A 57,671-nucleotide genomic window follows, 5' to 3' on the forward strand; every position below is an offset into this window, starting at 1 on the left:
GTCAAACGTGATGCTGCGGAACAACGATATGGTCCGCGTGTTCGCGCGCGAGGACAGCAAGGTATTCATGATCGGCGAACTCTCGCATCCGACCACGCTGTTCCTGCGCAACGGCGAACTTTCGCTTAACGAAGCACTCGGCGATGCGGGCGGCGTGAACCAGCAGTCGGGCAATTCGCAGGTCTACGTCGTGCGCAATATCACGGCCGACACGCATCAGGTCTTCCATCTCGATGCATCGAATCCGAGCGCGCTCGCGCTCGCGGAGGGTTTCGAGCTGAAGGCGAAGGATGTCGTGTTTGTCGACACAGCGTCGGTCGTGCGCTGGAGCCGCTTCATCGACAACGTGGTGCCGACCGCGCAGGCTGCATATCTCAGCCGGACCGCATACGGCAGCAATTGACGGACGACCTCGGGTTATGAACACGTCCACGTGCCATGCGCCGGCAGCTCGCACCCCGCGTCCGTTCGGCTCGCCGCGAGACCATCACGCAGCATGAGTCTGGTCGAGCGCATGATGCTTCTAAGGTATACGATCATCGCCACCGACAGTTGATGCGTGGTCACCTCTCCAAATCTGTGCAAGTGGTCAATGATCGAGTACTGCGTCGTCGTCAAACCCGCGCGTGCAATAGGGTGTCATCGACGATATTTAATCGCAAGGCTCCGGGACGTTTCAAGTCGCCTTGTCGAGGCGGCACTCGCCCCGACGCGCGTGGGGGTAAGTTAGTATCCCTTGAACACAGGTTTGCGTCCCTGTTCGTCGGCCTGTTTGCCTTCCCTGAAGTCTCTGGTATGAAACAGGCGTCCGAATTGCGTATCGATTTGCGACAGTGCTGGTGTCTCCGATGGGACAATTGCCAGATGAGCCGACTCCAGCGTCGTCCGCACTCCCAACGGCGCACAGGCTGCAATTTTGGATGCGATCGCCATTGCCGATCGCATCGTGTCGTCGACATTGGCCGCTATGGTTTGTACCAGCCCCATGCGAAAAGCCTCGGCCGCGCTCCAATGGTCACCCGTCAACATGTAGCGCATTGCGTTTCCCCACCCAGCTTCGCGCACAAATCGCACTGTCGATCCGCCTCCAGGAAAACGACCATGTGTATTTTCGTCCTGACCGAAATTGGCGTTTGAAGCAGCGACGCGAATATCGGCGGCCAGGAAAATTTCATGCGCCATATTCCACGTGTCACCATGAACCGCGACTATCAATGGTTTGGAAAGTCGGGCAGGGGAGGCTTTCTCGAGAGGATCTTGCACCGAGTGGTCGTTCGCCGGCAGGAATGGTTGGCCCGCCGCTATAACGGGTGCGAAGGCAGCGACGTCTATGCCGCGCGAGAAGTGTTCGCCATGGCCGAACAGCACAGCGGCGCGCAGCGAATCGTCGTGGTCGTACTGATATAGAACTCGGGCGAGCGCAAGGTAGGTGCTGGGGTCGATCCGGTTTTGCAGGTGAGGCCGATTGATGCCGATCAGGACGGTCGCATCTCGACGTTCGACAGTGACGGTCGCACCCGAACTCGCAGAGATGTCGGATAGCGGAAGGCTGGCAGGCTTGTCCGGCACGTTGGGACTGAGCGCCGATGCTGACACCGGCAGCATGGCAAGTCCCCCAAGCAATGCAGACGCCTTGAGCCAATCGCGTCGTTGAATGTCAGGTGATGTAGGCATTGTGTTGATCAGGATGAGGGTGTGTGTGGGGCCGTCGCGTCACGCGATAACGTGTGCGTACTTGCCGGAACGCGACCGCCAACTGTGTCCGCAATCACTCTTCCGGGGCGTATTGCATCTCGCCGTTGCCGAAGGACCAGTCTTCTCGGGTGACCTCTACGAGGTTTATCAGGATGTCTTCCTTTCGAGCCCCCGTTTTTGCATGAATACCGTCTGCAATTGCCTTGTAGAAGGCTTTTTTTACATCTGTCGTGCGACCCGCATTCCACGTCACCTGAATGAATATGATGGAAGCGGAGTAAGTCATGCCGAGATAGCCTTCGGCTGGATAGATCAGTTCGTCTTCAGTGTGGCGCGTGACAACCTGAAATTTGTCGTGTCGCGGCACATTGGCGATCTCGATCATCGCCTGATAGACGGTCTCGCTCACTGCGCACACAACTTGTGGCGTCGCGTCTCTTGAGAGGTTGATGCGTACGAGAGGCATTTGATAGCTCCTGCCATGCCGATCTAGCTATGTTCAATTCAAGATTGAAGTAATCCGTCAGCATCGATCGAAAAACGAAAGCACGGTAACTGTAAAAATCATACTTCATTGGAAAGAATGTCAATCGTTCGTCCTACCATAATTGACGAACATGTCAAAGATTCGACATTGACGGGGAATACGTCCTGACGCTCACCTGTTTTTAACCTTCAACCGAACTCGTCGTTCGGGGTGTGTTCGTGGTTCCTGCTCAACGGAGAATTTCAATGTCAGATCCTCTGATTGTCGATGAAATCTTACAGCCGTCTGAAACACCGCTGAAAGCGCTTTATCGGCACGCCTACGAACAGCCTGATGCAACGGCGTTGATTGCCGGTGATGATGTATGGACGTACGGCCGACTGGCAAACGACGTTGCGCGGTTGAGCGGCGGATTGAAGCGTGCCGAGGTTCTCCCAGGAGACCGCATCGTCCTCGTCGTCCGGACAGCTCCACTGTACGCAGTATTTATGTACGCCGCCATGATCACCGGCGCGATCGTGGTACCGCTGAAGACGGAGTTCAAGGCCATCGAACTGAATGAACTCCTGCGCATGCAACGCCCCGCCGTTTTTGTCTACGAAGCGGACCTCCAGGACGTTGTATCAGAGATAGACCCTGAACTGCTGCGCGATACGCAAAGCTTTCTCGCCGATGACATCGGCATGCGTTCGTGGCGTTGCCTTCTGGACGACGAGAGCGCGAAAGACGTTGCGCTTCCTGTCGATATTGACTCTGTTTTCTTGCTGCTCGCAACCTCAGGAACGACAGGCAAGCCGAAGCTGGTGGCATATAACCAGCGCGTTATGTCTTATGTAGTCGGCGCAAGAGCTTCGTGGAACATCACCCGTGACACATGCATGGTCGGCAACACACCGGTGGCGCATGCGTCGGGCACAATTGGGATGCTGGCAGCGTTAATCGCCGGTTGCCGGGAAGTTCTGCTCAAGCGGTTCGACGCCGATGCGGTCCTCGACGTCATCGAAGCGCATGGGGCGACCATGGTGTTCTTAACCCCCTTTCTCTGCCTGTTATTGATCGAAGCACAACGCAATCGACCGCGCGATGTCAGATCGCTTCGCCTCTGCGTTGTTGCGGGTGACGCCTGCAGGCCGCAGGTTGCAACGGCTTTTGAATCAACCTTTGGAATTCAGTTGAGAAACATCTTCGGCATGACCGAATGCTCGGGCAGTACGACCTTTGGTTACGATCACCGGCTCATCAGGGGAGTACCTGGACGAACGCGGCTCGTTGGCACCGACGGTCTGCCGGTGGCGCCGGGGGAAGTTGGCGAAATGCAGTTGCGTGGTCCGAATCTGAGTCTCGGCTACTGGACGGGTCCCGGTGTGGTGGTCAATAACACGCAAGACGGATGGTTTTCGAGTGGCGATCTGATGGAAGAGAGCGTAGACGGCGACTATCGTTTCGTGGGCCGTCGCAAGGATCTGATTGTGCATAATGCAAGCAATATTTCGCCGGTGGAAGTAGAGACCGAACTGATCCAGCACGAGGCGGTAGAAGATGCGGCGGTTGCGGGAGCACCAGACGATGTGTCAGGGCAGCGCGTTGTGGCGCTGGTCAAGCTGACCTCCGCGGCGACTTCGGATATATCGGCGGCAGGCAAGGTCCTTGAGTGGATCAAGTCGCGCATTGCCGCGTTCAAGGTGCCGGAGCGGATTGTAATCGTTGATGTCATTCCTCGGAATGCGCTCGGCAAGGTTGATCGGAATGAGGTAACGCGCATTGTGATGTGTCATTCTGACTGAGGGTAGGCGCTCAATCCGCCGCGTCGCATAACGAGTCGCTTTTGCGCAGAGGAATAGCCATGCGCGCATTGCGACCACCCGCAGGAGACGCGTGTGCGTTGCGCCGGTATCGCCCGATCGGCGTGGGTAAGTGCGCCGGGTTGTCCGAACGACTGCACGCTTAACCACCGAACGCGTTCAATATTCCCACAGTTCCACGATTTCCGTGTGATTGACTCACATCGACATGGAAGACTATCATTCCACATAGGGGGACATCCCGGTAGAAAAGATTGCGCGATGCTGCCGCCGTCTATCAGCGTTATCACTGAGCAAGTGTGGCCGCGTCGTCGTCCAGCGTGTATCAGGAAAGCGCGCCCGGACGGCGGGCGTCCTTGGCATAAGGCTGGGTCTTCTGTCTCGACGATGGAGCCAACATGCAGTTCAAGCAATTCGGCAGGACAGGTTTGACGGTGTCGCGCCTGTGCATTGGCACAGGCACATTTGGAAAGCAAACAGACGAAGCAGAAGCACACCGAATCCTCGATAAGGCTGCCGAAGCGGGCGTGAACTTCATTGATACCGCGGACCTCTATCCACCGGGTGCGGAGGTCGGTGGAGCAGAGGTTATTACAGGGCGCTGGCTAAGCAACAAGCGAGGAAGTTTTATCCTCGGGACAAAGGGAGGCGGTCGAATGGGGGCCGCCGCGTGCGATGCCGGTAACTCGCGAAAGCACCTGCTCGATGCGGTTGACGCGTCGTTGCGCCGTCTCAAGACGGACTACGTCGACCTTTACCAGCTGCATATGGACGATCTCGCTACGCCGCTCGATGAGGTGGTGGAAGCGATGGACACAATCGTGCGATCTGGCAAGGCGCGGTATATCGGCGTTTCGAACTTCCTCGCTTACCGTTTGGCAAGAGCACTGGGACGACAGGAGGCCCTCAGGCTGACTCGTTTTGTTTCCGCGCAACCGCGCTACAACCTGCTATTTCGCGAGATCGAACGCGATCTTTTTCCGTTGGCGAAGGAAGATGCGATTGCGGTAATTCCATTCAATCCGCTCGCAGGGGGACTGCTAAGCGGCAAATACAAGCATGGCGATATGCCCGAGACCGGGCGCTTTTCGTCAGAGCTCGGTGGATTCGGCGCGATGTATCACGCGCGGTATTGGCACGAGCGCGAGTTTGAGACAGTCGGGAAAATCCGGCAGATCGCGCAGCAGTACCGAACACCGATGCCCACCTTGTCCGTCGCCTGGGTGCTGGCCAACCCCGCGATCACTTCAGTCATCCTGGGCGCCAGTCGGCTCGAGCATCTTACCGACATCCTCGCTGCCGCGGACTACCACCTGGACAGCGGGGTAAAGGCGGAGCTGGACGAAGTCACTATCGAGTATTGCAGGAGCGATGCGGGGAAGTAACTGACTTTTTCGCGTCGACGATGAGGTGGTCTTTGCTACCTCGATTGCGCATGGGTGCGTATGCACACGTTGAGATCGGAAGGGAGGGTTAATGGATTTGCTTCAGTGCATGCGAACCTTTGTGCGCGTCGTTGAGTGCGGCACATTTAGCGCGGCTGCGGTACAGATGGGCCGTAGCGGAGCGACGGTCTCGAGGGCGGTTTCGGAACTCGAGACGAAATTGCGCATAAGACTGCTCAACAGGACAACCCGCGCGATCGCGCTCACGGCTGTTGGACAGAGGTACTTTGACCGTTGCAAAGACGCACTGGCAATCATTGACGATGCTGCCGCAGAAGCAACTCGCTCTAACGGGTTGCCTTCCGGATGCTTGCGAATCCATGCACTTCCCAGTCTGGGTCAACACTACGTGATTCCAGCAATCACAAGATTCAGATATCAGTATCCCAAAGTGACGGTCGACCTCACGGTATCAAGCGGGATGCCTAATCTACTAGAGGAGGGCTACGATGTTGCAATGATCCTCACGCCGGGGCTGCCGGATTCAGCGTTCGTCTCGCGCCTCCTCGGAGTCACGTACAGCGTGCTGTGCGCCTCCCCGACGTATCTCGCCAAGCGGGGTCGGCCAATGACGCTCTCTGACCTGCAACAGCACGATTGTCTTCAATTGACAATGTCTTCGGCTTACGGGTCGACGGGTAGTTGGACCCTCGAAGGTCCAGAGGGCGAAGTCTGTGTCCCGGTGAATGGTCCTCTGCGGGTCAATTCTCCGGAGTTGATGTCGGCAGCGATGCGGGAAGGCATGGGAATTGGAGCCGTCCCGGTTTATGCGATGACACAAAGCCTTCGCGACGGTTCCGTGGAACGGGTGTTGCCGGACCACCGCCTTCTCGATCTTCAGATTCACGCGCTTTACTCTTCCCGACGGTATCTCGACGCGAAAATCGGCGCCTGGCTCGACTTTGTCCAGCAAGACTTGCCTCTGAGGATGTCAGCAGATATGGATCTACTCGCTTGCGAGGCGTCCGGTGCATAAGCGGATAGCGAACGGAGGCCAGCCTGGTTTGGCGTGAACGGTCTTCTGTGCAGTTTCCCGGCGTACCCTGTTCTTTAGTGTCTCGCCCGAGCAGCCCACCTTCACGATGATCGACTGCGTCGTTCCGCGGCGCCTCTGGAAACCCCGAGCAGTTCAGGGCGTAGGCTGTTGACGAAAGCATTCCGCAACACGGTGCACACGGGGTTTGCCTTGGGAAATCTACGGCGACGTATGACCAAGGAGAGCGGCGACGATCAGCACGGCTATCATGATCACCGCCTCGAGCGAGACGAGCCGATCGAAGCCTCGTTTCGCGTGGGCTGACGCGGAGGCGCCACTCTCCGCGTCAGCCTGTAGACGAGGCAGATATGTTATCCGGTTGAAGCCACCAAGGACGATCGCCAGTGCCACAAACACCAGCTTGAGCGTCAACACCCGGCCGTATTGGGTGTGGAGCCAGGGCACCGTAAGGTGCGCGGTGTCCATGGTTGCGTTGAAGATTCCCGTTCCGATAACCACAACGAGCGAGATGCTTGCCATGTAAGACAGATACGTGCAGAACGTCGCGCGGGCTGCCAACCGCTCGGGGGCGATGTCGTGGCGCCGCCGATATAGCATAGCCGCGCCGACTATCACGGTGCCGGCCCACACCGCCGTCGCAGACAGGTGCATCAAGTGGACAAATTCCGGAAGCGTGAAGTCCCCTTCGTCCGCGGCGTGGCTCGCGGCGGCTTTGCCTGCTGCGTAGATCAGCGCACCGGCTACCGTGGCTGACCAGGCGTTGCGGCCGGACCACCTGCTGCAGACTGCCGCGAGCGCCGCGCCAACGAAACCGACCTGCCACGCGAGGCCAAAGTGCGACTGCGCTAGCACGGGCCGGATCGCCGACCAAGCTGCCAACAATGGCGCGCCGCTCATCACTGCAGCCTGGAGCCAAAGATACACCGGGCATGAGATCGCGAGCGAAACCGCTGCTGCGAACTGCCAGCGGCCGGCCATGCCGCGAAAATGCTCGACAGGGCGCACCGACGGTGCGGAACACACCAGCGCACCCACCAATAAAGTGAACAGAATATCGTCGATTGCAGCGAGCGCGATCTGCGCGACGACAAGTTGATCTGTTGTCACGGTGTCACCCGACTGTGAATGTGTAGTGTCCTTGAGTACGATGTCCGTCGTTAGCGATCGCTGTCCAAGCGACCGCATATACGCCAGGCACCAACGCGTTCAGTGCCACCGACATTCGTCTGTGGTTCGTCGGGTTTACTAACGACTTGCTCTTCGTGACGGTCTCGCCTTTGCCGTCAGACACGATGATCGAGCTGAAGGCCGGTTCGACGGGCTCATCGAAATCGATTACCACGTCCACGTGAGCACCAGCAGGCACGATGGCACCGGCCGACGGCGCCTCACGAGTCGGAAATGCATGGGCATGCGCCAGTTGCGACGCGGCTAGCGTCAAAGCCGCGGCAAAGCCGCGCAGCAGGGAGGCGTTCATCAGGGCGGTTCCTATAAATCGGTAGGCGGTTGATGGGGGAGATTCGAACATGCCAGCGAGGAACGACGGGCCTCGGATGGTGTGCTAGCGCATCAATCCAATAGCGACTCCCGCCAGCCTTGACGCCGGTATCGTCCGAGCATCGCTTCGACTGCTCTCGCGACGTAAGATCGTGCGAAGCATCGACGCCGCGGTGACGGTTGAGGTCACGTTGAGGTTGGCGGGTCTTGAGCGCACGACTGTGATAGCCGCGGCGCCTCGGATGGCCGACATGCGTGAGCACGACATCTCTCTCTCGTGCGTTGCTCAGGGGTGACCCATTATGTGAACGTGAGCGTAGGGTGTTCCAGCCCACATGATGTAGGCTCCCGTCGCTCTATGTTTCGTCGGAAGGCCCGTAGCTTTCGGGTCGAATGGCCACAAAATCATCCAATGTGGGCCAACGGAGATTGCCGGGCTCGTCTTGTCATAAGGGTTGGTGTCACTGCGCTGCGTGGCACCGGCCAGCATATAAGTGATTCCCGGAACGGTATTGGTCGGCTTTGGCTTGTGCGCCTCGAAATCAGCGGTCCATTGCATCGAGGCAGCGTCCATGCACATGGGGGGATCTCCTATCACGCTGGGATTGCCCGGCATACATGTGAAGCCATTGTTGCCGTCGCGCAGCGTAATTGCGTTTCCTTTTGCATCAGTGCCTACCACTTTCGCGCCTTTGGCTATCGTCGACGGTGCCGCTGACAAAGCGCGATCGATCTGAACCTGCGCAGAATCAGATACGGGCCCTCCCATTCCTTGCATGTCTGGCATATCCTCCGCCATCGCAGAAGGGAACGGAAGTCCTGGTGACAGCGATACTGCCAATATGGACGAGAGTGCGATGAAATACATGCGGTTCAGTTGCATTTGGTACCTCTGTATAGTTGCCTTGCGCTGTCCAAAGCGCGTACCACGGATTCGCATGGAGGTTCGTGTCGAACTGCAGACTAAAGCGAACATCCAAACGCCTGCACTGCCTGAACCCATGCTATGGATTTATCCGCGCGCTTGTAAGCGGTGAGTCGGAACTACATCTGTACGCGAGGAGTAACAATGTGCAGTGGAGGGAGCGGGGGGCGGACCGGCGTCGGGCAGTTTGAGGCGTTCGACATAGTCACCTAGATCACCGACAATCGGCGAACGATTCCCGGACAACGACCAACACCTACATCAACAACCATGAAAATTGCGTCCCCTGTCGCGCTTGTCACCGGCTCGACTTCCGGCATCGGCGCTGCCATCGCCCGGCGGCTCTCAAGCGAAGGATTCTCAGTCGTCTTGCATTCGCGTAGTTCAGTCGAGACAGGGCAAGCATTGGCACGTGAACTCGGCTCGGCGACCTACGTACAGGCCGACCTGGCCGATGATGCAAACAGGGTCCGGCTCATCCGCGAAGCTGTCGCCGCATGGGGACGGCTCGACGTTCTCGTGAACAATGCGGGAATCAGCCGTGTTATCCCGCATGCGGATTTGGCTGCGGCTACGCCAGCTGTGTGGTCCGAACTGTACGAGGTCAATGTGATCGCTCCATTTCGCTTAATAGCGGAAGCCGAACCAGCACTACGCGATGCAGCCCGCACGCCGACGACATCAGATTTAGTTTCACACCCTGTGCGGGATCCAAATCAACGCAAATCGCATAGCCCTGGTGCGGGTTCTCGATGGGCATTAATTGCTCTGGTACATGTCTTGTCGAGTACATTTTCTGCATCAGCCTCGCCATTATGATTCGACCTGGAGTGGCCAATCGACCATCACGCGCTGCACATTTGATAGCATCCTGTGCACACTTTAAATGGCGGCGTGAGCAAACATCGAGTAATCTTCGTATGCACGGAACGGCCGGAAAGCCCCCAGGATAAATCGGTCGTGAGAGCCGCACATAAGAGGATAATTTACATTCTTCGAGACTATATTTTAGTTATCCAAATTTTCCCTGTATTAAATCTGTCTCCGCAAACATTTCCTGTGTGCAGAGTTTGTATTTGCCGATGCAGATGACATCTGGAGGCGGCAGATGGGACGTTGCTCAGGATATCCAGGCCAGCACGCATTGACGCTTTTCAGGTTTGTCAGTGCACCGACGACGGCAGCGAGCGTATTCGCGAATGAGAACGTCAGGAGCGGCGTCGACATCTCGCCGATTTACAGGAAAATCACTAGCACGATGAGCACCTGCGTCCGCCGCGCGGCTCGTGGACGACGGGTGGAAGCTGCGCATGGAGTCTGGTACACACGTGTCCTTGAATTCGCTTGTAATTGCGCCTTCTACAAGCGAAGACCGCTGTCGCTGGTCATGCTGACGCTAATGGTGACCGGCCAGTCGACGTTCGCGCAAACCTCCATTCCGGCCGGCGCTAATCTGAACGGTGTCACGCTGGCGAACGGCGACATCTGGAATCTCCAGGGCGACGCTTATTTGTCCAACGGCACCAGCGTCTCGGTTGCCAAGGCTTTGCCTGCGGGTATACCGGGACTGACGATCAATGGCGTGGCAGGCGGCAGCACCGTCACCCTGAATGACGGCGCCGGCCATTACGCGTACTTCTCCGGCAGCGCCACAACACTCAATCTTTCCGATATCAGATTCACCGGCGGTCTGGTCCCTGCCGGAGTCAACGGTGGCGTGATCAATACGGCGGGCGCACTGGTCATCAATACGACGGGCACGGTCAGCTTCATCAACAATTCGGCCGGTCGCAACGGGGGCGTCATCTATGCGACCCAGCCGGTGACCATCAACGGCAGCGTGGTCGCCAACAACAACAGCGCGTTGAATGGCAGTGGCGGCGGCGTGATCTATGTGGCGAGCGGCGCCCTCACGATCAATGGCAGCGTGAGTATGGACAGCAACTTCGCTGGCGGGCCTTCCAACACGTCCCCGGCCGGCGCGCTTTACGCCAACGGCGGCATCTCGCTGGCGACTACCGGTGGCGATGTGTCGTTGACCAACAATCTGTCCAATACCAGCGGAGGCGCGGCCAGTTCGGGGACCAGCACGATAGCAGTCGGCAATAGCGCTGCGTCGGTCACGCTGACCGGCAACAGGGCGGGTTTCAATAAAGATGGCACGCAGCATTCGGTCGGGTTCGGTGGTGCGTTGCGGGCCTTTGGCGCGATCAATGTAACGGGACACTCGATCACCATGTCCAGCAATATGGCGACAGGTAACGGCGGTGCTCTGTATGCCAACAACACGGTGACCGTGAGCGGCGACCTGCTCGCCAATGACAATGTCGCGCTAGTTGGCGCGGGTGGCGCGATTTACGCGCTGGCCGGCGACGTGACCACGACCGGCAATATCAGCATGACCGGCAATCAGGCCGGCAGTGGCGGTGGCGGGGCGATCATCGCCAGCAACGGCAACGTCAACGTATCGACCAGCAACGGCGACGTATCACTTATCAACAATACAGCCAGCAGCCATGGGGGGGCGATCAATGGCAGCGCCAACGTGGCGGTCGGTAACAGCGGCGGAACGGTCAACATCAGCGGGAACAATGCGGGTTCCAACCCGGACGGGACGTCAGCCAATACGACCTCACACGGCGGCGCGATTTCGTCGGGCAGTTCCACGATCGTGACCGGCGGCCCGATCGTGATGTCGAACAACACTGCGACGCAAGATGGCGGCGGCATATATTCCGTGCAGGCGGTGACCATCAGTGGCGCCTTGACGGCCCAGGGCAACACCAGTCGCAGCGGCAGTGGTGGATTTGTCTACGCGTTGGGCGACATCAGCCTGGTTGCCACAGGCGCGTCGACGGTGAGCGGCAATACCGCCGGCACGGCGGCGGCTCGAGGCGGTGCGATGTGGGGTGGCGGTAGCCTCAGCCTGTCGGCCAGCGGGGGCGATCTCGCCTTTGTTGGCAACAGCGCGGGTGGCCTCGGCGGAGCGGTTTATATCGATCCCACCTCGTTGGTTCTATCGGCCACGGGGGGCGACATCAGCTTCTCGGGCAACACCCAGAACACCGCCGGAACGCCCCAGGCCAATGCGATCTACATTGCCAATGGCGGCAGCGGAACTGAGGTCACCCTCAATGCGGCTGCCGGGCATAGCATCACATTCTACGATCCGCTCCAGAACAATGGCGCCAACGGCCTGATCACGGTTACCAAGAGTGGGCCCGGCATGGTCAGCTTTGACGGCTCACGATACGGCATCCTCACTGATCAGTGGTCTCAGGTTTCCGCCAACACGGATGTTCAGGCCGGCACGTTCGAAGTCGCGAACGGCGCCATCTACGGCGTGCATGCCGCCACGGTGGGCGGTACGTCGGACAGCATGTTTGCGACGGCTGGCGGGACCACGATCCAAGGCGGTGTGGCGGGCACCGTGATTGCCGACCAGTTCACGCTGGGGGGAAATCTGTCCGTTGCCGGGCGCCAGCCGGGAGCGCGCGGCGTTTTCACGGTCGACAGCAATCATGCGACGTTCAGCCCCGGCAGCCAGGTGCTGTTCAATACTTATCTCAACGATGGCGTCATACAGAACACAGACCTGTTGGTGCTGGATCTGAACGGAAGCGCGGTCAACGGTCAGGCGTTGGTCCGCGTGGTGAATGCCGGCGGCCCGGGTAGTTTAACGGTCGGTGATGGCATCAAACTGGTACAGGCCAATAACGGCACGACAGCCGGTGCATTTGCGCTTGCCGGCGAAGTGCGAGGCGGCGCCTTCGACTACCGTCTATATCGAGGCGGTGTAGCCGGCTCCGAATCCGAGGACTGGTTCCTGCGCTCGGCTATGGTCATCGGGCCAGAGCCTGGGGAACCCTCCGTCCCCGGCGAGCCGGTCATCCCCGAGGAGCCCGCCATCCCGAACCTGCGAGATTTTCCTCTTGATCCGCCGCCATCCGTGCTGCCGCCTGGCGAGTACCCGATCATTGGGCCGGAGATTGCCACCTACTCGGTTGTGCAACCGCTCGCGCAGCAACTGGGCCTCACCATGCTCGGCACGATGCACGAGCGTATCGGCGACACGCTCACGGACGTCGGAGGCGGCATGGGTAGCGCAGGGATTTCCCGCTCGGCCTGGGTCCGGATGTTCGGTGAGCAGATCGACAATCGCTACCAGACCTATACCGATGCCCGCGCGAACGGCCAGATACTCGGCATGCAGGCGGGCCTGGATGTGTGGCGTGGCAGTTTCCTGCCTGGCCATCACGACGCGGCCGGGGTCTATTTCGCGTACGGCAACGGCAACGTCGACGTGGACGGCCTCATCACCAATGCGGATGCGTCCGCCTATGTGTTGAGCCATACCGGCAAGGTGAACCTCAACGCGTATTCCGGTGGCGCGTACTGGACACATTACGGTCCGGGCGGATGGTATATCGACGCGATACTGCAGGGCACCCACTACGACGGCGACGCGACGACCCAGTTTGCGCATTTGCCGGTCTCGGGCTCGGGATTCGCGACATCGCTCGAAGCGGGCTATCCGTTTCGCCTGCCACTCGGCCCGGGCTTCGTGCTCGAACCGCAGGTGCAGGTCATCTGGCAGCATGTCGGCCTGAGCGAGGAAAACGACGGGCTGGGTCCGGTCGATCCAGGCTCCACATCGGGTGTCACCGGGCGGCTCGGCGTGCGCGGGCAGTGGACCATCGACGGCGCCCATGGACAGGTGTGGCAGCCGTACGTGCGCGCGAATCTCTGGCGGGACTGGGGCGCGCAGGCGACGACGTTGTACTCAGGGGCCGACCAGGTGCCGCTCGCCCAGCAATTCACGCGCATGGATTTCGCCGTGGGCGTTACCGCAAAACTCGACACGCGTATGAGCCTGTACGGACAGTTTGGTTACCAGTTCTCCATCAATAGCTCCGCGACCGGTAGCCAGAAGGGTGTCTGGGGCGATATCGGATTCCGGTACACGTGGTGAGGCGTCTCGATGGCAAGACCAAACTGTGCGTGGATGTTTTCGTATCTTCGATGAAATTTGAGGGTGGAAGAAGATGAGCGATCATCGGCGCCATCAGGTGATTAACGACCGGGCAAGGCGGCAGGACGAGCTGCAGCGGGAATCCCCAGGGTTGCCTCCGGGCGCTGTAACCTGGAATGATTCAACCTGGGGGCAGCCCTCATCTGCGACGCGCTTCCGGTGACGCATAAACGGAGGCTTTACCCCTGATAGCGGTCATTCGTTGCCGAGGGGGCATTGACCATCATGGGTCGCGTGCAGTCCTTTCGCCTGCTCAAGCCGCTTGGACTCCGTGTGCATTCCGCATGAGACCGTAGCTGGCCACAAGCAGTCGCGCATCTTCAACTTCATATCGACACTCAAATGTCCGTTCCATTCTGGCAACGGACACTTAGGCCGAGCGTCACCAGCGCCGCATATCGGCCATACGGTTTCGCTTTCCCTGCGCCCACGACATTTGGACTGCGAGTCGATTGTGCAGCAGTGCCTTCCTTGGACTTTTGGCCGCTACTAAACATAGCCGTCCTGTTGACCTTGCGTAGTCGCCGGCTTCCCATCATTCCCTTTAGAAAACCGGAGTGCAGCCGGCGAGACCAGTCGGTCAAACTTTCGCCTCCATGCGCCGATGTCGACAGAAACGCGTACATCAGCGCCACTCGCGACCCGCGTCGTTCGCTTTGGCAACCCTAAGGTTCACATCACGTCAGCGCGGAGCAGCGTCAGGAATAGTCGTCCTCTGTCAGGCGTTATCAATACACCCTCGAAGACACGGCATTGCGCGCCTCAAGATCCAACGCAGCATTACCGCGTCGACGTGATTCATCGAGTTCAATGTCAAGCAGCCTCATAGGAGCAAATGCGCCATGTCTTCAGCCGCATATTCGTCCACCGTTCGCCAATCTGAAATTTATCTGCCAATCGATGCGCTGCGCCGAAACGCATTAGAGCGCCCCGACTTCATTGTCATGACTCAAGGTGAAGACAATTGGACCTATGAGCGTTTTGCCGATGAAGTTCGCCGCTTGAGCCGCGGCTTCGTGAAACGCGGCGTCAAGCGGGGCGATCGCATCGTACTACATCTCGGCAATTCCGCCGCGGCGGCGATTGCATCTTACGCCGCGATGATGATTGGCGCGATGGTGTTTCCGATGAACTACCACTACGCGCCGGGCGAAGTGAAGGGCCTGATCGGGCGCATACAGCCCACGCTGTATCTTGGCCATGGAGACGTGTACGGCGGTTTGTCGCAGGTCGATACGTCGCTGCTACCCGTGGACCGACGTTTCATTGTCGATGGATCTACGCCGGATAGCGGCGTGAAGTTGTGGAGCACCCTATTCGATACCGAGTTGCAGCCGTGGCCGAGTGACGAGGATTACGACGCGCCGATTATTCTTGTCAGCACGTCAGGTACCACGTCCGAGCCGAAGCTGGTCGTTCACACGCAGAATACGGTTCAACACACCATTACGGCAATCGTCGATGTCATCGAATCGTCAGGCGGAGACCCGGCCGTCGGCGTCGATCTGGCCGCGACGCCGATGTTTCATTCACCGGGGTGGCTGATATTGATGACGGCGGTCACACTTGGACGCAAGTTCGTCTGGCCCGAGAGCCGGGAATTCGATGCGAACGCGTTTCTGAACGCGATCGAGCGTCATCGCTGCACAATACTGATCGCCACGCCGTTTGGCGTTGCCGAACTGATTGACAGCCAGCGCGCCAACCCACGCGACGTCAGTTCCCTTTCGGTCTGCTACGTCGGCGGGGATGCGTGCCGCGCCGAGCTATTCGACGAATTCGAGCGGGTGCTCGGCAAAACGTTACTCAACGGATTTGCCTTGTCCGAAGCACTCGGTTGCCTGAAAGGGGGGCTGACGAACAGGTCGCTGCAGGCACGGCCTGGCGCGGCCCGCGTCGTCGACGAGCAGGGAAACGATACGAAACCGGGCGAAGTCGGCGAACTGATTCTTAGCGGCGAGAACGTATTCAAAGGCTACTGGAAGTCGCCGGGCGTGATCGACGACGTCCGGCGCGATGGATGGTTTTATACCGGCGATCTTGTCCGCAAGGACGAGCAGGGCGACATCTGGTTCGTTTCCCGCAGAAAGGAGATTATTGTGCGCGACGGCGAAAACATCGCGCCGATCGAGATCGAACAGAGGCTGCTCGAGCATCCATATGCCGCTGACGCCGCTGTAGCCGGTGTGCCGGACGCACGACTGGGCGAGCGCATCGTCGGTTTCATGAAACTGACGAAAGACGCGGGTAATCCTGCTCCGGAAGAGGTGTTGCGCAGTCTCTCATCGGTGCTCGCGGCGTACAAGATTCCGGAGTTTTTGTTCTTTGTCGATCATATTCCGCGCACCGCATGGGGCAAGGCCGATCGCCGCAAATTGCGGGCGATGGCTACCGGATATCTTCGATGAAAAGAGCCCGGCGCCCTGAATTGCAGCGGGAAACAAATACTTCACTGTTGGCAGCATCTCCTAACGGCGGGGCGCCGGAACTTCTCGACGACATCTACTGTATTGCCCGCAATGCGTGGCCAGTGCTAATCGGGCAACTGGCGCTCGTTGCATTCGAGACGATCGATACCACCATGGTCGGCCGTTATTCGGCAGTGGACCTCGCGGCACTCGGCCTTGGCGCATCGATCTATATCCCGCTCTATCTCGCAGTCGCGGGTGTCCTCGCCGGCCTGCAGCAGATCGTCGGCCGCCTGGCGGGCAAGCGACGGCACGAGATCATCGGCGCTTACGTTCGCGAGGCGGTCTGGCTAGCGGTGATATTGATGGTGATCGGCTGTGCGATGCTGTACTATCCGCGTCCGTTTGTGCACATCGCCCACCCGTCCGAAGCGGTCGCACAGCGCACGATTGCCTATCTGCGCATTCTGTCATTCGGGTTACCAGCCGGTCTGTGTTTCGCTATCTTTTCGGCGTTTTCGAACGGTATTTCGAACCCTCGACCGCCGATGGCAATTCTGCTCATTGCGCTAATCGTGAAGCTGCCATTGAACAAATGGTTCATCTACGGCGGTTTGGGCGTACCCGCACTTGGCGGACCCGGCGCGGCTTTGGCCAGCACGCTCGCTTTTTGGGTGGCCGCGCTGATATCCGTCATGTTGATCGCGCGCGATCGACGCTACCGGCGGTACGCTGTCGCGCAGAATTTTTCGTGGCCTCGTAAGCGCCGGCAGTATGCGTTGATCAGACTGGGAGTACCGATCGGCACGTCCAGTCTGATCGAAATCGCTTCGTACACGTCGATGACATTGTTCATCGCGCGTTTCGGCACGACGGTGCTTGCTGCGCAGCAGATTGTCGTCAATCTCGGGGCGATGTTATACATGCTGCCCCTATCTATCGGTATCGCCACGTCAACTCTGGTATCCCAACGAATTGGTGCCGGCGCCCGCGAGGCCGCCCATGTGATCGCCCGACGCGGTGTCAGTTTTGCGGCAACGTGCGCGACGGTCTGTTCGAGCATCATCCTCGTTGCGCGGCCCCTTGTCGTAACCGGCTATACGTCCAATCCGCAGATCATCGCCGCAGCGATGCCGTTGCTCACGATCGTCGCGTTTTATCATCTCGCCGACGCGGTGCAGGTGAGCGCCGCGTTCGTGCTGCGAGCCTACGGGAGAACCCTCGTGCCTACGGTGATCTACACGATCTCATTGGTCGGTATCGGGCTATGCGGCGGCTATCTCGTGGGATTCGGAGAGGTGAGCGTACCGTGGCTGCCGTTGAGCGGCGGCGCCCGCGGATTCTGGTGGGCGAACACGGTGAGCCTTGCGTGCGCGGGAATCGGTCTGCTTACGTACTGGCACTCTGTCGCGACAAAACCAACGCAAAGAAAACGGTCGCTGCGAGACATCGAAGAAGCTCAGGCGGCGACGCGTGTTCGCCATTGAGAGGCGATCAGCGAGCGGCACTGCATCGCTTTGAGTGGTTACCCAGGTTTGTCGCCAGACGATCTGGCGATCCGTGTTCGGCTCCAATTGTCCCCGTATGCTCGCGACGTCGGGATGTTCAACCTGGCAATCGACAGCACGTCGAGAGCTGCGACCTAACCAAACTGCGGGTCCTCGACATATCTCATGGTCAGCATGTTTCGTCACCGGCTATCGTCGTTCAACAGAAAGCGCAGCGACCTGTTCAGTTCGAGACTAAACTTGGAAGCACGGTTTGCTGTTTCGGATCGAAGTGGGCACCCTTTCCTCGAATCGTAGCGTTAAGACCTGTACGCCGTTTTGTGTCACGGCCACGGTGTGTTCAAACTGCGCCGACAGTTGCCCATCGCGCGTGACCACCGTCCAGCTGTCCTCTTCGGTTCGAAACAGAATGTCGCCCCTGGTTGAACAGGAAATGAGTTACCGCTAGCGGCAACAGCAGTTGCGGCTGACTGAAACGATGTCATGTCCTGCTATCGGCAGGCGAGTCGTGCAGAACCTCGATTATGCCGATGCCAGAACGTTCGCGGTCATGTATCGAAGGGCGGTGGGACGGCGCCGCATCAGTTTGCGGACTGGAAGCGGTAGCTTCGAAAGCTGACATAAGGTTCGTCAGTCCGGTTTCCACAAGTCTACGATGTTCATTCGGCAGCCTGTAGGCGTGTCGAAGCAGGAGAGACATTTCACCGATCTGGCGAGGCTCCTCGTATGTGCGATGAACTCTACTCGGAAGACGTCGATCGAAAACGCCGGCTTGCCATTCTGAGCGCCTTGAGCGCCGCTTCGGGCGTGGCGTGGCCATTCGGCCTCCGCGCGGAGGAAGCCGTGTCGACGCGGCGGCTTGCGCTTGTCATCGGCAATGCAGCGTATCCCGACGCACCCTTAAAGAATTCGGGCAAGGATGCGAACGATATGGCGGACACGCTGAAGCACGTCGACTTCGACGTCACGCTGCAATTGGACTGCACGTTGCCCACCATGCGCGATTGCGTCAGGACCTTTTGCGACGCGGTCAATCGTTCGCGTTCCGCCGCGCTCTTCTATTTCTCGGGCCATGCATTGCAAATCAACTGGCGAAACTATCTGCTTCCGGTCGATCTGCATATCGCCTCGCCGGAGGACATGCCGGCACATGCGCTTGATTTGTCATCGGTCATGGACGGGCTGCGAAACGTCGGCAATCCGATCAATATCGTTATCCTCGATGCTTGCCGCAACAATCCGTTCACCGCCACTGGAACGACCGGAAGGGGCCTGAGCCAGATGGATGCGCCGCCCGACACATTGCTCGCCTATGCGACATCACCGGGCAATACGGCGTCCGACGGTTCAGGTAGGAACGGCCTTTATACGGGCACCTTGTTGTCCGAACTCCAGCGGCGCGGCGACGCAAAGATCGAAGATCTGTTCAAGCGCGTCCGGCTGTCGGTCAGACAAGCTTCCAAAGGAATGCAGATACCGTGGGAAAGCACGTCTCTCGAAAGCGACTTCTACTTTAAGCCGCCCAAAGTCGTGAGCAAGGACCTGTCCACGGACCCGGTCGATCCAGTTTTCGAAGAGGACAATCGCGACTGGAACAAGGCAAAGCAATTCGCGACCATCGATTCCTTCAGACGGTATCTTGATGCGCATCCGAACGGCAAGTTTTCGGAGATCGCGCAGGCTAGTCTGGACAAGCTGCTTGCGGAACAAGGCGAGCATCCCGTGACGGCCGTCGCCTCGACCGGCAATCCGTTCACGCAGGGAAGCGCAGAAGTCCGAAGTCTGGTCGTCGGCGATTTTTTCGAGTACCGCGTTACGGATCAGCAGACCGGCTTGTCGAGAACGTCCCGTCAACGCGTGACGGCCGTCCATGACGGTCTGGTCGAGTTTGAAAATGGCGGGTTCACTACCGATCTGCTCGGCAATCCTCGCATCGACTGGAATGGCGAGATGTTTGGTGACAATCAATTGTTCGCACGCGAATACGCCGTGGGAAAGGTATGGACGACGCGCTTCACCTGGCAATTTAACGGTGAGAAAGACATCTACGAATTGCGTTGCAAGGTGGCTACCCGCGAAATCAAGGAAGTTCCGGCAGGACGATTCAATGCATTTCGCGTCGAAGCGGAGGGCTGGAAACTCTACGCACGAGCGCGCCGCAAACGCACCTACTGGATTGCACCGGAAAGTGTGCCTCGCTTCATTGCACTTGAATCGATCAACACAAACAGGAGAGGAGCCATCACGAGGCATGACACGCGAGAACTCATCAGTTTTGGTAGCCTGTGATTTGCTTGTGCGGAGCGGCGGCGTTCGCTGTCATTCATGGATTGAAGATCCAGTACTCGTGACCGTTCGATACATGCCGCGTCAGTCCGAACCGTTGTGCGGGCCGGGCGTCGCCATTGATCAGGTAGTACAGGTCCGCCAGGATCGACCGTCGGTCACCGACGTATGAATGCCCGATGAAGTCCGATTCGACGCTCGTTACATCGATCGTATCGATGCCATCCAGCAGGACCAGGTTCTGGCTTGAGTCCCCGGCTCGCGGGCCGGAGTTGAATACCGACGAGGCCGTCAGCGCACGATCCCTGGAAGACACATACAACGTAATCGGGCGTTGCATGGCGATCAGGCGCGGCGCGATCTGATTGACGAACTTGTCCGTGTCGATGTCCGGGGCGGCGAGAACGATCTGCTTGAGTCGCGCCGCGTCGCGCGGATGGTCCCTGATGTGGTTCAGCAACGCGGCCGTCAGCCCCCGGTTGCCCATGCTGTGACCGATGACGTAGACGTCCGCGTCGGGCGATGCCGCGAGCACCTGCGCAAGGAACAACTCGAGATCAGCTTGTGCCCGTTCCAGTTCGATTCCATCGGCCAGATAACTGTAGACGTGCGCGTGCGATGGCCATGAGAAGAACACCGGCGCGCCTTTGAAGTCGAGGTCATAGGCCATCTGCGCGGTGCGGCGAGCCGCATCCTCGAAGCTCACATTGTAGCCGTGCACAAACAACATGATGCTTGGCGCGGGTGCGTTCAGCGCTTTGCTACGCATTTCCGCAACGAACTGATCATAGCCCGTGACGTTGACGCGTAATACTGTGACGTGCCGTGTGGGATCGGGCGTGGTCTCCAGACGCCAGATCGAGGGTGACTCGAGTCCGCCAACCAGATGATTTCTCGGGATGCTGACGTCGACTGTTCCATACGCTACCGAACTCGCTCGATGCGCTTCGAAACTCGGTAGTGCGTCGGCACCGTTTTTGATGAGGACTCTGTCCGTGCCGAAGTAGACGCGCACCACGGCGTATCCCGAATCTTGTCCGGCGGATGGTGGCAATGGGCTGGGCGTTGGCGGATTGCGCGCGCCCTGATTGCCCGCGTTGCCCACTGGCCAGCCTCGCGATGCTGGAGGCCCTGACGCAGGAACAGGCGCCACCAACACGCCATGTTTGGTGTCCGCTGGATTGCCGCTGACCATTGTCGGCTGACTGCACGCTGTGAGCAGCACAGAGGAGATCAGAACCATTGCCAACCACGCAGCGGCGCTGGAACGCTTCATCTTCACCCCCGTCTAGAGCAATCTAGTCAGTGCTGAGTGCGCGAGTCAGTTTATACGATCCCGCCCGCCGCGAGGATGAATGAAGTCGTTCTGTTGAGGGATTGCAGAATGATCATTTGATCTCGGCTAGCCGCCGATCAAGTCCCGAGATTTTTCGTCCGCTGGCATCTGGTCTGCTCTTCGATTGGGTTATCGAAAAGACTCGCAGCATGGCGGCGGCATAAGTTGCAACGCTTTGGGAGATATTGACTGAATTGGGGGGCGGCACTGCTAACCTTCACCTTCCACAGCCGTCCCAGACGGAGTCCCGCTGTTCGTCGTCGTCGACGCATGATCTGCACGTCGAAAGTTAGCGAACGTTGTAGCGAAAAAGGCAGCCAGAGCGAACCGGCTACGAAGAGGAAGGGTTCCCGCATAGACACCGTACTAACGGCCGGTCCAATTTGTCAAACCGCCGTCCTAACTCGGCAGCCGAACGTTCGTGAGAGCAGACAACTTGTCTTCGGTTGGTGGGTATGGAATGACCGTTCCACTCTGATACCTGCCATCGCTACTCCGACGGCCCGTCGGGCTGTAACGGGTCGCTTACGGAAGCTCAGGACTGACCAGCCTTAGGGCTTAGCGCACCTCCATCCCCGTTTCCTCGCCGATCTGCAGGCGTCCTCGAAGCCCTGTCCAGCACCTACGGCGTCGACGCGGACGACCATTGAGGCATGTCGCTGAGATCGACATGTCGTGCCGCGCAACGCTCGCTGATTCGCGCGAGCTCCGAGACGATATCGCTCACGCTGCTGCCGACTGGAAAGCACGCCACTACGCCGGCAGACCGCAACATACGTCTGCTCTCGCCATCGAGATTTCCGCCGACCACGACGGGCAGTTCGGCGCCTCGCTCGCGCAATTGCGCGAGTAATTCGAGTACCGGTGCGTCGTGTGCACCGGAAAGCGACGACACGCCGATCACGTCTGCCCGTTCCGCGATCGCCTGCGAGCAGACGTCGGCAGCCGATGCGAACAACGTGCCCGCGACGACATCGAAACCCGCATCGGTCAGCGCGGCCGCAACCACGCGCGCACCGCGGTCGTGCCCGTCCTGTCCGAGCTTCGCCATCAGCACGCGCGGGCGTCGGCCGAGCACCGTGCGCACGCGTGCCACCGCATTGCAAGCCGCGCGCCATGCCGGGTCGTCCGACAGCGCGTCGTGATATGCGCCCGCGCCGACTTGCAGCGCCACCGTGTGCCGTGGCCATACGGCTTCAAGCGCGCGGGTGCATTCGCCGACCGTCGCCCGCGCGCGCATGCAATCGATCGTCAACGCGAGCAGATTGCCGTCGCCGTCGCGCGCTGCCTGTTCGAGCGCACCGAGTGCGGCGCTGACGCGTTTGCCGTCCCGCCTCGATTTCACGTCAGCTATCCGGCGAGCCTGGTGCCGCGCGATCTGCGCCGCATCGAAACCCGGACCGCGCGCGGGTTCCCGGTCGTCAGAATTGTCCTCTTCCTGCCGATAGCCATTCACGCCGACGATCGCCCGCTCACCGCTTTCGATCTGCGCCTGCACATCGAGCGCGCAGCGGTTCAGGCGTTCGCGCGCCCACCCCGAGCGGATCGCGCCGACCATCCCACCCCGCTGGTCGATCTCATCGAGCAGCGCATGCACACGCGCGGCGATATCCGCGGTCAGCGATTCCATCATGTACGAGCCGGCCCACGGATCGATCACATCGACAATCCCGGTTTCGTGCTGCAGCACCAGCTGCGTATCGCGTGCGACGCGGGCTGATGCCGCGCAAGGCAGTGCGAGTGCTTCATCGTATGCATTCGTATGCAGCGACTGCGTGCCGCCGAATACCGCGGCCAGCGCTTCGACGGTCGTGCGCACGACGTTGTTCAGCGGCTTTTGCGCGGTCAGCGACCAGCCCGACGTCTGGCAATGCATGCGCAGCGCACGCGCGCGGTCTGAACGGGCGCCGCATTGCCCAGCAAGCATGGACCAGACGAGTCGTGCCGCGCGCAGCTTCGCGATCTCAGCATAGAAATCGGTGCCGACGCCGAAGAAAAAACTGATGCGCTCGCACACGTCGTCCGCGCGCATGCCTCGTTCGACGAGCACGCGCACATACTCGCGCGCGTCGGCCATCGTCAGCGCGAGCTCGAGCACCGGGTCGGCGCCTGCCTCCTGAAAGTGGTAGCCGGACACCGATAGCGCATGGAAACGCGGAGCATGGCACGCCAGATACTCGACGACATCCGCGGCGATCCGCAGCGACGGTTCCGGCGCGAAGACACACGTGTTGCGTACGATGAACTCCTTGAGAATGTCATTCTGGATCGTGCCGGTCAATTGTGCCGCGGCCACGCCGCGCTCTTCGGCCGCGACGATGAATGCGGCCAGCACCGGCAGCACCGCGCCGTTCATTGTCATCGACACCGATGTGCGCTCGAGCGCGATATCCGCGAAGAGCCGCGCCATGTCTTCGATCGTATCGATCGCGACACCGGTCATGCCGACATCCGCCGCCACGCGCGGATCGTCCGAGTCGTAGCCGCGCTGCGTCGGCAGATCGAACGCGACCGACAGGCCCTGCGCCCCCTCGGCGAGCGCGGTGCGAAACGCGAGGTTGGTGTCCGCCGCTTGCGCGTAGCCCGCGTATTGGCGGATCGTCCAGCGCCTGCCGGTGTACATCGACGCATAAGGCCCCCGCACGAACGGCGCTGCGCCGGGCAGGCTGTCGAGATGAGCGAGACCGTCGATATCCGCGCGCGTATAGAGCGGCTTGAGCACAACGGCGCGACGACGCCTGCGCCCGAACGGTCGCTTCATCGTTGCCTCCAGTGTTTTTCGGTCATCACGTCCGCGATCTTGCGGCCATCGCTGTCGCGGCGCACTTCGCTCCAGTGCGCGATACCGCGTTCGCAAGTGCGCTCGCCGATTACATGTACGCTCAGCGCGTCGCCCAGGTCGACGTTGCTGTAGTAGTAAAGCGAACGGCTCGAGACGACCGGCGGCTCCGGGAAGCGGTGCCGCTGCCACTCGGCGCGATCGACGAAAGACTGGAAATTCGCGAAGTACAAAAAGTCTGCGCCGTTGAAATCGCTGTTCGGACACGGCAGAAACCCGGCGGGCGCGTAGCCGGTGGCCGTCAATCCGTCGGCGAGCGTCGCGTCGCCCGCGCGCAGCCGCTTGCCGAGTTCGATCATTGGCACCGCTTCGTCAGGCACCGGACTCACGTCGCCCGTCAGCGCAGACAGCGCCGCGCGCGCAACGCAGCGGTTGCCGCGCGCGCCGCCGCGCGTCACGAACGTCGACGACATCGATACGTGTGCTAGCGCCGCGCCGCCCCGGTGAATGCGATGCGTGCTGATGTGCCGCACCGCGCCGGTCCGATGCAACGCGCTGCTGATGTCGAACTCGTCGTTCTCGCACAGCGAGTCGAAGCCGAACGCCTGCAGGCGGATCGCCGTGAATGCCGCATACGAGCGGTGCCCGCCATCGTCGCCGAAGTCGTGAGTCGCGCGGCCCGCATGCGCCGCGAGCGCCTCCCAATGCCGATGCCCGCACTCCTTGAGCAGCCAGTTCTCCGACAGGCCGGTATAGCTCAGTTGCGGCATGCCGGCCCGATAGCGGTCGGCCGTCATCATGCGGCCAGGCTCGCCGGCGCCGCCTGTGACGCCGTCATCGACGCGCGAATCTCATCGACCACGTGCTCCGCGTCACGTGCAACGCCCGAGAAGCGCCCGGAACCCCACGTGTGCAACCATGGCAAGCCGATGAAGTACAGTCCCGCTTGCGGCGTGATGCCCCGCGTGTGCGCCGGGTAGCCGCGCCCGTTGAACACCGGTGCGTCGATCCAGCTGAAGTCCGGCGTAAAGCCGATACACCAGATCACCGATGTGATGCCGCTCGCGGCAAGGTCGAGCGACGTGCGCTCCCGCAGCGGCTGCCAGACCGGCTGGTACGATTCGCCCGGCGGCGCGTCGATGCGCTGCCTGTCGATAAACGCATCGATGCTGGCGTTGATCCGGTTGTACGTGTCGTCGGCATTGTCGAGGTTCGCAGTCAGGTTCGGTGTGAATTGCAGGCATCCGTCGCGCAAATCGTCGAGCCGGCCGTACAGTTCCATCCCTTCTTGCGCGAAACGCCGCAGATCGATGTCGCGGCCGCCGTCGCGGCCGGTCACGTAATGATTGGTGTTATCGCGCACGCCTTCGCGCAGCGGATGCTGTTCGACCGGCATGTCGTAATAGCGCATGTCGGCGAGCCAGTCGACCACGTCGCGGCCACGATGGAAGCGCGCGCAGCGCGGCGCCTCGCCAACCGCGAGATAGACCTTGCGGCCCGCGAGATGCAAATCCTCGGCGATCTGCGCGCCCGACTGGCCGGAGCCGACCACCAGCACCGCGCCGTCGGGCAGGCTCCGCGGGTTGCGGTATGCCGACGATTGCCACTGCGAGATGTCCGCCGGCAAGCGCTCGGCCATGCGCGGCACGATCGGGGTGTGGTAACCGCCTGATGCGACCACCACGTGATCGGCGGTCCAGTCGCCGTTCGACGTCGCAACCGCGTAGCGTCCATCCGGCTGCCGTTGGACGCGTTTCACTTCGGTATGCTCGAGCACCGGCGCACCGAGTTTCTCGACGAAGCCGTCGAGATACGCGACGATCTCCTCTTTCTTCATGAAGCCGTGCGGATCGTCGCCGCGATACGGGTGGCCGGGCAGCGCGCACTGCCAGTTCGGCGTCACGAGACAGAATGTGTCCCAGCGTTGCGTGCGCCACGTATGGGCGAGCGTCGCCTTTTCGATCACCAGATGGTCGATGCCCGCGGCCTTCAGGTAATAGCTGATCGACAGTCCAGCCTGCCCGCCGCCGACGATGATGACAGAGCGGTGCGGTACGTCGCTGTGGGCCTGCGACGCCAACGATGCGTTCGACATGATGCTGTCCCCGTTCAAGAGAGTTCGATCACTTTCACTTCGGCAGACGGGTCCGCGGCGAAGCGGTCTGCGTGCTGTTCGATCTGCGCGAGCTGATCGAGCGCGGCCGAGCAGGCGAAACCGTATTTCTCGCGCACGCGCTCGGAACCGATATGCAACGCCTCGCGTGCGCGCGACACGAAATCGGCAAGCGGATAGCGCCGCCCGGCCATGAAGTATTCGCCGATCACCGTCGACGGCGAATAACAGTTGACCTCCTCGCCATCGGGCCACTGGACCCGGAAATGCATGACTGGCATCAGGCTCTCCTTTGCATTGGGATTCAGACCGAGGCCGGCTGTGCGCAACCGCGATACAGCGCGAGATGGCGCAGCGCGCTCGCTCGCCAGCTGAAGCGTTGCAGCAGGGCGGACACCGCATCAGTGACATCGATGCCGCGGCGATCGTCAAGTGCACGCTGCAATGCCGCAGCAATGCTGTGCGCGTCGTGCGGCTGCGCCCAGTAGCAGACGCGCCCGTTCAGGTACTCGGTAAACGGCGCGATCTGCGACACGACCACCGGCGCGCCGGACGACAGCGCTTCCAGCACGACAAGGCCGAAGCCTTCGCGCAGCGATACCATCGCGACCGCATCGGCACGTCGCATCAGGGCGGGAATCGCGTCGTCGTCGAGCACACCCGTCACCACGATCGCTTCACCAGGGCCGATCGGCAGACCCAGTTCGGCCGCGCGTGCCACGAACCGGCGCGTGTACGCGTCGTGGTCGAGCAGGCTCGCGCCGCCTGCAATGACGAGCTGCGCATCGCGCCGCGTTTTTCTCAGAAGCGCAAACGCTTCGAGCAATTGCAGCGTGTTCTTGCGTTCCTCGATACCGCCGACCGCCAGCACGATCGGGTCGCCGTGCACGCCGAGGTCCGCGGGCAGCGTGACGTCGTCCATTTCGTGCGCCGCGCGAAAACGCTGCGCGTCGACGCCGTTGTTCACCGTCACCGCATCGATGCCGAAGCGGGTTTTCATCATCTGCGTCCAGACGTCGCTCACGCAGAACACGGCGTCGGCATCCGTGTACGCGCGCCGCTGCCATTGCGCGAGACGCGGGTCGCGAAACGCGTCGAGATGGTGGACCGTGCGCACGAAGCCGCGGATCGCGCCCTCGGCGCGCAGCTCGGCGAGCGCGTTGCCGCTGATGCTGTCCTGTGCGTGCAGCACGTCGAAGCCAGCGGGAGCCCGCGCGCGCAGCGTCGCCTTTAGCGCGCGCTTGAGCGCATCGATGCGCGTCTGCACCATCGATACCGTATCGACCGCATGCGACGCGACATTCGCGAGCGCGATCTGGCAAGGCGACGGGCGAAACATCGGCGCTCCGTTCTCGGTGGGCGCGAAAATCGTCACGTCGTGCCCTTCGGCGACGAGCGCACGGCCGAGTTCAAGCGTATGCACGACCCCGCCGCGCGGGTTCACCGAATGCGTAAACAGCGCGATGCGCAAAGGCGTGTCTTTCATGCCGGCTCCTCTCGCTGTGCGTCTGCCGCCGCACCGACGGGTTCATTCGCAGGCGCCCCGATAAACGGACCGTCGGCGAAATTCCATAGCAACGCCGCGGCGTCGCACTGCGTGACCACCACCTCGCGAGAGGCATCGACTGCGCCGATGGCCGCGCAAGCGAGACCGCGCTCGCGAAACCGCGCGAGCACCGTATCGACCTGTGGCGCGCGCACCGACAGCACGAAGCCGAAGCTCGGAAATGCGCTGAGCCAGCGCTCGAAATCGACATCGTCGGGGCAGGGAATCGCGTCGAGGTCGATCCGCGCGCCGACGCCCGAGCACTCGAGCAGCATCAGCGACGTGCCCAGTACGCCCGCCATGCTGATGTCTTTTGCCGCATCGCACAGGCCGCTTTCGGCAAGCATCGGCAGCAACTCGAGGTCGCCGCGCAGACGTTCGGCCGGCGCGCCGACCGACGCATTCCAGAACGGATACGGATCTTCGAAGCGGCCGCGCAGGTCGACCGCCATCACCAGACGATCGCCCGCGCGCGCATTGAAACTCGACAGTAGCTTGCGCGCGCGCCCGATAATCGACACTGCGAGCTGTAGCTGCGCGCTGCGCGTATTGCTGTGGCCGCCGACCACCGGCACGCGGTACGCGGACGACGCGGCCGCGATGCCGGCGAGGATCTCGCGCGCACGCTCGTTGCCGTCGCTCCACAGCGCGTCGACGACCGCGAGCGGCCGCCCACCCATCGCGTAGATGTCGCTGACGTTGACCATCACGCTGCTGTAGCCGGCGAACCACGGCATCGTTTCGACGAAATCGCTGACGAGCCCCTCGATCGCAAACAGCAGATACCCGTCGTGGTCCGGCAGCGCCGCGCAATCGTCGCCGACCGCGACCGCCTGCGCGAGATCCGCGACGCCGCCCGGCAAGCGCGCCGAGAGCGCCGCCACCACATCCGCGATATCGGTTTTATGGCGAAACCCGCGGCTTTCGCGCAGCCGCTGGACCAGCGCGTCGATGCTCATGAACGCCCCCGCGCCGCGGACGTGACGAACCCGCTCTCGGGCGTGCGGCACGGTGGATAGCAGGCGAGGTCCGCCTGCATCCGATGATGGAGCCTGCCGAACAGCACCTCTTCGGCAACCGTTTCCCAATGCAGGCGCCGGAACAGAGGCACGTTCTGGCTCTGCACATGCGCGAGGAACGTGTCGCAACCGAGCGCGTGCGCGCTGCACACGGCGAGCCGGATCAGCGTCGAGCCGAGCCGTCCGTGCGAACGGAATGCCGCGTGAACCGCGAGGCGCGAACCGAGCCACACGCGCGGCGCGGTCTCGTGAATCCGCACCGTGCCGACCACCTGCTCAGGCATGCCCGCCACGCAGCTCAGCGCGACCAGCAGCTTCGCGTGACGGTCGACCTCGTCGCGGTCGTCGCCGACGAAGAGGCCCTGCTCGATGCAAAACACCGCGCGCCGCAGCGCGTAGGCCCGGTCGCTTTCCCATGGCAGCGTCGCCCACTTGACGCGGTACTCGGCCGGTGTGAATTCGACAAGCGCTGCGTCGCCGGCCAGATCGAATGTGTCGCAATACATGGCTACGCCTCGTACGATGCAAGCGATGAGCACGCGCCGCATTTGCCGCAGCCGGCCTTGATATCGGCGGAACGCATCTGCGCGCTGCGCAGCATCGCGCCCAGCGGCGCGAGAACCGACTTCATGAATTCCGGCGACGGCGCGGGATGGTCTTCAAGCGGCGTGCCGCTGATCGGCACGAACGGCACGACGAACGGATAGACGCCGAGTTCGATCAGTTCGCGCGACATCGACAGGATCGCATCGGCGCTGTCGCCGAGACCCGCGAGAATGTAGGTGCTCACCTGGCCCCTACCGAACACCGCGACGGCTGCCTTGAACGCTTCCATGTAGCGCGATACCGGCACGCCAGCTTTCCCGGGCATGATGCGCTCGCGGACCGCGGGCGTGACCGCTTCGAGATGCATGCCGAGCGTATCGATGCCGCTTGCCTTCATCCGCTCGAACCAGCGGTCGTCGTCGGGCGGTTCGCATTGCGCCTGAATCGGCAGGTCGACCGCCGCCTTGATCGCGAATGCGCTTTCGCAGAGGATCTGCGCGCCGCGATCGGACGTCGGCGGGGTGCCGGTAGTCAGCACCATATGTTTGACACCGTCGAGCAGCACCGCGGCGCGTGCGACTTCGGCGAGCTGTTCCGGCGTCTTGCGCGCAATCGTGCGGCCCGCGGCAAGCGACTGGCCGATCGCGCAGAACTTGCAGCTTTTCTTGCGGCTCTCGTAGCGAATGCAGGTTTGCAGCACGGTGGTCGCGAGCACGTCGGTACCGTGCAGCGTCGCGATATGCGAGTAGGGCACGCCATCGAGCGTTTGCAGCCTCGTGAAGCGCGGCGCCTGGGCAAAGCTGACGGTGGCGATCGGGATCGTGCCGCGCATCAGCGTGCTGGCGCCCGACGCGTCCGGCGCGCCGGCGACGAACGGCGAATCCCACGCGGAACTGGTATGGACCGGCACCATGATCGTCACGCCGTCGACGATCACCGCCTTGTGATCGGACGGGCCCGCGCCGCCGCGACGGCTGGCGGCGCCCGCGTGCGGGTCGGCGAGGCGCAGGCCGGCGGATTGCAGCTCGGTGCGCAGCTCCATCATCCGATGCTCGCTGACGCGTGCATCAACTGGCGACAGGTTCGTGCTGGCGTTCATGCTCGCCTCCTGAAATGCGATCGATCTTCGCGGACACCGGCTCGGCGGATATAGCGGCCGGCATGGATTCAAACGCGTCAGCCATCGGCATTGAGGTCACGGCTGGCCGATCGTTGATCGCAAGACTCAACAATTCGGGCCGCGCGTAATGGCCGACCGAATCCATCATCCGTTTGCGCTTGGTGATCAGCGCCATATCGAGGTCCGCGATCACCATGCCTTCGCCTTCGCGCAGCGGCTCGGCCAGGTGCTGGCCTTCGGGCGACACGATCGCCGCATGGCAACCGCCGCGCAGCGCTTTTTGCAGCTTCGGGTCGGCCGTCACCGATTCGATCTGCGCATCGGTGAGCCAGCCTGTCGAATTGACGACGAAGCAGCCGGATTCGAGCGCATGGTGGCGGATCGTCACGTCGATCTGCTCAGCGAAAATCGGCCCGACGAGAGAACCGGGAAACTGGCTGCAGTGGATTTCCTCGTGCTGCGTCATCAGCGCGTAGCGCGCGAGAGGGTTGTAATGCTCCCAGCACGCCAGCGCCCCGACGCGGGCGTACGCAGTCTGCACCACCTTCAGGCCTGACGCGTCGCCTTGGCCCCAGATCATCCGCTCGTGAAACGTCGGCGTGAGCTTGCGGCGCTTGAGCGCGAGACGGCCGTCCGCATCGAAGACGAGTTGCGTGTTGTACAGGCTGCCGTAATCCCGCTCGTTCACGCCGAGCACGACGACCATCCGGTGCCTCCGCGCGCACTCGGCGACCGCCTGCGTGACCGGGCCCGGCACCGCCACCGCCTGCTCGTACAGGCGCATGTGATCGGCGCCCGAAGCGACCGGCGGACGCACAAAGGAAAAGTATGGGTAGTACGGCACGAACGTCTCGGGAAAGACGGCGAGCTGCACGCCTTTCGCCGCGGCTTCGTCGAGCGCCGCGCACACCTTGTCGAGCGTGCCGCCGGGTCGCTCGAACTCGGGCGCGATCTGCACCGCCGCCGCACGGATGATTCGCTGATCGGACATGATCGGCACCCGGCTCGGTCAGACAGTCCACGTATGGATGATCAGTGCGTTCTCCTTGCGATGCAGCAGCTGGAGATCGAGCACGTCGAGCGGGTTGATCGGCCTGATGCCTTCGATCAACGCAGCTTCGCCGTGGCCGTACAGCGCCTGCAAAGCGAAGCGGCACGCATAGACTTTGCCGCCTTCTTCCATGAACTTGATCAACTGCTTGTTGAAGTTCAGATGGCCGGGAAACGCTTCGTCGCCGAGCGTCGGAAAGCCTCGCTGCAAGCCGAGTGTGACGCCCGGGCCGTACAGCAGCACCGACGTGTCGAAACCCTTGCGCTGCAAACGCGTGGCTTGCAGCAGGTTGACGAAACCGATCGAACCTTCGAAAGCAACTGTATGGAACGTGACGAGCGCCTTTTCGCCGGGCTCGGCCTTGACGTCGGCAAAGACCTTCTCTTCGTAGTCGACCAGATAATCGCCTTTCTGATGCAAAGGTTGCGTGACGGCAGGCATGGCGCTCTCCAATAAGTCTCGTGAGGGTTGGAATGAATCGGCCCGCATGACGATTCGGACCGGCGCGCTCCATCACGCAACGGATATGCCAAGGTCCGGCGCAGTTCATGCAATCAAGTACCGATCAATCAGATCCGCACAGTTCGCGCGACCCGAAAATTTCTTTGCAACCGTTGCTGGGCGGGGCTTTTCAGTTGATTGCATCGATTGCGTGCGCACCGTCTCAGCGCAGCGTCGACGCGCGCCGTGCGTGCACGTGGTGCGCGACACCCCGTGGACGTGCACTGATGCGATCAATGCAATCAGAGTGAGCGGCGATGCAAAGAAAGTTGTTTTGCGATGGGGACGTCGTGTTATTTTTCTAGCGACCCGTTAAGGAATGCATACCGTGAACAGTCTCACGCATCACTGGCTGAAGCGGCTGACTGAAAGCCGAAAGCCGGCCTATCTGGTGATTCCGGATCTGATCGAGGAAGACCTCGCGAGCGGACGTCTACGTCCTCGCGACCGTCTGCCCGGGTTGCGCGATCTGGCCTGCGCGCTGCAGCTGAACTACACGACGATTGCGCGCGCCTATGCGGAGGCGCGCAAACGGGGGCTGCTCGACGCACGCGCGGGCAGCGGCACGTTCGTGCGAGGCCGCACGCAGACCTTGCCGCTTGCGGGCGGCAGCAGCGTCGAGATGTCGATGAACATGCCGCCCGAACCGCCCGAACTGGTTGCGCGCCTGCGCGATTCGGCATCTCACCTGTTCGCGCAGGCCGACCCGTACCGGCTGCTGCGCTATCAGGATTTCGGCGGCACGCTCGATGACCGCGCCGCGGGACGCACGTGGCTCAGGGACAGACTGCCCGATTGCACGGAAGACACGGTACTCGTATGCCCCGGCATTCATAGCGCGCTCGTGGCGCTCGTATCGCAACTTGCGCGTCCCGGCGAGACGATCTGCCTCGATACGCTCGCCTATCCGGGCATCAAGGCCATTGCGTCGCAGCTGGGCGTGCGCTTGCAACCGCTGCCGCGCGACGACGAAGGCCCGTTGCCGCACGCGTTCGAAGCGCTATGCAAGAGCGAAAAGCCCGGCGCGTTCTATTGCAACCCGACCTTGCAGAACCCGAGCACGCTGACGCTATCGACTCAGCGGCGCGAGGCGCTCGCGGACGTCGCGCTGCGCTACAGCGTGCCGATTGTCGAAGACGATGCGTACGGCTGGCTGCCGACGCACAAGCCGGTTGCGCTGGCGACACTCGCGCCGGATCTGACCTACTACGTGACCGGGTTCTCGAAGACGTTCGGCGCGGGACTGCGCGTCGCCTATCTGCGCGCGCCGAGCGCGCGGCAGACACAGCGCATATCGGGCGCGTTGCGCGCAACCACGGTGATGCCCAGTCCCTTCACGGTGGCGCTCGCGACACAGTGGGTCAACGACGGTACCGCGCACGAAATGCTATCCGCGATTCGTAGCGAAGCGAATGCGCGTCAAGGCATTGCAGCGGAAGAACTCGACGAGTGGCGATACGATGCGCAGAACGACGGCTTTCATCTGTGGCTGAGTATTCCGTCGTACTGCAACTGGAGCGCGCCGGAGCTTGCGCTGCAATTGCGCAACCAGGGCGTGGGCACGGTGGCGGGCGCGGCCTTTTCGACTGACGGCGATCCGCCGAACGCGATTCGGGTGTGTCTCGGCGGCCCCCAGGATCGCAGTGACTGTCGCGAGGCACTGAAGCGGGTCGGCGAGACGCTCAGAGATCCCCATCATCTGCACATGCCGATGATGTGACGCCGTTGAAAAGTCCGACGCGATGCGCGTCGCAACATGCAGCCTCGCGGTTGAACCCATCTGCCTGAATGGCCGCCGCCGAACTCACCGCGCCTGACGCGCGCGCGTTTGTTTCGACTTCTTGAGCGGTGCGTTTGCCGCTCCTTCCTTCACATGGACGTCGGCCGGCGTGAGCATGCGCCCGTCTTGCGACGTGAGTTGCAGGCGCTGGACAGGCTGCCCGCTTTCTTTGTCGAGCATCACCATCATCGGCTCGCCCTGCTCGAACAGATTGCGCTCGCCCCATTGGCGCAGCGCCACGAGCACGAGCTGCAGTTGCGCGCCGGAGGCGGTCAGGTGGTATTCGTTGTGCGGGCTACCGTCGGCTGCGGGCTGCAGCTCGAGGATGCCGTTTTCAACCATCGTGCGCAGGCGCGCACTCAATATATTTTTCGCAAGCCCGAGGCTCTTCTGGAATTCGCCGAAACGACACGCGCCTTTTAGCGCATCGCGAACGATAAGAAGGGTCCACCAGTCGCCCACGGTATCGAGGGATCGGGCGACCGGGCACTTCGCATTCTTCAGGCAGGTACGTCGCATGATCGGGAAGATTCGCTGCTGGCGAGGTTCGTCTTCGTGACGTTCTTCGTCAGAGTCAGGATATGTAAGCTCACAGTATAACTCTTGTGGTTGCATCTTTAAACCGTGTCATGCTACCTTTGTGACCTCGGTAGCATGATTAAACCGAATGCTGCGAGGATTTTAGAGTGCATACACACTAATTGAGGAGTTCCGGAATGTGGATAGTCAGGGTCGCGCTCAGGAGACCCTATACCTTTATCGTCCTCGCGCTGCTGCTCGCGATTGTCGGGCCGCTCACGGTGCTGCGAACGCCAACGGACATTTTCCCGAACATCGACATTCCGGTCGTCAGCGTCATCTGGACCTACAACGGGTTGCCGCCCAATGAAATGAGCGATCGCATCACCGGCAGCTTCGAGCGGTTTTCGCTCGCCACCGTCAACGACATTGAACACATCGAATCGCAATCGCTGACGGGCGTGTCGGTGATCAAGTACTTCTTTCATCCAGGCACGCGCGTCGACATCGCGATGAGCCAGCTCACGGCCGGCGCGCAGGCCTGGCTCAAGCAGCTGCCGCCCGGCATCACGCCTCCGCTGATTCTGTCGTACAACGCGTCGAGCGTGCCGATCATCCAGCTTGCGCTTTCAAGCGGGACGATCCAGGAGCAAGGGCTATACGATCTCGCGAACAACTTCGTGCGAACGCAGCTCGCCGGTATTGCGGGCGCATCGATTCCGTTTCCGTACGGCGGCCGGCAGCGTCAGGTGCAGGTCGATTTCGACCAGCAGCTGTTGCAGGCGCGCGGCGTGTCGGCCAACGACGTCGTCAGTGCGATCAATGCGCAGAACCTGATCATTCCGGCCGGCACGGAAAAAGTGGGCGAGTTCGAATACAACGTCAAGCTGAACGGCAGTCCGACCGCGGTAAAAGACCTCAACGATCTGCCGATCAAAACGGTCAACGGCACGGTCGTTTATATTCACGACGTCGCGCATGTCCGGGACGGCTCGGCTCCGCAAACGAATATCGTGCGCGTGGACGGCCAGCACGCGGCGCTGATGACGATCCAGAAGACGGGCAGCGCGTCCACGCTCGATATCATCAGCCAGATCAAGGAGCGCCTGCCGTTCGTACGCGACGCGTCGCCGCCCGCGCTCGATATCCGGCCGATCGGCGATCAGTCCGTGTTCGTGAAAGCGGCGATCACGGGCGTCGTGCGCGAGGGCGTGATCGCGGCGGCGCTGACCGGCCTGATGATTCTGCTTTTTCTCGGCAGCTGGCGCTCGACGCTGATCATCACGATCTCGATTCCGCTGTCGGTGCTCTGTTCGCTGCTCGCGTTGTCGGCGCTAGGCCAGACCATCAACATCATGACGCTCGGCGGCCTTGCGCTGGCCGTCGGCATTCTCGTCGACGATGCGACCGTTGCGATCGAGAACATCAACTCGCACCTCGAGCGCGGCGAGGAAGTCGAGACGGCGATTCTGGCCGGTGCAGAGGAAATCGCGGTGCCCGCGCTTATCGCCACACTGTGCATCTGCATCGTATTCGTGCCGATGTTCTTTCTGAGCGGCGTCGCGCGATATCTGTTCGTGCCGCTTGCCGAAGCGATCTGTTTCGCGATGCTGGCCTCATACGTGCTGTCGCGCACGCTCGTTCCGACGCTTGCGAAGTACTGGCTGCGCATGCATGACGGGCATGGCGAAGATCACGCGCCGCGCAATCCGCTCACGCGGCTGCAGCGCGCGTTTCACGACGGTTTCGAAGCGCTGCGCAACCGCTATCAGCGCGTTCTGGAGCGCGTCATCGTGCGGCGCGCGCTTTTCATACCCGTGTTTCTCGGCTGCATGCTGCTGTCGCTCGCGCTGATTCCATGGCTTGGCAGCAACTTCTTTCCGTCCATCGACAGCGGCCAGATCAAGCTGCATGTGCGCGGTCATGCCGGCTTGCGCGTCGAGGAAACGGCGCGCCTTGCCGATGAAGTGGAAGCGCAGGTGCGCAAGACGATTCCGGCAAGCGAGATATCGAGCGTGGTCGACAATGTCGGCCTGCCGGTCAGCGGCATCAATCTTTCCTATAGCGATTCCGCGCCGACGAGCGCGGCCGATGCCGATATCCTGATCACGCTGAAAGACGATCATCGCCCGACGGCCGGGTATGTGCGGCAACTGCGCGCGTCGCTGCCGCAAGCGTTTCCGGGCGTGAGCTTCGCGTTCCTGCCGGCCGACATCGTCACGCAGATTCTCAACTTCGGCGCGCCGGCGCCCATGGATATCCAGATTCGGGGCTTCGACGTGGCCGGCGACAACGTGTTCGCGCAGCGGCTGCTCGAGCAGATCCGGCACGTGCCGGGCATTGCGGATGCGCGCATCCAGCAGGATCTCGACTACCCTGAACTCGACGTCAACGTCGATCGAAGCCGCGCGCAGGAAGTGGGGCTCTCGCAACGCGAAGTGGCCAACGATCTGCTGTTCTCGCTGACCGGCAGCTTCCAGACCAACCCGACGTTCTGGCTCGACACGAAGAACGGCGTGTCGTATCCGCTCGTCGCGCAGACGCCGCAGCCGGCGCTCGATTCCATCGACGCGCTGCGCAACTTGCCGCTCACCGGCACCGGCACGCAGCCGCAGATTCTTGGCGCGGTCAGCACGATTTCACGCGGCGTCGGGCCGGCGGTCGTCACGCACTACAACGTGGCGCCGACGATCGATCTTTATGCGGCCGCTCAGGATCGCGATCTCGGCGCCGTGGCGCGCGATGTGACCCGCCTCATCGCATCCGCAAAAAAGGCGTTGCCGCGCGGTTCGACAATCACGATCCGCGGCCAGGTGCAGACCATGACGTCGTCGTTCGCCGCGCTCTTTAGCGGTCTCGCCTTCGCGATCCTGCTCGTTTACCTGTTGATCGTCATCAATTTCCAGTCATGGATCGACGCATTCATCATCATTACCGCGCTGCCCGCCGCGCTCGCCGGCATCGTCTGGATGCTGTTCGTCACGCATACGCCGCTTAGCGTGCCGGCGCTGACGGGCGCAATCATGAGCGTCGGCGTCGCGACGGCGAACAGCATTCTCGTGGTGAGCTTTGCGCGCGACCGGCTGCGAGAACAGCACGACGGCGTCGCGATCGACGCGAAGACGGCTGCAACGGAAGCCGGCTCGACGCGTTTTCGCCCGGTGCTGATGACGGCGCTCGCGATGATGATCGGCATGGTGCCGATGGCGCTCGGCCTCGGCGACGGCGGTGAGCAGAACGCGCCGCTCGGACGCGCGGTCATCGGCGGGCTGTGTTTCGCGACGCTCGCCACGCTGCTTTTCGTGCCGGCGGTGTTTAGCCTGATTCACGACCGCAGACGCCATGCGCCCCTGCAAGGCGGCCATTAACGCCAGGATCCGGATGTGGGAATTTGAACATGACAAACAATAGCTTTCGATACAGGCCCGCGTGGATCGTGGTCGGCGCAGTGGGCGTGGTGATCGCGGTGGTCGGTTGGGGAATCGGGTCGCGTGTGAGCGCGGAAAAGGCGCTCACACGCGTCACCGACGCCGCCGCGCAGCCGACCGTCTTCGCCGTTGCCGCGGCGCCAGGGCCGGCCGTGGAGGACCTCGTGCTGCCCGGCACGGTGCAGGCGGAATACGAAACGCCGATCTACGCACGCACGAGCGGCTACATCAAACGCTGGTACACCGATATCGGCACCCGCGTGAAGGCGGGAACGCTGCTCGCCGAGATCGATTCGCCGGAAGTCGACCGGCAGCTTCTGCAAGCGAAGGCCGACCTGAAAACGGCCGAAGCGAACAACGTCGTCGCGCAGGCCACGGCGAAACGCGTGCACGCGCTGCTACCCACCCAGTCCGTTTCGGCGGAACAGGACGACCAGGCCACGAGCGACGCCGCCGCGAGGGCCGCACTCGTGGCCTCGGCCGAGGCGAACGTCGAGCGCCTGAGCGAACTCGTCGGCTTCGAGCGCGTGGTTGCGCCTTACGATGGTGTCGTGACCGCGCGCGAAACGGATATCGGCAACCTGATCAATGCGGGTAGCGGCACCGGGCCGGAACTCTTTCGCGTGGCCGATACGCGCAAGCTCAGAATCTATGTGCAGGTGCCGCAGAGCTATGCGGCACTGATCCGGCCAGGCGTCGCCACCGAGTTGCGGTTTCCCGAATATCCAGGCCGGACGTTTCCGGCGGCGCTCGTGCGCACGGCCGATGCGATCGAGCCGCGCGCGCGCACGCTGCTCGTGGAGCTCGAGGCGGACAACGGCAAAGGCGAGCTGTTTCCGGGCGGCTACACCGATGTCCAGTTCACGCTGCCGATCACGGAGCGCCATGTGAACGTGCCGGCGAATGCGTTGTTATTCAGGGCCGAGGGGTTGCGCATCGCGAGCGTCTCGAAGGAGGGCGTCGTGACCTTGCACAAGGTCACGCTCGGGCGCGATTTCGGCACGACTGTCGAGGTGACGTCCGGTATCGAGCCCGGCACGATGATCGTGCTCAATCCGCCCGCCTCGGTCGTGGACGGCGAGCGGGTCAGCGTTCGGAGCGGCGGCAGCGGCCGGCCCGGGAGCCGCCGGTCATGAAGAGACTGATGCACTATGCGGCGCCGCTTGCCGCGGGTTTGCTCGCCGCGTGCAATTTCGCGCCGACGTATGCACCGCCGGCCATCGCGACCCCTGCGAACTATAAGGAATACGAATCGGCGGACTGGTCCGTTGCGGCGCCCGGCGATGCGTGGCCGCGCGGCAAATGGTGGAAAGTTTTCGGCGATCCGTTGCTCGACAGTCTCGAAGACCAGGTCAGCGCGGCGAACCAGAACCTGAAAGTGGCGGTCGCCCAGTTCGACGAGGCGCGCGCCGACGCGAAAACCGCACAGGCCGACTTCTATCCGACGATCGATGCGGTCGGCTCCTCCGGCCGCACCGGCCTGTCGCGCAACGTCGCCAACCCGTTGCCGAACCGCGCCTACACGAGCAACAGCCTCGGCTTCGACTTCAGTTACGAAATCGACGTATGGGGAAGAGTGCGCAATCAGGCGAAGGCCGGCGTGGACCGCGCGCAGGCGAGCGCCGGCGATCTCGCGACCGTCGATCTGAGCCTGCATGCCGAGCTCGCCGCCGACTATTTCATTTTGCGCGGCGACGACGCTGCACAGGATGTGCTCGATCGCACGGTAGAGAACTACCGGAAGGCGCTCGAACTTACCGAGGCGCGGTTTCAGACCGGCTATGCGGCGCGGCCCGATGTGTCCGCGGCCGACGCGCAATACGAAGGCGCAAGGACGCAAGCGACCGAAAACCGCCTGAAGCGCACGAACCTCGAGCATGCCATTGCGATACTGACCGGCCGGCCACCGGCGGGGTTTTCGATTGCGGTGCAGAAGCTCGATGCGACACCGCCCGAGGTCGCGCCTGTGATGCCGGCAGCGCTGCTCGAACGGCGCCCCGATATCGCCGCCGCGGAGCGGCGCGTGGCGGCGGCGAATGCCGATATCGGCGTCGCGAAAGTGGCATGGTATCCGTCGTTCAATCTGAATGCGCTGTTCGGCGTCGAGGCCGCGGTGCCGAACCGCTTTCTGTCGGCGCCGGCCGAAGCGTGGTCGTTCGGGCCTTCCACTGTGCTGACGCTGCTCGACGGCGGCCGGCGCGCCGCGCTCAACGAGCGTGCGCGCGCTTCCTATGACGAGGCCGTCGCGCAGTATCGGCAGACCGTGCTCGATGCGTATGGCGAGGTGGAGGACAGCCTTGCGTCGCTGCGCCTGCTCGCGCAGGAAATTGTGACCCAGCAGGCGTCCGTCAAGGCCGCGGCCGATGCCAGCGCGCAGGCGACCCACCTTTATACGGGCGGGCTCGAAAACTACTACGACGTGATCGTCGCGCAGAACATCGAGCTGGCCGCGCGCCTGACGAACATCGACATCGAGATGCGGCGCATGACGGCCGACGTCGCGCTCATCAAGGCATTGGGCGGCGGATGGAACCGCGGCGACGGACTGGAACTGAAAGAGGGCGCCGGGACGTCGAATGCGGCGTCTGCGTCGTGACGCGTCCTCGTCTTCGACCTCGTCACGATCGTCTCAGCCCGATGAATATGCGAGCCGAAACCTCACTGGCCGTGGTGCTGCGACGCGTCGCCGCGCTGTCCTCGATCGCGGGCTATGTCGAAGTCATCGGCTTCAAGGACTTCGGCGGCATTTATCCTGGCATCATGACCGGCAACACGGTCCAATTGAGCCTGACGCTAGCGAAAGCGCAATGGGCGCACTTCGGGATCGTCGGCTTCGCCGTGGGTCTGTTTTTTATCGGCGGGATGATCGCGAGCATCGTGCGCTGGCATCTGCGCCGGCCGCCGCTGCAACTGCTGGCGATAACGGCATTACTGATCGCGGCGGGGTGTGTGCGCCTGATTCATCCGTCGGAGCGGTTCGTCGAGCTGGCGCTGCTCGCGGTGGCCATGGCGATGCAGGGCGAGACGCTCGCGAAGTTCGGCGGCGTATCGCTGCAGACGATCGTCGTGACGAACAACATGGTCAAGTTCTCCGATGCGTTCGTGGGCCGCTATCTGGTCGGTTCCATGCGGCGTGCGTCGGCGGCGCATGGAAGCACGACGATCGGGCGGCCCGAACTGAAGGAGGTGCTGATGCCGGGGCTAGCGTGGGTCAGCTATAGCATCGGCGCTGCGGCAGGCGCGATCCTGACCGACTGGTTCCGTTTTCCGTTTGTCGTGCCGGTCCTGCTGCTCGTGCTTATCGTGTGCGACCTGCTGAGGTCGTGGCCCGATACTGACGATACGCTCCGATGACCGTACGTGCCGCAGGCATGCACTTCGCGTTCAAGGAGACGCCGGACGAACGACGAGGGCGATACGCTTCGGCCGATTGGGTACGCTATCCCTTGTCCTCGAAGCAGCCGCAGCCCGGTGCTATTCGCGGCGCGGCTCAATGCGCAAAGTAGTGCATACCTCCATCGACCGGGATGACCGCGCCTGTGATGTATCGTGCAAATGGCGACGCGAGAAACGCAACCAGGTAACCTATATCTTCCGGTTCGCCGAAATGGCCGGCCGGTATGTTGCCGGCAATGAATGCGCGCCGCGCCTCCTCAGTCGGGTGCAGCCTGGTCAGCGTCTGTTCGCTGTTGATACGGCCAGGAGGAATCGTATTGACGGTGACGCCGTCCGCTGCGACGTCGCACGATAGTCCTTTCGCCCATAAGTGCAGCGCGGCCTTTGCGGCACTCGCAGCGTTGAGCGTGCGCGGCTCCATCGATCCGCTGATATTGACGATGCGCCCCCAGCGGCGCGTGCGCATTCGTGGCAACACTGCCTCGGCGAACCGCCGGGCCGCCGTGAAATTCAGCGCAAACGCCTCGTCCCACGTCGCGTCGTCCGAGATCGCCGGCACCTGCCGCGAGCCGCCCGCATTGTTCACCAGGATATCGATTGCGCCGAGTGCGGATTCCGCTTCCGTGACGATGCGTGCCACATCGCCGGTCTCGGTGACGTCGCCAGTCACCACGACCGGGGTTTCTCCGCTGAGATGTTCGATCTCGGTCGCCAGCATGATGAGCCGGTCCGAACGCCGCGCGGTGATCGCCACGCGTACGCCTTGCCTCGCGAGGACTCGTGCGATGCCTGCGCCGATTCCCGAACTCGCGCCCGAAATCAGTGCAGTCCGTCCTTTCAGTTCCAGTTCCATGATTGTCTCCAACTTATAGTTGATCGTTTGCCCGGCTTCCAACTTTCCTGAGCAAGCACGTGGCGGCTTATCGCGTTGCCACACGCCTGCTCTGTCCACAACGGCCCGTCAGTGCGCAACCACAGCCGCGGGCGTTTCCCAGCCGCCGCCTAACGCGCGGATCAGATTGACCGTGGAAACTGCCTGCGCGTCCTCCAGCCGCACGGCGGCGCGCTGCAATTGCAGCGTGTTCCGTTCGTTGTCGATGACATCGAGATAACTCACCGCCCCTTCCATGTACTGCTTGCGGGATAGCGCCGAGGCGCGCGACGACGCGTTGACCGCCGCATCCTGGGTGATCCGCTGATCTTTCAGGATGCGCAGTTCCGACAGGCTGTCCTCGACTTCGCGAAACGCCGTCAACACCTGCAGTCGATAGTTCGCGACGCTCTCTTCATGCAGCGCGCGCGCATTCGCGAGGTTGCCGGAGCGCCGGCCGCCGTCGAACAGCGGCAGCGTGAGTGCCGTGCCCGTGAGCGGTCCGAGCAGGAACGTGCGGCTGGACCATGTCATCAGATCTCCCAACGAAGCCGATTCGAAGCCGCCGGCCGCCGTCAGCGACAAGGACGGAAAGAACGCCGCCCTGGCGACGCCAATCCGCGCGTTGGCCGCCGCCATTGCCCGCTCGGCCGCCGCGATGTCGGGCCGGCGTTCGAGCAGTGTGGACGGCAGTCCTGGCGGGACCATCGCGGTGACCGGCTGAAGCGCGCTCGCGGCGAAGGTGAAGTCGGCCGGCGGCTTGCCGAGCAGGACGGCAAGGCTGTGTTCGGCCGCGGCGCGCGCACGCGTCACGGTCAACATGTCAGAGCGGGTCGACGCGAGTTCCGAGCGCGCCTGCGCCAGGTCCAGTTCGCTGACGTCGCCCTGATCGAAACGGTGCTGAACGAGCCGAAACGCATCCTCACGCAGCGAAACCGTCCGCGACAATACGTCCAGCTCCGCGTCGAGTGCGCGCACATTGAAATAGTTCTGTGCGACGTCCGCCTGCAGTGCGAGCAGCACTGAACGATACAGCGCTTCGCTCTGCTGCGTGTCGGCCCTGGCCGCGGCCACGGTGTCGGATACGCGGCCAAACAGGTCGACCTCGTACGATGCGCTTGCCTGCAGGCGCCAGAAGGTTTGCACCGGTCCTTGCGCGTCGTCGGGAAGGAATTGCGATGCCGGTGAGAACTTTTGCCGCGTCGGCCCGAAGCCGGCGTCTAACGATGGAAACAGAGCCGCCCGCGCAACCTGCTGGATTGCTCGCGACTCCTTGACGCGCGCGGCGGCTACCGCGAGACCGGGATTGGCGTCGCGCGCCTCCTGTTCGAGCGTGTCGAGCGTGGGATCGTTGAACAGCGTCCACCAGTCGCCGCGCGGTTGCGTATCGGCAGGCTCCGCGGCCTTCCATTGCGAGGACCGGGCCGCCTCAGCGCCTGGGACGGGCGTGATGGCCGGATCAGCCTCCTTGAATGCTGCCGGCACGCTTAACGCCGGCTTCTCGTACTGCGGTGCGAGCGAGCAGCCGCTCGCCGCCAGACACGCGGCCATCAGCGCTGGCCGCGTCCAGTTGCGCGATGTGTTCATGGCGGTTCTCCGTCAGGTCTCGAGCGATGCGTCGGCGCGGCGAACCTGCTGCCGGGCCTCGCCGTGATCGAACGCCCGCTCGCCGCCGGCCAGCTTGCGCAGCACCACATAGAACACCGGCGTCAGCAGCAAGCCGAACAGCGTGACGCCGAGCATGCCGAAGAACACCGCGATACCCATTGCGCGGCGCATTTCGGAGCCGGCGCCGGACGATGCGACGAGTGGCACCACGCCCATCACGAAAGCGATCGACGTCATCAGGATCGGTCGCAGACGCAGGCGGCTTGCCTCGATCGCCGCGGCGGCGACCGTACGGCCTCGCATCTCCAGCTCGCGGGCGAATTCGACGATCAGGATCGCGTTCTTCGCGGACAGTCCGACCAGCACCATCAATCCGATCTGCGTGAAGATGTTGTTGTCGCCGCGTGTGAGCCACACGCCGGCAAGCGCCGAGAGCATACCCATCGGTACGACCATGATGATCGCGAGGGGCAAGGTCAGGCTCTCGTAGAACGCGGCCAGCACGAGGAACACCAGCAGCACGCTGATCGGGAACACCCACAGCGCTGCGTCGCCGGCCATTACCTGCTGGTAGGTCATCTCGGTCCACTCGTACTTGATGCCCGATGGGAAGGTCTCAGCCGCGATCCGGTCGATTGCCGCGAGCGCCTGGCCGGACGAATAACCTGGCGCCGGGCCGCCATTGATGTCGGCCGCCGGAAAACCGTTGTAGCGCACCACCATTTCCGGACCGTACGTCGGCGTTACGTTGACGAGTGTCGCGAGCGGCACCATCTCGCCATTCTCATTGCGGGTCTTGAGCAGGCCGATGTCGCTCGCCGCGGCGCGGAAAGGCGAATCGGCCTGCACCCGCACCTGGTAGACCCGGCCGAAACGATTGAAATCGTTGACGTAAAGCGAGCCGAGATAGACCTGCATCGTGTCGAAGATGCTGGTGACCGGCACGCCAAGTTGCTTGGCCCGCACACGGTCTATATCGACATTGAGCTGTGGCACGTTGATCTGGTAGCTGGAGAATAGCGGGCCGAGCTCGGGCGCTGTCGAGGCACGCTTGATAAACGCCTGCGTGACTTCGTTCAGCCGCTCGTAGCCCAGCGCGCCGCGGTCTTCGATCTGAAGCTTGAAGCCGCCGAGCGTGCCGAGGCCCAGCACCGGCGGCGGCGGGAAGACCGCGATAAACGAGTTCTTGATCGTCGCGTAGTCGTCGTTCAGCCTGCTCGAGATCACATCGGCCGACAGCTTCTCGCTGCCACGCTCGGCAAGCGGCTTTAACGTGATGAAGACGATCCCGGCGCTCGACGAATTGGTGAAGCCGTTCACCGACAGCCCCGGAAATTCCAGCGCGCTGGCTACACCGGGTTGCTTCAGCGCTAGCGCGGTCATGTCATGGATGACCTTCTCGGTCCGGTCGAGCGATGCGCCGTTGGGCAGTTGCGCGAACGCGATCAGATACTCCTTGTCTTGCGCCGGTACGAATCCGACCGGAACGGTCTTGCTGATCAGCACCGTGATGCCGAGCAGCACTGCGTAGATCGACATCACCGCCGTTCTGCGGCCGACAATCCGCATCACACCGCGTCCATAGGAACCCGACACCGTGTGGAACAGATGGTTGAAGCGGTCGAAGAACGGCCCGCACAGCCGGTGCATCGTGCGCGTCAGCCAGTCCTGCGGTGCGTCGTGGCTCTTCAGCAGCAGCGCGGACAGCGCAGGTGAAAGTGTCAGTGAGTTGAACGCGGAAATGACCGTGGAGATCGCGATGGTCACCGCGAACTGTTTGTAGAATTGCCCGGTCAGGCCGGACATGAACGCGAGCGGGACGAACACCGCTACCAGCGTCAGCGCGATCGCGACAATCGGTCCGCTGACTTCGCGCATGGCCTGATAGGTGGCCTCGCGCGGAGGCAGGCCGGCCGCGATGTTGCGCTCGACGTTTTCGACCACGACGATCGCATCGTCGACCACAATGCCGATCGCGAGCACCATGCCGAACAGCGATAGCGCATTGATCGAGAAGCCGAACGCCAGCAGCAGCGAGAACGTGCCGACAATCGAGATCGGTACGGCCAGCAACGGAATGATCGACGCGCGCCACGTCTGCAGGAACAGGACGACCACCAGCACGACCAGCACGATCGCTTCGGCAAGCGTACGGATGACCGCATCGATGCTTGCGCGCACGAACTGGGTCGGATCGAACACGATCCGGTAGTCGACGCCGTTCGGCATGTCCCGCTTGGCCGCGACCATGATCTCGCGCACTTTGCGCGAGATCTCCAGTGCGTTGCCGTTGGGCGCCTGCAGGATCGCGAATGCGACCGCGGGCTTGCCGTCGAGCAGCGAGCGCAGGCCGTACTCCGAGGCCGCGAGCTCGACCCGCGCGACGTCGCGCAGATAGGTCACGCCGCCGCCGGGCGTAGCCTTCAGCACGATGCCGCCGAACTCGCGTTCGGTCGACAGCCGGCCGCGCGCGTTGACCGACAACTGCATCGGCGCGTCGACTGCCATCGGCGAACCGCCGATGACGCCCGCCGCGACCTGCACGTTCTGTTCGCGAACGGCCGCGACCACGTCATTCGCGGTCAGGTTGCGCGCGGCGACCTTGGCCGGATCGAGCCAGATCCGCATCGCGTAATCGCCGCCGCCCCAGATCTTGACTTCGCCGACGCCCGGTACGCGTTCGAGCCGATCCTTCAGGTTGAGCACGCCGTAGTTGCGCAGGTAGGTCATGTCGTAGCGGTTGTCCGGCGACACGAGGTGCACCACGAGCGTTTGCGTCGGCGACGACTTCGCGGTGGTGACGCCGAGCCGCTGCACGTCATCGGGCAAATGGGGCAGCGCCTGCGATACGCGGTTCTGCACCAGTTGCTGCGCCTTGTCCGGATCGGTGCCGACCTCGAATGTGACGGTCAACGTCAGATTCCCGTCGCCGTTCGCTTGCGATTGCATGTAGAGCATGTTCTCGACGCCGTTGATCTGCTCTTCGAGCGGCGACGCGACCGATTCGGCGATGACCTTCGGATTCGCACCCGGATATTGCGCATGCACGACGATCGCGGTGGGCACGACCTCGGGGTACTCGGAGACCGGCAGCCGGAAGACGGAGATGAGGCCCGCGAGCAGCACGATTACCGACAGCACGCCCGCGAAGATTGGACGATCGATAAAAAACCTTGAAATGTTCATGACGGGCTAGCCACCAATGGAGACAGGACGAATCCGAACCTGGTCGCCCGGGCGCACGCGCTGCATGCCGGCGACAACGATGCGTTCGCCTTTGGAGAGGCCGCGCGTGACGACGCGCAGGCCATCGTCAGCCAGGTCGCCAGGCACGATTTCGCGATATTCGAGGCGGTTTTGCGAGCTGACGACCAGCACGAACTTTTTATCCTGGTCGGTGCTGATCGCTTCGTCGGGAATCAGCAGAGTGTCGTGAGGCGTATCGCCACCGATCTTCACGCGCGCGAACAGGCCCGGCACCAGCGTGCCATCGGCGTTGTCGAATCGGGCGCGGACGCGGATCGTGCCGGACTGCGGATCGAGCTGGTTGTCGACCGACGCGACGCTGCCCGTGTATGAAAAGCCGCTCTCGTCGGCGAGGCCGAGCCGCGCGGGTACATCTGCGTGTCCTGCCCGGCCGAGGTAACGAAGGTAGGTCTTCTCGTCGACATCGAACGATGCGTAAATCGGCGACGTGGAAACAAGCGTCGTGAGCAGCGGCGCGTTCGCGCCGGCTGATACGATGTTGCCCACCGTCAGCTCGGCTCGCGACACGCGGCCCGATACCGGCGCGGCGATCTGCGTGTAGGACAGCTTGATGCGCGCCGATTCGAGCGCCGCGCGCGCACTGCGCAGATCCGCCGCGGCCTCGTGCGCCGCATTCTGTTTCAGATCGAAGTCGCGCCGCGCAATTGCGTTGTCGTCGATCAGACGCTGCGCACGGGCAGCGTCCGTGGCGGCATTGTCGCTGCGGGCCTGGGCGGCGGCGAGCTGCGCTTGCGCCCGGTCGACCTCGGCTGCATACGGGCGCGGGTCGATCGTGAAGAGCGGGTCGCCTTTTCTGACGAGCGCCCCGTCTCTGAAATGCACGGCGACAATCGTGCCTGCCACGAGCGGCTTCACGTCGACCCGCTCAACCGCCTCCAGGCGTCCGGAGTAGCTTTGCCACGCGACGATGTTTTTCTGAAGCACCGGCGCGGCATCGATTTCGGTCAGCGCCGCGGGCTCGCTCGCTTTTGCCGCGCCTGGGCGGTCGAGGAACTGAACGCTCGCGCCGAGCACCGCGGCCGTCATGACGACGGTTGCGGCTACGGTGGTCTTGCGGCGCGCGCTGAAAGGCTTGCTGGACTGTTTCATCGGTCGTCTCTGTATTTCGATTGATTCACGTCGTGCGATGCGCAGACGTCATGTCCTCGTGCGCAGTGCGTTCGACGATCGGCGCGGATGCGCCCAGCACCGCCTCGGTTGCCGCAAGTGCATTCGGTAGCGAGATCGCAATATCGGTCGCGAGCACGTAGCCGTCCGGACGGCATAGCACCGCGGTCAGGCCGCGCAGCTTCGCGTGCATCGCACCGCTGTCGGGGAAGTAATCCACATCGGCGGATGGGGCGGCGTGAAAATCGCGGTCGGCGCAGACCGCCCAGCAGGTAAGCGGCAGACGCCGGGACAGCAGGCGCGCGGTGGCGAGCGCTGCGCTCGACTCGCTGGCTTCCCCGGTGAGAAACAGCACGAACCGGCCGCCGCGGAAGGCGTCCATTGTCGTTTGCAGCCGGCCCACCGCGAGGCGCGGCATCCGGTCGCCGGCTTGCAACGCGCCGGGCGCGCTGCGGCCAAATTTCGAATTTCGATAGCTCAGCCTCAACTGCGCCATGGCTGCGAGCGCGCCCGCGGGCTGATGCAGGCGAAACACGATTGGGCCGAGCGCAAACATCAGCAACCGGGTCAGCAAGCGTGGCCGCGTGACCATCAGCATGGCTTTATCGGTTGATGCGACCACTTCGTTTGCGGTCTTGTGGCGCTCCTCCTCGTAGGAGTCGAGAAGCGCCGGCCCGGCGCCGTGACCCAGCACAAGCGCGAGTTTCCACGCGAGGTTGACCGCATCGTGCATGCCGGTATTCATGCCCTGGCCGCCGGCCGGGGAGTGGATGTGGGCGGCGTCGCCCGCGAGAAACACGCGTCCGTGGCGGAAGCGATCCGCCACCCGCTTATGCATCCGGTAGCTCGTCACCCGGCTCGGCGAATGGAACGACCAGCCATCGAACAGGTGATGACCGCCGAGGAAATCCTGAAACTGTTTGAAGTCGGGATTCGCAGCGTGCGCATCCGCCTGCGTGAAATCGGGACCGACGATCCGGAACTGCCGCCCCGGTTGCGGTATGACCGCGACCGTTGTACGTTCGCCGATAAACACGTGGGTGCTGTCAGTCGCGAGTCGCTGCTCGTCGATTTCGACTTCGGCGAGCAGGAATTGGGCTGGGTAGGTCGCGCCTGAGAACGCGATGCCGAGCGCACCGCGTACCGCGCTATTCGCGCCGTCAGCGCCGATCACGTAGCGATAACGGCGCGTGTGCGCGTCGCCGGCCGCATCGTGCAACGTGACGTCGACGCCGTCCGAATCGTGTTCGAGCGACGCCAGACTGATGCCCCATTCGGGCGTGAGTCCCTGCGATTCCAGATGCTGGATCAGCAGGGCTTCAGTCCTCGACTGCGGCAGGATCAGATAATACGGATAGTCCGTCTGGTCGCGCAAAACGTCGAAGTCGAGCGCGAACAGTTCGCGCTCCGGACGGTGAAAGCGCATATAGCGCGTTGCCCGCCCGGCCCGGATGAACTGTTCGTCGAGCCCGAGAAAATGCAGGAATTCCAGCGTGCGAGCATGAATGCCGAGCGCCCGCGATTCGATCACCGCACCCGGCTTCGGGTCGACAATGTCGCAACCGACGCCGAGGCGCTGAAGGAACGCGGCGGCCATCAGGCCCACGGGCCCCGCGCCCACCACGAGAATGTCGCTCATCGTTCGATATCCGAAAGGATTGAGTCAATTTCGTCGCACTGCGTCGCGCGCGAAACGTCGTGAATGTCGAGTAGCATCAAGCCGCAACTGAAGCCCGCACCGGAACCGATGAGCAGCACGCGCTGTCCATTTTCGAGCCGGCCGCTTCGCGCGAGAGCCGCGAGCGATACGAACTGATCCGCAGTGCCGGTGTGACCGATACGTTGTCCATATTCAGCAAAGCTCTGCCTCGCAAACTCGCTGAACATTCCGACGTATAGCGGCGCCGAGATCGTTTCGCCGAGATGCGGCGTGATGAGCCAGTCGGCCGGCTGTGCATGCAGCGCGAAGCGTTCGAGCACGTCGTCGCGCAGACGCGAGAGCGCCGCGCCGATCGCTTCGAAAAAGCGCTCGCGGCCATAGCGCTCCATGAACGCCTTCTTGCTGGCGCGTACGCCGAATTCCAGTTGTGCATGCGTCGAGTCATCCGCGTACTCGACATGCGCGGCGATGTGACGATGCATGCCTTCCAGTTCAGGCACGCCCGCGATCGACAGATGCAGCACACGGGCGAAGCCGGGCGTACTGCCGAACACGGCGGCGGCGGCCGCATCGCCGTACAGCACGCCGTAATCACCGCGCCACCGGTCGAACGACGAAGTACCGAAGCGATCCGCGCCAACCACTAGCGTGTGGCGCCCCGGGTCGCCGCGCAGTGTGGCGAGGGCCAGCCTGGCCGCGACGAACATGCCGTTGCAGCCGTGCGACAGCGAAAACGCAAGCGCTTGCGGCGCACCCAATGCGCTCTGCAAATAAGCCGCTGGCTGCCACAGTCGCGCGTTGCCATGCCGGTGAATGGACGCATAGGCAAGCTGATCGACGCTGCCGCCGTCCGCGCCGGCCGTCTGAAGTGCGGTGCGCGCGGTCGCCAACGCCATCTCGGCCGGCCACCATTCGCGCTCCACCGCGACCGACAGGTACTGATCCTTCGCATGTTCCGCGTCGCCGTACCAGCCCTGGCGGATCGCCTCGTCGATCGTCACGCGTGTGGACGGCGCATACGCGGCGCATGCCTTGAGCCAGGCCCCGCCTTCGATCTGCTGTCGCGAATCAGGCATGGCGACCTTCCTGACCCGGTTCGAGCGGTGCGTCGCCCGCTTGCGGCAAATGGTCGGATGAGTATTCGCCGATCGACACGAACGGGATGCGTGACTGGATCATGTCGCTGCAGATCGATGCGACCGAACGCACCGCGCTTGAACGGCTTGCCGTTTCGTCAAGCGACATCCACACCGGCAGGATCAGGGTGCTGACCGCCATGCCGGGCGGATCGAATCGCGCGAGATCCGTATGGCTGTCGATCAGGTAATCCGGCAACATCGCCCCGCCAAATCCGTCGCGCACCAGGCTGGCCACGTCTTCCAGGTGCGAAATTCTCAGCGCCGTCGCGCCTGCGCTGCTTTGCTGGCGGCCCAGCCAGACGCCGTTCGAAAACGTCCAGATGGGCAGCGCCGAACGCTCGGCCTCGCGACAGGCGGCCGGCACGGCCATCGACATGGTCAGATCCGCGAGCCGGCGAATCCGGCGACGGCCGCGCTCGGGCCGCATGAAGCCGAAGGTCAGGTCTGCGTCGCCGGTGTCCTGGCGGTTCGTGCAGCAAGTCGTGAGATTCACCGTGATGCCGGCGTTGGCCGCGAGGAACGGCGGCAATGCGGGCAACAGCAGCCTGGCCAGCATCGAGTCCACCGATACGTCGACGTGATCCATCACCGCGGTCGCGCCGCCTTTCATGCTTTGCTCGAGCACCTCGAATGCATCGCTAATGTGTTCGCAGTTTTCGAGGATCTGTCGGCCCGCCTGCGTCAGCACGATGCCGTGCGGCTTACGCTGAAACAGGCACAGGCCCAGTGCGCTCTCCAGTTGTTCGATGCGGCGGCTCAAGGTCGCGACGCTCACCGCAAGTTCCTCGGCCGCGCGCCGCATCACGCCGCAACGGGCGAGCACGACGAAGTAGCGATAGGCGTCCCAATCCCAGTGCAGATGGGTGCGCCGCTCTGCATCCCCGGTCGAAGCAGGGCGGGGCGCAGCGGCGTGTTGCAAGGAACGCTCGATGGCCCTGACAGCGGGTGACTCGACGTTCTCTCCAAACGGGCGAACTCGTTCCAGCATGACGTCCTCTGCGCGTGCGTCTATACGGTGTGGTCGAGCGGCTCGGGCAGATCGATCAGCCGTGCACGTGCACGGTCGCCGCGCCGTCCACCAGCAGATTCGAGCCGGCGATAAAGCTCGCAGCGGGGCTGGAAACGAACGCCACCACGCGGCCGATTTCCTCCGGCGTGCACAACCGGCCGAGCGGATTCGCCTGGACAGTGGCGTCGTACACGTCGGGTGCGTTGCGCTTGATGTGGCTCCAGAAGCCGCCTTCCACATAGGTGTCGCCCGGCGCGACCACGTTGACGCGGATGCCGTCGGCGACCAGCTTGCGCGACAGCGACTTCATGTAATGCGCGAGAGCGGCTTTTACGCTGCCGTAGGCTTCGAAGCCCGGCGTTGCGAAGGTGCTGGCTTTCGAACCGATATAGGTGATGGCGCCATGCGATGAGCGTGCGAGGTGTGGCAGCACCGCTTCGACGCCCGCAATAGTCGCGCGCAAATCGGTGTCGATCGACGCGTCCCAGTCGCTCGAGATTGCACTGACGTTTGGCACGAAAATGTCGATTGCGTCGAGCGTTGCAATCCATTCGGCCAGCTTGCCGGGCACGCTGACATCGACCACCGAGCCGCGCACCCTGCCGGGTTTGCCGGACAGCGCGGCCTCGACTGCGGCGACGCGGTCCGCCGAGCGCGAGCAGAACCAGACATCGGCGCCTTCCTGCGCGAGCGTCGAAACGATCGCCAGCCCAATACCGGCGGTGCCGCCGGTGACTACTGCATTCAATCCATTCAATTGCAGATCCATGTCGAATCCCGAGTCGTGGTGGTAAGGAAATAACGGAACGCACGCGCGCAACGGCCCCCGCTGCTGCGCAGCGCGGCATTCCGACGAGTACGCCAAACGAGAAGTGCTAAAGCGCGTTACTTCGCAGTGGCCGACCCGCTATGTAGCGCGGCATCTTCGATCATGGCCGCCACGGTGTCGGGGTGCGACAGGATCGACGCATGCCCTGAAGGAATCCGAACGATATGCGCGTTGATGCGTCTGGCCATCCACTCCTGCAGGTCCGGGGGGACGATCTGATCATGGGTCGACACCGCATACCACGAAGGTTTGGTATGCCAGGCCGCGACGGCGACCTTGTCGTCGAATGCGTCAATCGACATCGGCAACTGGGTCGCGGCCATCACACGCGTAATCCGCTCCGGCGTATCGTGCGCGAGTGCCTGCCGGTAGCCGGCCGGGTCCATCAGATAGTTGCCGTACTTGTCTTCAATCACGGCCTTGAGCCCCGGCATCCCCGCTTGGGCCGCACTGTGCTTCTGCAGATCGTGGACCGATTCGCCGACTTCGGGCGCCAATGCCGCGACATACACCAGCGCGGTGATTTTCGGATCGGCGCCTACCTCGGTGATCGGCATGCCGGCCCACGAATAGCCGACCAGCACGGTCGGTCCGTTCTGCCGCTCCAGTACGCGGCGTACGGCCACTTCGTCGTCGTGCAGCGAGGTGAGCGGGTTTTGCACGGCCGACACCGTGTAGCCCTTGTCCTGCAGAATTTCGATCACCTGTGTCCAGCTCGATGCATCGACGAACGCTCCGTGGACCAGCACGATGTTGGTGACGGGCTTCGTGCGCGCCGCGCCGGAGTCCGGCGCATTCTGAGCGGCGCCTGCCGAGCCGGCGATGAGCAGTGAGCCGCCAGTGAGACCCGCGGCGATCCAGCGTTTCAGTTCCGTCAAGGCGTGTGCGGTTCTTTTCATGGCCTGCTCTCCGGGTGACATGTATCGATGCAAGCGGGCCGGCATTGAGTGCGATTAACCGGACTGTCGGCTGGGAATTCAATCCGGATAGCGGTTCTTTCTGTTCGCCAGTCTTAATGCCGGAATTAATTGTTGGGTTGATTTTGTCAGTGCCGGGTTTTTTGATACAGTGTTTGTCAATAGTTATAGAAAACAGTATCGCTGCAGAATCCCTGATTGAAAGGATTTAGAAATATTTCGTTCTCTCTTTTGGGGATGAAATTATTAATATCCAACCGGCATGTGAAAAGATGAAGCGCGTGGGATTATCGCCGGGAGACCAGAATGGATAGATTTACCAGCATGTCGGTGTTCGTACGCGTCGTGGATAACGGCGGCTTCGCCGCCGCTGCCGACGTGGCGGGTATTTCCGCGGCGATGGTCGGCAATCACATTCGCGCTCTGGAAGCCCATCTCGGCGCGCGTCTGCTTAACCGCACGACGCGGCAGCAAAGCCTGACCGAGGTCGGGCGCGCTTATTACGAGCAATGCGTCAGCATCCTGTCCCAGATGGATATGGCGGAAACCGAGGCGCGCGAAATGATGGTGGTCGCACGCGGCGTGCTGCGCGTAACAGCGCCAGTATCATTCGGTTCCCAATGTCTCGCGCCCGCCATTTCGCAGTTTCTCGAACGCACGCCCAATGTGCAGGTGGAACTCACCCTGTCGGACCGCGTGGTTGAACTGGTCAATGAGGGCTTCGACGTCGCGGTGCGGATCGGCCACTTGCCCGCGTCGAATCTGATTGCCCGTCAGCTCGTTCCGTACCGGATGGTGGTGTGCGCGGCGCCGTCCTATCTGGCACGGCGCGGCATACCGCGGCATCCGGATGAATTGATCGAACATGAATGCCTGTCCTTCGGGTTTCATCGACGCACCAGCGAGTGGCGGTTTTATGACGCGGATGGGGAAGGGCGCGCGGTCCAGATTGGCGGGAGGCTGACGGTCAACCACGGCCCCGCGTTGCGCATGGCTGCGTTGGCCGGTGCCGGCATCCTGATGCAGCCGGAGCTGCTGGTCGCCGACGATCTGCGAAACGGTTCGCTCGTACGCTTATTCGAAAACGAGCGCATGCCGAAACGCCCGATGCATCTGGTCTACCAGCGCGATTCGCGGATGCCGCTGAAGGTCCGCCACTTCGTCAACTTCGTGCTGGAAACCTGGCCGCCCGAGGCGAGGCTCGACGAGCTTCCGCTGCCGTCCGATGTACTGGATTTCCCCGCCGCGTAGCGTCGACCGCGGGCAATCGCGCGCTCACTCGTGCCTGCTCACGTGCAGGCCGACAATTGCCGCAGCATGTGCGCGCGCCATCTCGTCAGCGTGCGCGTCGTAGCGCATCGCCCAGTTGCTGCCCGCCATTTCCTTCTTCGTGAAGCTGTGGCGCGCATGTCCGAGCACGATCAACTGCCAGCGCGCCTGAGCGTCGTCGCATTCCCGGGTGTATGACGAGATCGACTCTGTCGGAATCAATGGATCGCGGCTGCCTTGAATCATCGTGAATTCGGCATTTGTCGAGCCCATGCTGATCGGCGCCTCGGTCGACGGGTCGCCGTGAATCGAAATGGCCGAACTGATCGAGCGGTCCGCGCGCGCCAGTTCGAATGCGAGCGTTCCGCCAAAACAGAAGCCGAGCGTAATGAGCGGCCCCCGCGCACGCCATTGGTCGGCCAGTGCGGCGGCCATGCTGACGAGTCGCCGCCGCGTTTCGAGCGGATGCGAGTGGGCGTGCCGGATGACCGAGTCGGCACGTTGATCGTAGCCGTCGGGTTTGTCGACTTTGCCGTACAGGTCGGTCAACAGGACTTCCGCGCCGCAGGTGCGGCTATACGCGTGTGCGAGCCGTGCAGCGCCGCTTGACGCGGCGCCGTCGAAGTCCGGGAACATCAGTATGCGCGCGCGTATTCCGTCCTGTCGGGACACGTCGTGACGATAGACGTCGTGCGTGATTCCTTCGACAGTGATGTCAAAAGTGTCGGGGGCTGAAATGGGAGCATTCATCAGGAAAACAGAACCTCGTCGGGATATCGATTAGGGAACACGCCCGGCGAGCCAGGCGCGAGGTGGGGCGACGCGCACGCGCGGCAGAATCGGCCAGCCTCGCTCGATCGCGATTTTTTCAAGCGCTTCGTCGCCGGCCACGACGACAGCGTGGCCGAGCCGGGCGAGAAATGGCAGATCCGACAGATGATCGCCGTAGCCGACGCATTCGCCCGGGTCGATTCCCAGCTCTTCCAGCAATGCACAGAGGGCCACCCATTTGCCCTCGCCGATCGTCTGGGGCGGCAAAAGCTCGCCGGTTAGACGGCCGGCCGCATCGATTTCGAGTTCGATCGAAAGAACGTAGGTCGCGTCGAGCAGCTGTGCGAGCGGCGCAAGGAAAAGCCGGGCGGAGCCGGTCAGCAAGGCGACCGGTATGTGATTCGCCCGATATGCGTCGATTGCTGCCAGCGCGGGCTCAATCAGGATTGACTCGCGGCTGCGCAGGAGCTGGTCGAACCAGTCGTACGCGCAATGTTGCACAAAGCTCGCTTCGTAGCCGGCGAAGGCCCGGTAGAACTCGCGATTCACCTGCTCGCGCGAGACCGTGGCGCCGCTCGCGCGTAGCGACGCGAACCACGCGGCGAACGGTTCGCCGTTCACGCGCCCGCTCGCATCCGGCCGGCCGGAGAAAAAGTAGTCAGCAAAGCTGAACAATCCTTTGATCGACAGGATTGTCTCGTCGACATCGAAAGCCGCCAGACGGGCGGTTCCCGACGCTTCACGGATCGCGTTCATGGCTCAGGCTACCAGTTGAGTCTGCGTCAATTGCTCGGTACGGGCGGCGAGCACGCCCGTCGCTGCCGCGTGCTCGCGTCCGTTGATCCACGACAACTCGAATGCGGTGAAGGAGACCTGGCAAACCGCGCACAGCGATCCGGCCTGCCAGATCTCGATGCGCGCTTCGATCGATACATTGCCCTTTTCGCTGCGCTTGTCGGACAGCACGAAATAGCGGGCGTACGCATCGATCGGGAACACGAAGGCCTTGAATTCCGTTTCCATCCGGTGAATGACGAAATAGTGGCGCTTCTTGTCCGGCAGGAAGAACTGTTCGGTAACCGCGAGAAATGCCTGGCGTGCCGCCTCGGTGATGCCCATGCCCTGGATATGTTGACCCGACATGTGATCGTCGAAGAATTCGTTGTCGCCGTCGAAATACAGATCCATCACGAATTCCTGATCGGTGATTTTCTCTGCGAGACTTACGACAATATTGCGGGATTTGTGCTTGTGCGCATCGAAATAGCTGGCCTTGGGACGTTTCGCCCCTAACGTTACATCGATCATTGCCGGCGTTTCCGCGTAACGTGTGATCAGCATGTTTAACTCGGCGATGTCCACTCCCTGACCCGGCACCACATTGAGCCGTTTCGTGAGCGATTCCTTTGAGATCATGTCCGTGAAGCTGCTTACGGTGAATACTGCATCATGCTTTTCCGCAAACTGGATAAACCGGTTGTTCACTACGTAGACAATTTTCATTGAACGCTCCGTTGATTTAATTTGATTTTTTAGAACAACGGATTAAGTCTACCGTCCCGAAATTTTTTTTAGAACATCAATTGTTGAAACAGCTGTTCAGATAATGCCATTCACCCGATGCCGATATGACGTGCAACCATTTACCGGTTCGCGGAACCGGTCTCCCACCGGAACGAACACTGCCCCGCCGGCAAGCGGGCGGGGCAGCGTTCAGCAGGAAGACTTCAGCTCTTCAATGAAACGGCGGTCGGCGTCAGCGCTTCACGGCGCACGGTGAACGAAAGCAGCAATCCAGCAACGCTCACAATGGCGGCGACCCACGGCAGACTGGACAAACCGACGCCGTGGTCGATCGCTACGCCGCCCAGCCAGGCTCCGCCTGCATTGCCGAGATTGAACGCGGCAATATTGAACGCCGACGCCAGCACCGGGGCATCCTTCGCGTAGGTCATCACGTTCATCTGCAATGGCGCGATCGTCGCGAACATCGCCGCGCCGAACAGGA

The 57,671-nt window shown here is 62.3% G+C and carries 44 protein-coding genes and 2 pseudogenes (1 of these 46 running past the window's edge); 15 read left to right on the top strand and 31 right to left on the bottom strand.

The window, feature by feature from the left end:
* A pseudogene (locus tag HV675_RS11960) lies at positions 1 to 403 on the top strand (polysaccharide biosynthesis/export family protein); the annotation flags it as partial.
* Positions 404 to 726: 323 nt separating this feature from the next.
* Here the strand turns inward: HV675_RS11960 and HV675_RS11965 are convergent.
* Both HV675_RS11965 and HV675_RS11970 read right to left on the bottom strand, forming a co-directional pair.
* A complete protein-coding gene (locus tag HV675_RS11965; RefSeq protein ID WP_175111125.1) occupies positions 727 to 1,674 on the bottom strand; it encodes an enoyl-CoA hydratase-related protein in 948 nt (315 codons plus the stop codon).
* Between the two features lie 94 nt (positions 1,675 to 1,768).
* On the bottom strand, positions 1,769 to 2,161 hold the full coding sequence (locus HV675_RS11970; protein WP_175111126.1) for a tautomerase family protein: 393 nt from the start codon (positions 2,159 to 2,161) through the stop codon (positions 1,769 to 1,771).
* A 266-nt stretch (positions 2,162 to 2,427) separates the two neighbouring features.
* Here HV675_RS11970 and HV675_RS11975 point away from each other — a divergent pair, with 266 nt between their 5' ends.
* The 3 genes from HV675_RS11975 to HV675_RS11985 all read left to right on the top strand — a co-directional run bounded on the left by HV675_RS11975 (position 2,428) and on the right by HV675_RS11985 (position 6,405).
* Positions 2,428 to 3,966 carry a class I adenylate-forming enzyme family protein gene (locus HV675_RS11975; RefSeq protein WP_175111127.1) on the top strand — a complete coding sequence of 513 codons (1,539 nt, stop codon included), beginning with the start codon at positions 2,428 to 2,430 and terminating at the stop codon, positions 3,964 to 3,966.
* Positions 3,967 to 4,382: 416 nt separating this feature from the next.
* Positions 4,383 to 5,369 carry an aldo/keto reductase gene (locus tag HV675_RS11980; protein WP_175111128.1) on the top strand — a complete coding sequence of 329 codons (987 nt, stop codon included), beginning with the start codon at positions 4,383 to 4,385 and terminating at the stop codon, positions 5,367 to 5,369.
* 91 nt (positions 5,370 to 5,460) lie between these two features.
* The gene (locus HV675_RS11985) at positions 5,461 to 6,405 is read left to right on the top strand and encodes a LysR family transcriptional regulator (RefSeq protein WP_175111129.1); all 945 of its coding nucleotides are present in this window, start codon (positions 5,461 to 5,463) and stop codon (positions 6,403 to 6,405) included.
* A 219-nt stretch (positions 6,406 to 6,624) separates the two neighbouring features.
* Here HV675_RS11985 and HV675_RS11990 read toward each other — a convergent pair whose 3' ends face one another.
* The 3 genes from HV675_RS11990 to HV675_RS12000 form a co-directional block, all read right to left on the bottom strand.
* Positions 6,625 to 7,533 (bottom strand): copper resistance D family protein, encoded by a 909-nt coding sequence (locus HV675_RS11990; RefSeq protein WP_175111130.1) that lies wholly within the window; start codon positions 7,531 to 7,533, stop codon positions 6,625 to 6,627.
* A 4-nt stretch (positions 7,534 to 7,537) separates the two neighbouring features.
* Positions 7,538 to 7,903 carry a copper resistance CopC family protein gene (locus HV675_RS11995; protein WP_175111131.1) on the bottom strand — a complete coding sequence of 122 codons (366 nt, stop codon included), beginning with the start codon at positions 7,901 to 7,903 and terminating at the stop codon, positions 7,538 to 7,540.
* A gap of 306 nt (positions 7,904 to 8,209) precedes the next feature.
* Positions 8,210 to 8,806 (bottom strand): hypothetical protein, encoded by a 597-nt coding sequence (locus HV675_RS12000; protein WP_175111132.1) that lies wholly within the window; start codon positions 8,804 to 8,806, stop codon positions 8,210 to 8,212.
* Between the two features lie 312 nt (positions 8,807 to 9,118).
* Here HV675_RS12000 and HV675_RS12005 point away from each other — a divergent pair, with 312 nt between their 5' ends.
* The 4 genes from HV675_RS12005 (at position 9,119) to HV675_RS12020 (ending at position 17,775) form a co-directional block, all read left to right on the top strand.
* Positions 9,119 to 9,667 carry an SDR family NAD(P)-dependent oxidoreductase gene (locus HV675_RS12005; RefSeq protein ID WP_246270205.1) on the top strand — a complete coding sequence of 183 codons (549 nt, stop codon included), beginning with the start codon at positions 9,119 to 9,121 and terminating at the stop codon, positions 9,665 to 9,667.
* Between the two features lie 568 nt (positions 9,668 to 10,235).
* Positions 10,236 to 13,820 carry an autotransporter outer membrane beta-barrel domain-containing protein gene (locus HV675_RS12010; protein ID WP_175111133.1) on the top strand — a complete coding sequence of 1,195 codons (3,585 nt, stop codon included), beginning with the start codon at positions 10,236 to 10,238 and terminating at the stop codon, positions 13,818 to 13,820.
* A 902-nt stretch (positions 13,821 to 14,722) separates the two neighbouring features.
* The gene (locus HV675_RS12015) at positions 14,723 to 16,288 is read left to right on the top strand and encodes a class I adenylate-forming enzyme family protein (protein ID WP_281364049.1); all 1,566 of its coding nucleotides are present in this window, start codon (positions 14,723 to 14,725) and stop codon (positions 16,286 to 16,288) included.
* A complete protein-coding gene (locus HV675_RS12020) occupies positions 16,285 to 17,775 on the top strand; it encodes an MATE family efflux transporter (protein ID WP_175111135.1) in 1,491 nt (496 codons plus the stop codon). Before HV675_RS12015 ends, HV675_RS12020 begins: the two co-directional genes overlap by 4 nt.
* A 255-nt stretch (positions 17,776 to 18,030) precedes the next feature.
* Here the strand turns inward: HV675_RS12020 and HV675_RS32440 are convergent.
* Positions 18,031 to 18,226, bottom strand: a pseudogene (locus HV675_RS32440) (hypothetical protein); the annotation flags it as partial.
* A gap of 296 nt (positions 18,227 to 18,522) precedes the next feature.
* Here HV675_RS32440 and HV675_RS12025 point away from each other — a divergent pair.
* Positions 18,523 to 20,085: a caspase family protein gene (locus HV675_RS12025; RefSeq protein WP_175111136.1), complete on the top strand. Its 1,563-nt coding sequence runs from the start codon at positions 18,523 to 18,525 to the stop codon at positions 20,083 to 20,085.
* A 34-nt stretch (positions 20,086 to 20,119) separates the two neighbouring features.
* Here the strand turns inward: HV675_RS12025 and HV675_RS12030 are convergent, their stop codons facing one another.
* The 11 genes from HV675_RS12030 to HV675_RS12080 all read right to left on the bottom strand — a co-directional run bounded on the left by HV675_RS12030 (position 20,120) and on the right by HV675_RS12080 (position 32,033).
* Positions 20,120 to 21,358 carry an alpha/beta hydrolase gene (locus HV675_RS12030; protein WP_175111137.1) on the bottom strand — a complete coding sequence of 413 codons (1,239 nt, stop codon included), beginning with the start codon at positions 21,356 to 21,358 and terminating at the stop codon, positions 20,120 to 20,122.
* A gap of 682 nt (positions 21,359 to 22,040) precedes the next feature.
* Positions 22,041 to 24,179 (bottom strand): methylmalonyl-CoA mutase, encoded by a 2,139-nt coding sequence (gene scpA, locus HV675_RS12035; RefSeq protein WP_175111138.1) that lies wholly within the window; start codon positions 24,177 to 24,179, stop codon positions 22,041 to 22,043.
* Complete coding sequence (locus HV675_RS12040; RefSeq protein ID WP_175111139.1) at positions 24,176 to 24,997, bottom strand: Pnap_2097 family protein; 822 nt, start codon at positions 24,995 to 24,997, stop codon at positions 24,176 to 24,178. Before HV675_RS12040 ends, scpA begins: the two co-directional genes overlap by 4 nt.
* Complete coding sequence (locus HV675_RS12045) at positions 24,994 to 26,292, bottom strand: MSMEG_0569 family flavin-dependent oxidoreductase (RefSeq protein ID WP_175111140.1); 1,299 nt, start codon at positions 26,290 to 26,292, stop codon at positions 24,994 to 24,996. The genes HV675_RS12040 and HV675_RS12045 overlap by 4 nt, the downstream gene beginning before the upstream one ends.
* 14 nt (positions 26,293 to 26,306) lie before the next feature.
* Positions 26,307 to 26,591, bottom strand: a complete 285-nt coding sequence (locus tag HV675_RS12050) for an MSMEG_0570 family nitrogen starvation response protein (protein ID WP_175111141.1) — start codon at positions 26,589 to 26,591, stop codon at positions 26,307 to 26,309.
* Between the two features lie 23 nt (positions 26,592 to 26,614).
* Entirely contained in the window at positions 26,615 to 27,796 is a 1,182-nt protein-coding gene (locus HV675_RS12055; protein WP_175111142.1) for an MSMEG_0565 family glycosyltransferase, read from the bottom strand.
* Positions 27,793 to 28,815 carry a sll0787 family AIR synthase-like protein gene (locus tag HV675_RS12060; RefSeq protein ID WP_175111143.1) on the bottom strand — a complete coding sequence of 341 codons (1,023 nt, stop codon included), beginning with the start codon at positions 28,813 to 28,815 and terminating at the stop codon, positions 27,793 to 27,795. The genes HV675_RS12055 and HV675_RS12060 overlap by 4 nt, the downstream gene beginning before the upstream one ends.
* On the bottom strand, positions 28,812 to 29,381 hold the full coding sequence (locus tag HV675_RS12065) for an MSMEG_0567/Sll0786 family nitrogen starvation N-acetyltransferase (protein WP_175111144.1): 570 nt from the start codon (positions 29,379 to 29,381) through the stop codon (positions 28,812 to 28,814). Before HV675_RS12065 ends, HV675_RS12060 begins: the two co-directional genes overlap by 4 nt.
* A gap of 2 nt (positions 29,382 to 29,383) precedes the next feature.
* Entirely contained in the window at positions 29,384 to 30,520 is a 1,137-nt protein-coding gene (locus tag HV675_RS12070) for an MSMEG_0568 family radical SAM protein (RefSeq protein ID WP_175111145.1), read from the bottom strand.
* A complete protein-coding gene (locus HV675_RS12075; RefSeq protein WP_175111146.1) occupies positions 30,489 to 31,532 on the bottom strand; it encodes a Nit6803 family nitrilase in 1,044 nt (347 codons plus the stop codon). The genes HV675_RS12070 and HV675_RS12075 overlap by 32 nt, the downstream gene beginning before the upstream one ends.
* Positions 31,533 to 31,550: 18 nt before the next feature.
* Positions 31,551 to 32,033: an MSMEG_0572/Sll0783 family nitrogen starvation response protein gene (locus HV675_RS12080; RefSeq protein WP_175111147.1), complete on the bottom strand. Its 483-nt coding sequence runs from the start codon at positions 32,031 to 32,033 to the stop codon at positions 31,551 to 31,553.
* A 388-nt stretch (positions 32,034 to 32,421) separates the two neighbouring features.
* Between HV675_RS12080 and HV675_RS12085 the strand changes: the two genes are divergently transcribed.
* Positions 32,422 to 33,813, top strand: coding sequence for an aminotransferase-like domain-containing protein (locus HV675_RS12085; RefSeq protein WP_175111148.1), 1,392 nt, complete (start codon positions 32,422 to 32,424; stop codon positions 33,811 to 33,813).
* A gap of 84 nt (positions 33,814 to 33,897) precedes the next feature.
* Here HV675_RS12085 and HV675_RS12090 read toward each other — a convergent pair whose 3' ends face one another.
* Positions 33,898 to 34,395: a winged helix-turn-helix transcriptional regulator gene (locus tag HV675_RS12090; RefSeq protein ID WP_217478110.1), complete on the bottom strand. Its 498-nt coding sequence runs from the start codon at positions 34,393 to 34,395 to the stop codon at positions 33,898 to 33,900.
* Positions 34,396 to 34,589: 194 nt separating this feature from the next.
* Here HV675_RS12090 and HV675_RS12095 point away from each other — a divergent pair, with 194 nt between their 5' ends.
* From HV675_RS12095 to HV675_RS12110, 4 genes are read left to right on the top strand one after another with little or no spacing between them, the layout of a single operon-like run.
* Positions 34,590 to 37,760: an efflux RND transporter permease subunit gene (locus HV675_RS12095; protein ID WP_175111150.1), complete on the top strand. Its 3,171-nt coding sequence runs from the start codon at positions 34,590 to 34,592 to the stop codon at positions 37,758 to 37,760.
* Between the two features lie 29 nt (positions 37,761 to 37,789).
* The gene (locus HV675_RS12100; RefSeq protein WP_175111151.1) at positions 37,790 to 38,956 is read left to right on the top strand and encodes an efflux RND transporter periplasmic adaptor subunit; all 1,167 of its coding nucleotides are present in this window, start codon (positions 37,790 to 37,792) and stop codon (positions 38,954 to 38,956) included.
* The gene (locus HV675_RS12105; RefSeq protein WP_175111152.1) at positions 38,953 to 40,416 is read left to right on the top strand and encodes an efflux transporter outer membrane subunit; all 1,464 of its coding nucleotides are present in this window, start codon (positions 38,953 to 38,955) and stop codon (positions 40,414 to 40,416) included. Before HV675_RS12100 ends, HV675_RS12105 begins: the two co-directional genes overlap by 4 nt.
* A gap of 41 nt (positions 40,417 to 40,457) precedes the next feature.
* The gene (locus HV675_RS12110) at positions 40,458 to 41,174 is read left to right on the top strand and encodes a YoaK family protein (protein ID WP_175111153.1); all 717 of its coding nucleotides are present in this window, start codon (positions 40,458 to 40,460) and stop codon (positions 41,172 to 41,174) included.
* A 136-nt stretch (positions 41,175 to 41,310) separates the two neighbouring features.
* On the opposite strand, the gene HV675_RS12115 is transcribed toward HV675_RS12110, so the two are convergent.
* From HV675_RS12115 to HV675_RS12155, 9 genes are all read right to left on the bottom strand, one after another.
* Positions 41,311 to 42,069, bottom strand: a complete 759-nt coding sequence (locus HV675_RS12115; RefSeq protein ID WP_175111154.1) for an SDR family NAD(P)-dependent oxidoreductase — start codon at positions 42,067 to 42,069, stop codon at positions 41,311 to 41,313.
* Between the two features lie 108 nt (positions 42,070 to 42,177).
* Positions 42,178 to 43,674 carry an efflux transporter outer membrane subunit gene (locus HV675_RS12120; protein ID WP_175111155.1) on the bottom strand — a complete coding sequence of 499 codons (1,497 nt, stop codon included), beginning with the start codon at positions 43,672 to 43,674 and terminating at the stop codon, positions 42,178 to 42,180.
* A 12-nt stretch (positions 43,675 to 43,686) separates the two neighbouring features.
* Positions 43,687 to 46,881, bottom strand: a complete 3,195-nt coding sequence (locus HV675_RS12125) for an efflux RND transporter permease subunit (RefSeq protein ID WP_175111156.1) — start codon at positions 46,879 to 46,881, stop codon at positions 43,687 to 43,689.
* A 6-nt stretch (positions 46,882 to 46,887) separates the two neighbouring features.
* Positions 46,888 to 48,051: an efflux RND transporter periplasmic adaptor subunit gene (locus tag HV675_RS12130; RefSeq protein ID WP_175111157.1), complete on the bottom strand. Its 1,164-nt coding sequence runs from the start codon at positions 48,049 to 48,051 to the stop codon at positions 46,888 to 46,890.
* Positions 48,052 to 48,076: 25 nt separating this feature from the next.
* Positions 48,077 to 49,708, bottom strand: coding sequence for an FAD-dependent monooxygenase (locus HV675_RS12135; protein ID WP_175111158.1), 1,632 nt, complete (start codon positions 49,706 to 49,708; stop codon positions 48,077 to 48,079).
* Positions 49,705 to 50,805 carry a ketoacyl-ACP synthase III family protein gene (locus HV675_RS12140; protein ID WP_175111159.1) on the bottom strand — a complete coding sequence of 367 codons (1,101 nt, stop codon included), beginning with the start codon at positions 50,803 to 50,805 and terminating at the stop codon, positions 49,705 to 49,707. Before HV675_RS12140 ends, HV675_RS12135 begins: the two co-directional genes overlap by 4 nt.
* Positions 50,798 to 51,787 carry a LysR family transcriptional regulator gene (locus tag HV675_RS12145; protein WP_175111160.1) on the bottom strand — a complete coding sequence of 330 codons (990 nt, stop codon included), beginning with the start codon at positions 51,785 to 51,787 and terminating at the stop codon, positions 50,798 to 50,800. Before HV675_RS12145 ends, HV675_RS12140 begins: the two co-directional genes overlap by 8 nt.
* Positions 51,788 to 51,911: 124 nt before the next feature.
* Positions 51,912 to 52,646 carry an SDR family NAD(P)-dependent oxidoreductase gene (locus tag HV675_RS12150; protein WP_175111161.1) on the bottom strand — a complete coding sequence of 245 codons (735 nt, stop codon included), beginning with the start codon at positions 52,644 to 52,646 and terminating at the stop codon, positions 51,912 to 51,914.
* A 116-nt stretch (positions 52,647 to 52,762) separates the two neighbouring features.
* A complete protein-coding gene (locus tag HV675_RS12155; protein WP_175111162.1) occupies positions 52,763 to 53,605 on the bottom strand; it encodes an alpha/beta fold hydrolase in 843 nt (280 codons plus the stop codon).
* Between the two features lie 324 nt (positions 53,606 to 53,929).
* Between HV675_RS12155 and HV675_RS12160 the strand changes: the two genes are divergently transcribed.
* On the top strand, positions 53,930 to 54,874 hold the full coding sequence (locus tag HV675_RS12160) for a LysR family transcriptional regulator (protein ID WP_175111163.1): 945 nt from the start codon (positions 53,930 to 53,932) through the stop codon (positions 54,872 to 54,874).
* A 24-nt stretch (positions 54,875 to 54,898) separates the two neighbouring features.
* On the opposite strand, the gene HV675_RS12165 is transcribed toward HV675_RS12160, so the two are convergent.
* The 4 genes from HV675_RS12165 to HV675_RS12180 form a co-directional block, all read right to left on the bottom strand.
* Entirely contained in the window at positions 54,899 to 55,642 is a 744-nt protein-coding gene (locus HV675_RS12165) for a dienelactone hydrolase family protein (RefSeq protein ID WP_175111164.1), read from the bottom strand.
* Between the two features lie 30 nt (positions 55,643 to 55,672).
* Entirely contained in the window at positions 55,673 to 56,419 is a 747-nt protein-coding gene (locus HV675_RS12170; RefSeq protein WP_175111165.1) for an HAD family hydrolase, read from the bottom strand.
* A gap of 3 nt (positions 56,420 to 56,422) precedes the next feature.
* Positions 56,423 to 57,166 (bottom strand): AfsA-related hotdog domain-containing protein, encoded by a 744-nt coding sequence (locus HV675_RS12175; RefSeq protein WP_175111166.1) that lies wholly within the window; start codon positions 57,164 to 57,166, stop codon positions 56,423 to 56,425.
* Positions 57,167 to 57,390: 224 nt separating this feature from the next.
* Positions 57,391 to 57,671, bottom strand: partial view of an MFS transporter gene (locus HV675_RS12180; protein ID WP_246270206.1) — the final stretch only. Its footprint extends 973 nt past the window's final position; the window shows 281 of its 1,254 coding nt (coding positions 974–1,254); its start codon lies beyond the right edge, outside the window — the gene reads right to left on this strand; its stop codon occupies positions 57,391 to 57,393.

This window comes from Paraburkholderia solisilvae, from assembly GCF_902859875.1.
In the GTDB taxonomy this organism is placed as follows: Bacteria; Pseudomonadota; Gammaproteobacteria; order Burkholderiales; family Burkholderiaceae; genus Paraburkholderia; species Paraburkholderia solisilvae.

What these genes read in the sequence shown, in the direction of transcription:
- HV675_RS11965 (WP_175111125.1), bottom strand. Translation starts at nt 1,674, where the DNA reads ATGCCTACATCACCTGACATTCAACGACGCGATTGGCTCAAGGCGTCT.
- HV675_RS11970 (WP_175111126.1), bottom strand. Translation starts at nt 2,161, where the DNA reads ATGCCTCTCGTACGCATCAACCTCTCAAGAGACGCGACGCCACAAGTT.
- HV675_RS11975 (WP_175111127.1), top strand. Translation starts at nt 2,428, where the DNA reads ATGTCAGATCCTCTGATTGTCGATGAAATCTTACAGCCGTCTGAAACA.
- HV675_RS11980 (WP_175111128.1), top strand. Translation starts at nt 4,383, where the DNA reads ATGCAGTTCAAGCAATTCGGCAGGACAGGTTTGACGGTGTCGCGCCTG.
- HV675_RS11985 (WP_175111129.1), top strand. Translation starts at nt 5,461, where the DNA reads ATGGATTTGCTTCAGTGCATGCGAACCTTTGTGCGCGTCGTTGAGTGC.
- HV675_RS11995 (WP_175111131.1), bottom strand. Translation starts at nt 7,903, where the DNA reads ATGAACGCCTCCCTGCTGCGCGGCTTTGCCGCGGCTTTGACGCTAGCC.
- HV675_RS12000 (WP_175111132.1), bottom strand. Translation starts at nt 8,806, where the DNA reads ATGCAACTGAACCGCATGTATTTCATCGCACTCTCGTCCATATTGGCA.
- HV675_RS12005 (WP_246270205.1), top strand. Translation starts at nt 9,119, where the DNA reads ATGAAAATTGCGTCCCCTGTCGCGCTTGTCACCGGCTCGACTTCCGGC.
- HV675_RS12010 (WP_175111133.1), top strand. Translation starts at nt 10,236, where the DNA reads ATGCTGACGCTAATGGTGACCGGCCAGTCGACGTTCGCGCAAACCTCC.
- HV675_RS12015 (WP_281364049.1), top strand. Translation starts at nt 14,723, where the DNA reads ATGTCTTCAGCCGCATATTCGTCCACCGTTCGCCAATCTGAAATTTAT.
- HV675_RS12020 (WP_175111135.1), top strand. Translation starts at nt 16,285, where the DNA reads ATGAAAAGAGCCCGGCGCCCTGAATTGCAGCGGGAAACAAATACTTCA.
- HV675_RS12025 (WP_175111136.1), top strand. Translation starts at nt 18,523, where the DNA reads ATGTGCGATGAACTCTACTCGGAAGACGTCGATCGAAAACGCCGGCTT.
- HV675_RS12030 (WP_175111137.1), bottom strand. Translation starts at nt 21,358, where the DNA reads ATGAAGCGTTCCAGCGCCGCTGCGTGGTTGGCAATGGTTCTGATCTCC.
- scpA (WP_175111138.1), bottom strand. Translation starts at nt 24,179, where the DNA reads ATGAAGCGACCGTTCGGGCGCAGGCGTCGTCGCGCCGTTGTGCTCAAG.
- HV675_RS12040 (WP_175111139.1), bottom strand. Translation starts at nt 24,997, where the DNA reads ATGATGACGGCCGACCGCTATCGGGCCGGCATGCCGCAACTGAGCTAT.
- HV675_RS12045 (WP_175111140.1), bottom strand. Translation starts at nt 26,292, where the DNA reads ATGTCGAACGCATCGTTGGCGTCGCAGGCCCACAGCGACGTACCGCAC.
- HV675_RS12050 (WP_175111141.1), bottom strand. Translation starts at nt 26,591, where the DNA reads ATGCCAGTCATGCATTTCCGGGTCCAGTGGCCCGATGGCGAGGAGGTC.
- HV675_RS12055 (WP_175111142.1), bottom strand. Translation starts at nt 27,796, where the DNA reads ATGAAAGACACGCCTTTGCGCATCGCGCTGTTTACGCATTCGGTGAAC.
- HV675_RS12060 (WP_175111143.1), bottom strand. Translation starts at nt 28,815, where the DNA reads ATGAGCATCGACGCGCTGGTCCAGCGGCTGCGCGAAAGCCGCGGGTTT.
- HV675_RS12065 (WP_175111144.1), bottom strand. Translation starts at nt 29,381, where the DNA reads ATGTATTGCGACACATTCGATCTGGCCGGCGACGCAGCGCTTGTCGAA.
- HV675_RS12070 (WP_175111145.1), bottom strand. Translation starts at nt 30,520, where the DNA reads ATGAACGCCAGCACGAACCTGTCGCCAGTTGATGCACGCGTCAGCGAG.
- HV675_RS12075 (WP_175111146.1), bottom strand. Translation starts at nt 31,532, where the DNA reads ATGTCCGATCAGCGAATCATCCGTGCGGCGGCGGTGCAGATCGCGCCC.
- HV675_RS12080 (WP_175111147.1), bottom strand. Translation starts at nt 32,033, where the DNA reads ATGCCTGCCGTCACGCAACCTTTGCATCAGAAAGGCGATTATCTGGTC.
- HV675_RS12095 (WP_175111150.1), top strand. Translation starts at nt 34,590, where the DNA reads ATGTGGATAGTCAGGGTCGCGCTCAGGAGACCCTATACCTTTATCGTC.
- HV675_RS12100 (WP_175111151.1), top strand. Translation starts at nt 37,790, where the DNA reads ATGACAAACAATAGCTTTCGATACAGGCCCGCGTGGATCGTGGTCGGC.
- HV675_RS12105 (WP_175111152.1), top strand. Translation starts at nt 38,953, where the DNA reads ATGAAGAGACTGATGCACTATGCGGCGCCGCTTGCCGCGGGTTTGCTC.
- HV675_RS12110 (WP_175111153.1), top strand. Translation starts at nt 40,458, where the DNA reads ATGAATATGCGAGCCGAAACCTCACTGGCCGTGGTGCTGCGACGCGTC.
- HV675_RS12115 (WP_175111154.1), bottom strand. Translation starts at nt 42,069, where the DNA reads ATGGAACTGGAACTGAAAGGACGGACTGCACTGATTTCGGGCGCGAGT.
- HV675_RS12120 (WP_175111155.1), bottom strand. Translation starts at nt 43,674, where the DNA reads ATGAACACATCGCGCAACTGGACGCGGCCAGCGCTGATGGCCGCGTGT.
- HV675_RS12125 (WP_175111156.1), bottom strand. Translation starts at nt 46,881, where the DNA reads ATGAACATTTCAAGGTTTTTTATCGATCGTCCAATCTTCGCGGGCGTG.
- HV675_RS12130 (WP_175111157.1), bottom strand. Translation starts at nt 48,051, where the DNA reads ATGAAACAGTCCAGCAAGCCTTTCAGCGCGCGCCGCAAGACCACCGTA.
- HV675_RS12135 (WP_175111158.1), bottom strand. Translation starts at nt 49,708, where the DNA reads ATGAGCGACATTCTCGTGGTGGGCGCGGGGCCCGTGGGCCTGATGGCC.
- HV675_RS12140 (WP_175111159.1), bottom strand. Translation starts at nt 50,805, where the DNA reads ATGCCTGATTCGCGACAGCAGATCGAAGGCGGGGCCTGGCTCAAGGCA.
- HV675_RS12150 (WP_175111161.1), bottom strand. Translation starts at nt 52,646, where the DNA reads ATGGATCTGCAATTGAATGGATTGAATGCAGTAGTCACCGGCGGCACC.
- HV675_RS12155 (WP_175111162.1), bottom strand. Translation starts at nt 53,605, where the DNA reads ATGAAAAGAACCGCACACGCCTTGACGGAACTGAAACGCTGGATCGCC.
- HV675_RS12160 (WP_175111163.1), top strand. Translation starts at nt 53,930, where the DNA reads ATGGATAGATTTACCAGCATGTCGGTGTTCGTACGCGTCGTGGATAAC.
- HV675_RS12165 (WP_175111164.1), bottom strand. Translation starts at nt 55,642, where the DNA reads ATGAATGCTCCCATTTCAGCCCCCGACACTTTTGACATCACTGTCGAA.
- HV675_RS12170 (WP_175111165.1), bottom strand. Translation starts at nt 56,419, where the DNA reads ATGAACGCGATCCGTGAAGCGTCGGGAACCGCCCGTCTGGCGGCTTTC.
- HV675_RS12175 (WP_175111166.1), bottom strand. Translation starts at nt 57,166, where the DNA reads ATGAAAATTGTCTACGTAGTGAACAACCGGTTTATCCAGTTTGCGGAA.